The following is a 57671-nucleotide window of genomic DNA, read 5'->3' on the forward strand; positions in this document are numbered from 1 at the left end:
ATGCCGCTGGTCGCCGAGAAGGACGTTGCCGAGGCCGGTTTCTTCGGTCGCGCATGGGCAGGACTGACCGGCTTCTTCGGCTGATGATTTCGGCGCCGACGGCGTTGCAGGCATGATGCCGATCATCGGCAATACCGCCGCGCAGTCTGCCTTCATGGCGGCAATGCGCGGCGGTTCGTTGCATCACGCATGGTTGATCGCCGGGCCGCAGGGCGTCGGTAAGGCGAGCTTCGCGCGCGCCGCAGCCATGCGGATGCTAGCGGACGCGGCTGAGCCCGATGCCGGATCGACCGGGTTGGAGGTTCCCGAGGGGAACCGGACGCGGTCGCTGATGGAGGCGGGGTCGCACCCCGATTTTCGCGTGCTCGCACGGTTGCCGAAGGATCCCGACAAGCCCGACCAGGATCTCGCCCGCAGCATCACGATCGCGCAGGTGCGGACGCTGCAACCGCTGTTTGCGACCACGCCATCGATGAGCCCGCGGCGCGTCGTGGTAATCGACGCGATCGACGATCTGGAGCGGGGCGGGGCGAATGCGTTGCTCAAGAACCTCGAGGAACCGCCGGCGGGGACGATCTTCCTGCTCGTCAGCCATGCACCGGGCCGGTTGCTGCCGACGATCCGCTCACGGTGCCGGTTGCTGCGGTTCGAGGCACTCTCGGACGACGAGGTCGCGACGGCGATCCGGACGTTGCAACCTGATGCCGACGAGGGCGAGGTCGCCGCGCTGGTCCGTGCCAGCGACGGCGCGCCTGGCCGCGCGCTGCGCTATGCCGGGCTCGACATCGCCGCAATCGACGATGCCATCGCCGCGATCGCGCAGGATGGCGACCGGGATAATGGGCGTCGGTTGAAGCTCGCCAAGGCGCTTGGCCTCAAGGCGGCGCAACCGCGGTACGAGGCATTTCTCGACCGTGCGCCCGCGTTTATCGCCGACGCTGCCCGGACCCGATCGGGTCCAGCGCTCCGGTCCGCACTCGACGCGCACGCCGCGGCACGCGACCTCGCGGGCGCGGCGATCGGGCTGTCGCTCGATGCGCAGGCCACGGTGTTCGAGATGGCGGGGATCGTCGCGACATTACGCCGGTGATCGGCCCGCGCAGGCTTCACCTGATCGGGGTGATGCTCTAGGAGCGCGGCATGGCCGACCCTTTCTATATCACCACCGCGATCCACTATCCCAATGGCCGTCCGCATATCGGCCATGCGTACGAGATGATCGCCGCCGACGCGATCGCGCGCTTCCAGCGCCAGGCGGGCCGCGATGTGCTGTTCCAGACCGGGACCGACGAGCATGGCCTTAAGATGGTCCAGGCCGCGCGCGACCGCGACATGCCCGTGCGTGACCTGTCCAACGAAATGTCGTCGTATTTCCACGAGATGGCGGATCGTCTTGGCATCTTGTATGACCGCTTCATCCGGACGGTGGACGAGGATCATTACGCCGCGAGTGCCGCGATCTGGCAGGCGATGGCGGACGCGGGCGATCTGTATCTCGATCGCTACGAGGGCTGGTATTCGGTCCGCGACGAGGCGTTCTACGACGAGTCCGAGCTGACCGGGGAGGGCGATGATCGTCGCTCGCCGCAGGGTACGCCGGTCGAATGGACCGCCGAGGAGACGTGGTTCTTCCGCCTGTCCAAATATCAGCAGCCGCTGCTCGATCTCTTTGCCGCCAACCCCGATTTCATCCGCCCCGAAAGCCGCCGCAACGAGGTGATGCGCTTCGTCGAGGGTGGGCTGAAGGATCTGTCGGTCTCGCGCACCAGCTTCGACTGGGGCGTGCCGGTGCCGGGCAGCCCGGGGCACGTCATGTATGTGTGGGTCGATGCGCTCACCAATTACCTGACCGGGATCGGCTATCCCGACATGACCGGTGACAAGGCGAAATACTGGCCGGCGGATATCCACCTGATCGGCAAGGACATCGTCCGCTTCCACGCGGTCTATTGGCCGGCGTTCCTGCTGTCGGCGGGCATTCCGCTGCCCAAAAGCGTGTTCGGCCACGGCTTCCTCCTCACCCGCGGCGAGAAGATGTCGAAGTCGGTCGGCAATGTCGTCGATCCGATGGCGCTGGCGGATGCGTTCGGCGTCGATGCGCTACGCTATTTCTTCCTCCGCGAGGTCAGCTTCGGGCAGGACGGTAGCTACTCGCCCGAGGCGATCGTGATGCGCGTGAATGCCGAGCTGGCGAACAGCTTCGGCAACCTCGCACAGCGAACCTTGTCGTTCATCGCCAAGAACTTGGGTGGCGAGTTTCCCACCGCGGGTACGGTCCAGGACGCCGACGGGATGCTGATCGAGGAGGTCGTCGTCGCCTGCGCCGGGTTCAAGTCGGGCTTTACCGATCTCGCTTTGTCGCAAGGCATCGAGGCGTGGATGCGCGGCGTGTTCGCGTGCAACCAGTATATCGACGCGCAGGCGCCCTGGGCATTGCGCAAGACCGATCCCGAGCGGATGAACGCGGTGTTGCGAACGCTGGTCCGCGCGATCCGCATGCTGGCGATCGCGATCCTGCCGGTCGTACCCGAGTCCGCGGGGAAGGTTCTCGACCAGATCGGCGCCACCGAGCGCGATCATGCCGCGATCGACGACGATGGCTGGTACGACCGGATCGCCGCCTCCGACTTCCGGATCGCACCGCCTGCGCCGGTCTTCCCGCGTCTCGAACTGCCAGCGGAGGCCTGATGCTCGCCGACAGCCATTGCCATCTGAACTACAAGGGCCTCGCCGAGGACCAGCAGGCGGTCCTCGCGCGGGCACGGGCGAGGGTGACGGCGATGCTCAACATCTCGACGCGCGAGAGCGAATGGGACGATATCGTCGCCACCGCCGAGCGCGAGCCGGACGTCTGGGCGACGATCGGCATTCATCCGAACGAGGCGGATACCTATCCCGACGTCGACGCGGCCAAGCTGATCGAGCGGGCACGGCATCCTCGGGTCGTCGGTCTCGGCGAAAGCGGCCTCGACTATTTCCGCGACACCTCCGACCGCGCGCGCCAGCAGGCGAGTTTCCGCGCACACATCGCCGCGTCGCGCGAGACGGGCCTGCCGATCGTCGTCCACACCCGCGATGCCGAGGACGATACCGCCGCGATCATGGCGGAAGAAATGGGGAAGGGGGCCTATCCCGGCGTCATCCATTGCTTCACGGCGAGCGGAGCTTTCGCCGACAAGGCATTGGATATGGGCCTTTATATTTCGATCTCGGGGATCGTGACGTTCAAGAACGCGCGTGATCTGCAAGAGACGGCTGCGCGCCTGCCGATCGAGCGATTGCTGATCGAAACCGATGCGCCGTTCCTCGCGCCGGTGCCGCACCGGGGCAAAACCGGCGAACCTGGCTTCGTCGCCGACACCGCGCAGTTCCTCGCCGACCTGCGTGGCGAAAGTGTCGAGGAATTGTCGCGTCGCACCGCGGAGAACTTCCACGCGCTGTTCGCCAAGACGCGGGTGTCCGGGGCGGTCGCATGAAGATCACGATCCTCGGCTCCGGCACATCCTCCGGCGTGCCGCGGATCGGCAACGACTGGGGCGACTGCGACCCGACCGAGCCGCGCAACCGGCGCACGCGCGCGTCCGCTCTGGTCGAGCATGACGGCACCCGGATCCTGATCGACACCAGCCCCGACATGCGCGAGCAGTTGCTGGCGGCCGATATCGACCGGGTCGATGCGATACTCTGGACGCACGACCACGCCGATCACTGCCACGGCATCGACGACGTGCGGCAACTCTTCCACGCGATGGGAACGCCGGTCCTTGGCTATGCGAGGCCGTTCACGCTGGCGGCGCTGGACGCGCGGTTTACCTATGCCTTTCACGGTCGCCCCGGCTATCCGCCGACGATCGCGGGCGAGATATTGCCGGACCGGCTGTCGATCGGCGGGATCGACATCCGCGTCACCGATCAGCCCCATGGCAGCATCCACGCCGCTGGGCTGCGGTTTGAAGCCGACGGCGTATCCATCGGATATGCAACCGACTTCAACGTGATGACCGATGACATGGCCAGCCTGTATCAGGATCTGGACATCTGGGTCGTCGACGCGCTCCGCCGACGTCCGCATCCGACACACATGGAATTGCCGGCCGTCCTGAACTGGGTGGAGCGCCTGACGCCGAAGCGGACTGCGTTGATCCACATGGATAACACCATGGACTACGCGACGCTGCGGCATGAACTCCCGGCCGGGGTCGAGCCCGGCTATGACGGATTAGTCCTCACCGCATGACCGGCGACCGCGCAGCCCAGTTCGCGCTGTACGCTGTCATGCTGATCCTGCCGCTGTCCGCGCTGGTAGCGCGCCGGTTGCCGCTGAAACCCGTGCTAAAAATGGCCTTGGCCTGGGTTGCGATCTTTGTCGTGGCTTTGCTGATCGCGAGCCAGCGCGACCGGCTGTCGGGACTGAAGACTCTGTTCGCAGACCAGCAGGTCAGCGGTACCGAAACGCGGATACGCATGGCCGAGGACGGGCATTTCTGGGCCGATGTCGATATCGACGGCGTACGGCGGCGCATGCTGATCGACAGCGGTGCGACGACGACCGCGCTGTCGACGGCCACTGCGAAGGCTGCGCGACTCGATAGCGACGAAAGCCCGTTCCCGGTGATCATCTCGACCGCGAACGGCGACGTGTCGGCCCGAACCGCGACGGCCAAGCGCATCACGATCGGCTCCATCACCGCGACCGATCTTGGCATCGTCACAGCGCCATCTTTCGGGGACACCGACGTCATCGGCATGAACTTTCTGTCGAAGCTGGGATCGTGGCGGGTCGAGAACGCCACGCTTATCCTGACCCCGATCCAGGAATAGGTTTTACATAATGTATATTATCGATCTTGCGATAGGCAGCGGATCGATGCCAATTTACAGGTGCTCCCTATGATCGAACGCCTCACCTCCATCATGGCGCGGCTGCGCGATCCGGTCGACGGATGCGAATGGGATCGGGTGCAGACCTGGTCGACGATCGCGCCGTACACGATCGAGGAAGCGTATGAGGTTGCCGACGCGATCGCCCGCGACGACCCCGCCGATCTCAAGGACGAACTTGGCGACCTGTTGCTCCAGGTCGTGTTCCACAGCCGTATCGCCGAGGAGTCGGGTGCGTTCACGCTGGCCGACGTCGTCGCCGCGATCAGCGACAAGATGGAGCGCCGCCACCCGCATATTTTCGGTGATGCGGTGACGTCGCCCGGATGGGAAACGATCAAGGCCGGCGAACGTGCAGAGAAGTCCGATCCCAGCGCGTTGGCCGGCGTCGCGATCGGCCTGCCCGCGTTGTCGCGTGCCGAGAAACTGCAGAAGCGTGCAGCGCGCGTGGGGTTCGACTGGCCCGATGCCGCGGGGCCGCTTGCGAAGGTTTTCGAGGAAATCGAAGAGGTTCGCGAAGCCGGCTCGGACACCGTGGCAGAAGAGATCGGCGACCTGCTGTTCGCGGTGACGAACTGGGCCCGCCATCTCGGTGTCGATCCCGAAGCCGCGTTACGCGCGGGCAATGCCAAGTTCGATGCGCGCTTTCGGGCGATCGAGGCCGATGGCGGCGACGCCTTCGCCGCCATGACACTCGATCAGAAGGAAGCCCTGTGGCAGGCGGTCAAGCGTCGCGGCGGATGAACCGGTCGTAATCGCTTTCCGAAAGTCGCACATCGTAGGTCGTCTCGAGTTCGTCGTCCAAGCTGCCCAGCACCTCGCCGTGCGCATGCAGCCACGCCGCGCCCGCGCCGTCGGTCGCGTCGAGCGTGATGCTGTACCGACGATGCGCGCCGGTCAGCTTGGCGGCGACCTGGTGGATCAGCTCATCCACCCCTTCCCCGCTCAGCGCCGAGATTGCGACGACGTCGTCGCGGTGCGCAGCCTGCGCTGCGATCTCCTCATGCGTATCGGCATCGAGCAGGTCGAGCTTGTTCCAGACCTCGAACCGGGGCGTGTTCTCGTCGACGCCGATCTCGGCCAGCACGGTCTCGACGTCGGTCCGCTGCGCCTCGGTATCTGGATGCGCGATGTCACGGATATGGACGAGCAGGTCGGCGGAAACGACCTCTTCAAGGGTCGCCTTGAACGCGGCGACCAGCTGGGTCGGCAGGTCCGAGACGAACCCGACCGTGTCGGACAGGATCGCCTTGTCGATGCCGGGCAACTGGATCTGCCGCAACGTCGGGTCGAGCGTCGCGAACAGCAGATCCTCCGCCATCACGTCTGCGCCGGTGAGCCGGTTGAACAGCGTCGACTTGCCAGCATTGGTGTAGCCGACCAGCGCGATCACCGGCCACGGCGCACGCTGGCGCCGCTCGCGGTGAAGCCCTCGCGTACGGCTGACCTGCTCGAGCTCGCGCTTGAGCCGAGCCATCCGGTCGCGGATCAGGCGGCGATCCGCTTCGATCTGGGTCTCACCCGGACCGCCGAGGAAGCCGAAGCCACCGCGCTGACGTTCGAGATGGGTCCAGCTGCGAACCAGTCGGCCCGCCTGATAATCGAGATGCGCCAGTTCGACCTGCAAGCGCCCCTCGGCGGTCGCCGCACGCTCGCCGAAGATCTCGAGGATCAGGCCGGTGCGATCGATGACCTTAGTTTCGAGCGCCTTTTCGAGATTGCGCTGCTGGATCGGGCTGAGGCTCGCGTCGAACACGACGAGCCCCGCCTCTTCCATCCGAACCTGCGCCGCAAGCATCTCCACTTGGCCGCTGCCGATCAGCGTGGCCGGCTTGGGCTGGCGGACGCGGTAGGCGATCCGTTCGACGACCTCGACGCCAATTGCGGCCGCAAGGCCCGCGGTTTCCTCCAAGCGTGCATCGACGTCGCGCGAAGCGTCGCCCTGATCGGGAAGGACGACGATCGCACGCGCACCGCGCGCGAACTCGTCCCGGTCGCGTTCGAAACCGCTACTCAATCGCCGTGGTCCGTATCAGCTGCGTCATCCGCATCATCCGTATCGGTGGGTTCCTCGGCGAGGTTCAGCGGGCGCGCCGGCTGGATGGTCGAGACCGCGTGCTTATAAACGAGCTGCGCCATGCCCTCGCGCTGGAGCAGCATGCAGAACAGGTCGAAGCCGGCGATCTGACCCTGCAGCATGACGCCGTTGATCAGGAACATCGTCACGCTGTCTTCGGATTTCCGCACCGCGTTGAGGAAAATGTCCTGCAACAACGGGTGCTTCTTCTGGTTCTCTCCGACGGCGTCGACGATTGCCGACACGTCCATCGGGCCTGCTGGCATGATCGTCGAAATGGCGTGCTTGTAGATCAACTGCGACTGGCCATCGCGGCGGAGCAGCACCGAAAAATTATCGAACCATGTGACGATGCCCTGGAGCTTCACGCCCTTGACGAGAAACATCGTGACCGGCGTCTTGGAGCGCCGGAGTGCGTTCAGGAAGAGGTCCTGAAGCGAGCCTGGTTTATCGGCCAATGGGATAACCCTTTGTTTTTGGCGGGACTTTGCCCGCAAGGCGCTGTTTCCCAGCGTCGGAGATGCACCCGGTTACCGGGCACCGTATGTGATCTATGATCGACACCCCCATAGTTCCAGAGGGCGGCGAAATTGCGGCGCCTTATTCGTCGCGTGTTTCGGTGATGCCGAGCAGCTTGAGTTTGCGGTGGAGTGCCGACCGCTCCATGCCGATGAAGCTGGCCGTGCGCGAGATGTTGCCCGAAAAGCGACGGATCTGGACGCGCAGATACTCACGTTCGAAAGTCTCGCGCGCCTCCCGCAGCGGCGATCCCATGATCGCGGTGCCCCCGCCGCCCCCATGTCGCCCTGATCGCCGAGCACTTCGGCGGGCAACAGGTCGATGTCGATCCGGCCGATGCGATCGCCAGGCGCGAGGATGATCGTCCGCTCGACGACGTTGCGAAGCTGCCGGACGTTGCCAGGCCAGTCATAGGATTGCAGCGCGACCATCGCATCGGGAGCGATCTCGGGCGTCGGCACGCGGCGTTCGGACGCGTAATGCGCGATGAAATGCTGGACCAGCGCCGGGATATCCTCGCGGCGATCGGAGAGCGGCGGGATCGTCACGGGGACGACGTTGAGGCGGTAGTAGAGATCTTCGCGAAAGCGCCCTCGGCGATCTCGAACACCAGGTCGCGCGCCGTCGCCGAGACGACCCGAACGTCGACCTTGACGACCCGCGTGCCACCAACTCGCGTGAAACTCTGGTCGGTCAGCGCGCGCAGGATCCGGGCCTGCGTCGTGATCGGCATGTCGGCGATCTCGTCGAGGAACAACGTGCCGCCATGTGCCTGTTCGAACAGGCCGGGACGGACGAGATCGCCCGCCTCCTCGACCCCGAACAGTTCCTCGTCGACCCGCTCGGGCGTCATCCGTGCGGCGCTCACGACGATGAACGGGGCGTCGGTGCGCTGGCTCCAGCCATGCAGCAGCCGCGCGGCGACTTCCTTACCGACGCCTGCGCCGCCCATCACGAGCACACGGCTACCGGTTGCCGCAACCCGCTTTAACGTCGCGCGGACGCCGTTGATCGCGCCAGAACTGCCGGTGAGATCGGTCTCGCGGCCGACCGTCGCGCGCAGGGTGGCGACTTCGCGCCGCAGCCGTTCGGTCTCGGTCGCACGCGCCACCATGAGCAGCAGGCGCTCGGCCTCGAACGGCTTTTCGATGAAGTCGGACGCGCCACGCCGGATCGCGGCGACCGCGGTATCCAAATTGCCGTGCCCCGAGATGACGAGCACGGGGATCGACGGGTCGCGACGCTTGATTTCGTCGAGCAGTTCGAGCCCGTCGAGCCGCGAGCCTTGCAGCCAGACGTCGAGCAGCACCAGCGACGGACGCCGTGCGGCGATCGCTTCCAGCGCGGAATCGCTGTCGCCGGCGTCGCGCGTGTCATAGCCTTCGTCTTCGAGGACGCCGGCGACCAGTTCGCGAATGTCACGTTCGTCGTCCACGACGAGAATATCGAGCGCCATCAAATCATGTCCGGTTGCGAGTCATGGTGGCGAGTTGGCCATCCCCTGCCCCCTCGGGTAGCGGCCCCCTGCGTCGAGGCCCACTTGGTTCAGGCCCCCTGGTCCAGTGCTGCCAGAGCTCTGGTGTCGAAGGTCATGGTGACGAGCGTGCCGCCACCCGGCCGATCGGAGAAGGCGATCGTTCCACAATGCTCCTCAATGATCTTCTTGACGATGGCAAGCCCGAGGCCCGTGCCGCGCGCCCGCGTCGTGACATAGGGCTCCATGATCCGGTCGCGGTCGGCGGGCAGGCCGATGCCGGTATCGGCGACCGCGATCGTCACGCTCCGACCCGCCTCCTGGCTGAGCGTCATCGTCACAGATCCACCGGGTTCGCCTCGTGTTTCAATGGCTTCTACCGCGTTCTTCACGATATTGGTGAGCGCCTGGCCTATCTGGCGACGATCGCAGACCAGCGCCAAGCCCGTATCGTCGTTGACGAGGTGGAAGCCGATCGTGGGATGCGCCACCTCGTGCAGGAAAAGCGCCTGGCGGGCGGCATCGACCAGCGACTCCTCACGGAAGACGGGCTTGGGCATACGCGCAAATGACGAGAATTCGTCGACCATCCGGCGCAGGTCGCCGACCTGGCGGATGATCGTGTCGGTGAGCCGCGAGAACGTGCCGTCCTGCATCTCGGCCTTAGCGCCATAGCGTCGTTGCAGGCGTTCGGCGGCGAGCTGGATCGGTGTCAGTGGGTTCTTGATCTCGTGCGCGATCCGTCGGGCAACGTCGGACCAAGCCGCGCGGCGCTGATCGAGCAGTTGCTGCGTGATGTCGTCGAAGGTGAGGATCGGACCAGTCGCCGGGCGGGCTATGCGGACCGCCAGCGTGCGGACGTCACCGCCCTGCCCGACCTCGACGATCGCCTCCCGGTCGCCCCTGTCGAGCATCGCGTCGAGTTCGGGAGCGACATCGACCAGCTTGCGTCCGACGAGACCGCCCGCATCGGTCCCGAGCAGCGTGACCGCGGAATCATTGGCGATCGTTATCGTGCGCTCGCGTCCGGTCGCGACGACGCCTGCCGAGACGCCGGCCATCACTGCCTCGATCAACGCGCGTCGGTTTTCGAGCTGGCCGTTGGCGGTGACGAGCTCTGTATTCTGTTCCTCGAGCTGGCCGGTCATCTGGTTGAAGGCGTTGGCTAGCGTCCCGACTTCGTCGCGGCTGCGCGGGTCCGGCACGCGCGCGGTCAAGTCGCCGCCCGCGACGCGCCGCGCGGCATCGACGAGTTCGCCGACGGGACGGACAAGGCGATCGGCCACCGCGAGCGCGATCCAGACGGCGACCCCAACGATCAGCAGCGAGATGAAAAGCAACGCAGCGTTGAACCGCAACTGGAGGCTCCGCGAGCGCGCCAGCAGCGACCTATAGCTCGTCAGCACCTCATTCGCACGGACGGTCTGCCCGGAGAGCAGCTTGGTATCCTCGACGCGTCCGGCGTAGAGAAAGAGCTCGTCGGAACCGGGCAGCAGCGTGATCGTCTGGATCCGGTCGCCTGTGACCGCGACGACCGCGGACTTGCCAGCGCGGAGCTGGGCGATCGACTGCGGGGTCACCTGGCGCGCGAAATCGATCTTGTAGGGGTCGACGACCGCGAAGGTCTGGATCTCGTTGTCCGGCGTGACCTTGAAGAGCGCCGCCTCGGACAGGCTGCGGTAATAGACTTGCTGGAGGAAATAGCCGGAGAAGTCGGGGCTCTGGAGCGATTTCGCCTCGAGATAGCCCGACATGTCGGCGGCCATCGTCACGGTCGCCTCCTCCCAGCGGCTGAGCTGGCGCGCATAGGAGGATTGCGCGAGCGCGGTGGCGTTCTCAAGCATCCCGCGCGCTTGGTCGGAATACCAGAACTGGACGCCGTACTGGAACAGCAACGAGGCGAAGATCGTCACCAGCAGCATCGGCACCGCGGCGACGATGGAGAACAGCGCGACGAGGCGGACGTGAAGGCGCCCGCCACCGCCTACAGGCGACCGGGCGGCGCGGCGCATCGCCACGCGCCGGCCGAGCAGCATCAGCAACGCGATGCCGGGAACGAGGTTGGCGACGAGCAGCAGCGCGACCAGCGGTGGCGGGATCAGGCGCTGCGGTGCGTCGGTGCCGGTGATGATGAAATAGCTCGCGACGCCGATCGCGACGGCGACCGCCAGGACCAGCGCCTCGACTGCAGGCGTCACCGCGAACCGGTGTGCGGGCCCGTCATCATCCATCGGTAGCGTCGCGGAAGCGATCATCGTTGCCTCGATACAACGTCAACCGTTGCCGGGAAACCACATAATGACAGTTTCAGCGACGTTCCGTCTCTTCGGCTCGCTGCGTCTCGCTCCCGCCATGGCCGATATCGATGCCGAGCGTGTCGAGGCGTTTGCGCAGCGTATTGCGGTTGATCCCCATCGCGCGGGCGGCGCGGAGCTGGTTCTGGCCGTGGCGCGCCAGCATCGCTTCGATCAACGGGCGTTCGACTTCGCCGATCACGCGATCGTACAGCGTACCGTCGTCGAGCGCGGCTGGATCTCGCGCGCGATCCGCTCGATCATCGCGCGGACGGCGTGGCCGATCTCGATGTCGGTGGGTTCGCCGATTACTGGGGTGTGCCGATCATCGTGCGGATCGCGTCGGCGCCGATCACTTCGTCGCGCGCCAGCACGGCCAGCCTGCGCATCAGGTTTTCGAGTTCGCGGACGTTGCCCGGCCAGTCGTGCGCGCCGAGTTCGGTGAGCGCATCGCTGCCGAGCTGGCGACGGGGCAGGCCCTGCATGGCGGCATGGTCGAGGAAATGGCGGGCGAGCAAGGCGATGTCCTGGCGACGCTCGCGGAGTGGCGGCAGCGTGATCGGGACGACGTTGAGGCGGTAGAACAGGTCCTCGCGGAAATGCCCCGCGGCGACCTGCGCGTTGAGATCGCGGTTGGTGGCGGCGACGATCCGGACGTCGACGCGGATCGTCCGCGCGCCGCCGACGCTGGTGAACTCGCCCGACTGGAGCACGCGCAACAGGCGAGTCTGCGCCTCCATCGGCATGTCGCCGATCTCGTCGAGGAACAGCGTGCCGCCCGACGCCTGTTCGAACCGCCCGGCGTTGCGCGTCGCCGCGCCGGTGAACGCGCCGCGCTCATGCCCGAACAGCTCAGCCTCGATCAGCTCGCGCGGGATCGCGGCCATGTTGATCGCCACGAACGGCGCCGCGTTGCGTGGGCCGAGATCATGGATCGCGCGCGCGACGAGTTCCTTGCCGGTGCCCGATCTGCCCGAGATCAGCACCGTCAGGTCGTTCGAGACGACCCGCGCGATGACCCGATAGACGTCCTGCATCGCCGCCGAGCGCCCGATCAGCGGCAGTGCGCGGTCCTCGTCGTGGAGCGCGTCCTCCGACACCATCCCGCCCCGCGCGAGCGCACCGGCGACCGCGCGGGCCAGCACGTCGAGATCGAACGGCTTGGGCAGATACTCGTACGCGCCGACCTCGGCCGCGCGGACCGCGGTGGTCAGCGTGTTCTGGGCCGAGAGGACGATGATCGGCAGAAGGGGAAAGCGCGCGGCAACGCTGCGGACATGATCGATGCCGTCGCCATCGGGAAGAATGACGTCGGTGACGAGGACATCGGGGAGCGATGCGGCGAGCGCACGTTCGAGTTGCGCGAGGCAGTCGGCCACCGACACCTCATGCCCGGCACGGCGGAGTGCCTGCGCAACGACGGTCCGGATCGCGGCGTCGTCGTCGACGACCAGAACGGTGCTCACGATGCTGCTCTCGGCAGTAGCAGGCGGAGGACGGTCATCTCGGGATTTCCTTCGCGGGCATATTGGACGATCCCGCCCATGTCGCGCGTGAGCTTGTCGACCAGCGCGAGGCCGAGCCCCTGCCCTTCGCGACGCCCGGAGACGAAGGGATCGAACAGATGGTCGGCAATATCGGCGGGCGCACCGGGACCATTATCGAACACGCAGATCTCGATCGGGAGCGGCAGGCGTGGCTTGCCCGGGGCCGAACTGACGGTGATGCCGTGGCGGTAGGCGGTCGTCATCACGAGCCGAGGTTCGCGTTCGTTTCGAACGGCTTCGCGTGCATTCTTGAGCAGGTTTATGACGATCTGGAGCAATGCGTCGCGATTGATCTGCGCGGGCGGGAGCGACGGATCGAAGCGTTCCTCGATCGAGATACCGCGCGCGAACCCGGCGAGCGCCAGCCGACGCGCATGGCCGAGCAACGGATAGATGTTCTCGCTGGCGAGCGGCAGCGGACGCGTGTCGCTGAAATCCTGCATCCGGTCGATCAACGCCGCGATCCGGTCGACTTCGGTAACGATCAGCGTCGTCAGTTCGCCGGCGCCGAGCAGCTGCGCTGCCCCGCGGATGCCGGAGAGCGGGTTCTTGATCTCGTGCGCCAGCATCGCCGCCGCACCGACGGCCGCACGCGCGCCGGCCGCGCGGTCGGCGGAATGGCCGAGCCGCCGCGAAGTTGCCGCGGAATGCAGCGTGATTGCGCGCCAGCCGGGGTAGTCGGCAATCTGCGTCTCGGCGAAGTCGACGCGGATCTTGCCACCCCGCGCGGTCGACATCTCGGTATCGTAGACCGCGAGCCCGTGCCCGTCGCGATTGCGCGGATCGTCGGGCGGCGGAATGATCGCGTCGAGCGGCTGGCCGATCATCAGCCGCTCCGACAGGTTCAGCAGTTGCTCGGCGAGCGCGTTGGCATGCGCGACGCGCTGATTCGGATCGACCACGACGACGGCGACCGGGAGCGCCGCGAACAACTCCGCAAAACCCGGCCGTACCCGAGAGTGCGTGTCAGGCCGCTGCAAGGTCGCGCCAGGGAGCGTAGAACTCGGCGAGCATCGCCTTGACCTGCTTGGGATCGGGAACCTGGTTCACCTTGTTGCGGAACTCGGCCGAACCGGGCAGCCCCTTGGTATACCAGCCGATATGTTTCCGGGCCATGTTAACGCCGGTCTCGATCCCGTAATGTTCGAGCATCGCCTCGTAATGCCCTGCGATCGCATCATATTGCTCGGTGATCGACGGATCTTCGATGCGCCGGCCGGTGGCGAACCACTCCATCACCTGGCCGAGCACCCATGGGCGACCATAGCTGCCGCGGCCAATCATCAGGCCATCCGCGCCCGACTGGTCCATCGCTGCTTCGGCGTCCTCGATCGTGCAGATATCGCCGTTGACGATCACCGGCACGCTCACTGCATCCTTGACCTTGCGGACGAAGCCCCAGTCGGCGTTGCCCTTGTACATCTGGTTGCGCGTGCGGCCGTGGACGGTGATCAGCTTGATGCCGAGATCCTCGGCGATCCGCGCGAGGTCGGGCGCGTTGAGGCTGTCATGGCACCAGCCCATCCGCATTTTCAGCGTCACGGGGACGTCGACCGCCTTCACGGTGGCCTCGATGATCGCGCTGGCGAGCTTGGTATCGCGCATCAGCGCGGAGCCCGCATCGCCATTGACGACCTTCCGCACCGGGCAGCCCATGTTGATGTCGATGATCGCCGCACCGCGATCCTGGCTGAGCTTGGCAGCCTCGCCCATCTCGTACGGGGTGCAACCGATCAGCTGCATCGACACCGGCTCTTCCAGTCTGTCCCACGCAGCCTTCTGCAACGACTGGCGCGTTTCGCGGATCGCCGCCTGGCTCGCGACCATCTCGGTCACGTTGAGGCCCGAACCATAGCGTCGCACCAGGGTGCGGAACGGCATGTCGGTGACGCCGGTCATCGGCGCGAGCACAACAGGGCTTTCGATCCGGACGGGACCGATCTGGATGGAAGATAGATTACGCATTGATGTGCCTGAAAAGAGGCATCGCCCTACCCTACTCCGCGCTCAGTCGCAAGACTGGCGAGCCTCCGGACGAACCGCTAGGTCGCGACGATGACACAGGCACACCGTATCGTTGCGATCATCGTCGCCGCCGGAACTGGCGTGCGCGCCGGGGGATCGGTACCCAAGCAGTTCGCGCCGATCGCCGGGCGTCCGATGGTCGCCTATTCCTACGACGCGTTTTCCGCGCATCCGGCGATTACCGAGACGATCGTCATCATCGGTGAAGGACAGCAGGCTCTGGCCGCCGAGACGCTCGGCAGCAGCGTCAGAACGATCATCGGCGGAATCACCCGGCGCGAGTCGGTCGCGAACGGACTCGCGGCGATCGACGACGCGACGCACGTGATGATTCACGACGCGGCCCGCCCGTTCCTCTCCGCCGACGTCATCGATCTCGCTCGTCTCAGCCTTGAAGACCCGGGACGCGGCCATTCCGGTCCTCCCGGTGACCGATACGCTCGCGCGCGGCACCGTGCTGCTTGGGGACATCGTGCCCCGCGCGGACCTCAACCGCGTGCAGACTCCGCAGGCGTTTTCCGTGGAAGCTTTACGCGCCGCGCACGCCGTCTGGCCCGAAGACGAGGAAGCCACCGACGACGCGCAGATGGTGCGGCGGCTTGGCGTCGGCGTCGCGTTGGTGCAGGGCTCGGCAATGCTCGAGAAAGTCACCCACCCCGAAGATTTCGCGGCCGCCGAGGCGCGTGTCGCATACGAGACCCGCACCGCGATGGGCTTCGACGTCCACCGTCTCGAAGTCGGCGAGGAACTCTGGCTGGGCGGCGTCCTGGTCCCGCACGACAAGGGCCTGTCGGGGCACAGCGACGCCGACGTCGCGCTCCACGCGCTGACCGACGCGCTGCTAGGCACGATCGCAGCCGGCGATATCGGCACCCATTTCCCGCCGAGCGACGCGCAATGGAAGGGCGCCGACTCCGCGCAGTTCCTCCAGCATGCGGCCAAGCTGATCGCCGACAAGCGCGGCCGGATCGATTTCGTCGACCTGACGATCATGTGCGAGGCGCCGAAGATCGGCCCGCACCGCGCGGCGATGACCGCGCGGATCGCCGACCTGCTCGGGCTCACGCTCGACCGGGTCAGCGTCAAGGCGACCACGACCGAGCGACTCGGCTTCACCGGCCGTGGCGAAGGGATCGCCGCACAGGCCGTCGCGACCGTTCGCGTGCCCGGAGCGCCGGCATGAAGGCCCGCATGAAGATTGGCGCCGCGCTGGCCGCCGTCGCGCTTCTCGCCAGCCCGGCGGCTGCGCAACCCCGCTGCATAACCGGGCCCGAGGCCGAATCGCTGACGCTCGTCGCGATGCCCGACATCCTCCGCGAAACCGGTCGCGTCTGCGCGGCGCAACTCCCGGCCGCCAGCCTGATCCGGCGGCAGTCGAGTGCGTTGATCGATCGCTATCAGATCGAGTCCGACCGCGCCTGGCCGTCCGCTCGCGCGGCGATCGTCAAGCTGAGCGATCCTGCGGTCGACGCGATGCTCGATTCGGAATTTGCGCGGCCATTGCTGACGACGTTGCTGGTGCCGCAGATCGTCGGTCGGATCGCGACGCGCGATTGCGGGACGATCGATCGGATGCTGACGCTGCTGCAACCCTTGCCGCCCCGCAACACCGCGGCCATCGTCGTGGAAACGTTGCGGTACCTGAAATCCCAGAAGCCGCGCGGCGGTGATATCGCCGCGGTGGCGATGCTGCTGTGCCCGGTGGAGACTCGCTGATGGATACCATCCTTCCCGCCGAACTGGTCGACGCCGCGCGTAAGGTCATCGAGCAGAACCGTGCGATCGGGCGCCGGGTCGCGGTCGCCGAGAGCTGCACCGGTGGCCTAGTCGCGGCCGCGCTGACGGAAATTCCCGGATCGTCCGACGTGTTCGAGGTCGGCTTCGTCACCTATTCGAACGAGGCCAAACTCGGCGTGCTGAAGATCAGCTCGGACGTGCTCGAAACGTTCGGCGCGGTCTCGATCGCGGTCGCGTGGAGCATGGCACAGGCCGCGTTGAAGCCAGTCGGGCGCGGATATCGCCGTGGCGATCACGGGCGTGGCGGGCCCCGGTGGCGGATCGCTCAAGAAGCCGGTCGGGACGGTCGTGTTCGGTCGTGCGGAAAAGGGTCGCGATCCGTCCGACGTTCATGCCGATCGCAAGGATTTCGGCGATCTCGGTCGTGGCGGGATCCGGCTTCAGGCCGCGTTGTGCGCGCTCGAACTCTTGCTGCCGGACGCGCCGGCCGCGGAAGACTCGGCCGCGGAAGATTCGGCGCCGTAAAGCTCGGCGGCGCGTGTCTCGAACGCACCGATCATCTTGCGCAGTGCAGCGCCGAACACCTGGCCGGCGATCATCTCGAACATGCGGTTCTTGAACGCGAAGTCGACGGTGAAATCGACCGCGCAGCCTTGCGGCTCGGGCCGGAAATGCCATTCGTTGCGCAGATACTTCAGCGGCCCGTCGACATAATCGACGTTCAGTTCGCTTGGGCGGACCTTCTGCACGCGCGAGGTGAACGTCTCGCGGAGGCCCTTGAACCCGACGATCATGTCGGCAAGCGTCTCGGTCTCGCTGTTGGAGCGCACCCGCATCGCACTGACCCAGGGCAGGAACTCGGCATAGCGACCGACATCGGCCACCAGGTCGAACATCTGCTCAGGGGTGTAGGGCAAATGACGCGTTTCGGAATGCTTCGGCATCAGATGCGCGCGACGCCCAGCTTCGCGTCGCGATTTGCACGCAACCGCTCGAAATCGTCGCCGGCGTGATAGCTCGACCGGGTCAGCGGCGACGATGCAACCAGCAGGAACCCCTTGCGCGCGCGATCGAGGCATAGGCGTCGAATGCCTTGGGCGGCACGAACTCGGCGACCTTCGCATGGCGCGGGGTGGGCTGGAGATATTGGCCCATCGTCAGGAAATCGATATCCGCGCAGCGCATATCGTCCATCACCTGATGGATCTCCAGACGCTCCTCGCCGAGCCCGAGCATCACGCCGGACTTTGTGAAGATCGACGGATCGTGCTTCTTGACGCTCTCCAGCAGACGCAGCGACGCATAGTAGCGCGCGCCCGGGCGGATCGTCGGATAGAGCCGCGGCACCGTCTCGAGATTGTGGTTGTAAACGTCGGGACGCGCCTCGACGATCGACTCGATCGCGGCCTGCGCCTTGTTGCGGAAGTCAGGAGTCAGGATCTCGATCGTCGTCGTCGGGTTGGATGCGCGTATCGCCTGGATCACCTTCACGAACTGCGACGCGCCGCCATCCGGCAGGTCGTCGCGATCGACCGAGGTGATGACGATGTGGTTGAGACCCATCTGCGCGGCGGCGTCGGCGACGTTCTGCGGCTCCATCCGGTCGACGGCGCGGGGCATGCCGGTCTTCACGTTGCAGAACGCACAGGCGCGCGTGCAGGTGTCGCCGAGGATCATGACCGTCGCATGCTTCTTCGACCAGCATTCGCCGATATTCGGGCACGCGGCCTCTTCGCACACCGTCGTGAGGCTTTTCGAGCGCATGAGCTCGCGGGTTTTCGCGAACCCAGCGGAGGTCGGCGCCTTGACGCGGATCCAATCGGGCTTGCGGGCACGCGGGACGGCGATCGGGGTCATCTCGTTCATGTCGTGCCAGATAGCCCCGCCCTGCCGTCGAGACAATGGCGGCGGATCAGGTCGACCGGTTGGAACGGCTGGAAAAACGGGATAAAATGAGGGAACCAGTTCGAACATGACAGGTTTGTCATGTTGCAGTGCAAATGTCCATGAAAGGCTAACCGTGCCAACTCACTTTCCGGAAATGATCGAAGGCTATCATCGCTTTAAGGACGGCCCCTGGGAGGAGCAGCGCGAGCGCTGGAAGGAACTGCGGGACGGCCAGAGCCCGAAGGTGATGATCATCGCCTGCTCCGACAGCCGCGTCGAGCCGGCCCAGATTTTCGACACGCTGCCGGGCGAAGTGTTCGTCGTTCGCAACGTCGCCAACCTCGTGCCGCCGTTCGAAACCGGTGGTGGCTATCACGGTGTCTCCGCCGCGATCGAGTTCGCCGTCACTCAGCTTAAGGTCGAAGAGATCGTCGTGATGGGCCACGAGAAATGCGGTGGCTGTAAGGCCGCTCTGACCCAGGCATTCGCCGATGCCGACCATGGTGCCGGCGGCTTCGTTTCGGATTGGGTCAGCCTGCTCGACGGCGCGCGTGAGAAGGTCATCGCTAAGTATGGCGAAGGCGCCGAAGCCGGTCGCGAGATGGAGCTCGAGTCCGTCCGCACCTCGATCGCCAACCTACGCACGTTCCCGTTCGTGACCGAAGCCGAAGCGGCTGGGACGCTGGCGCTTCGCGGTGCCTATTTCGGCATCGACCAGGGCCAGATGCTGGTGCTCAACGAGGATGACGAGTTCATCCAGGCCGGCGCAGCAGAAGCGAAGTCAGCGAAGGCCTAACGCCTTTTCCGCCACCTTCTTGACCTTCGGGTCTAGCGGTGGCGGGACCATCGATACGCCGGCTTCGAGGCGGTCCGCGATCAGCGTCAGCGCTGCGATGCGGGCCGCCTTCTTGTCGTTGCCGTCGATCACCGTCCACGGCGCGGTTGCGGTATCGGTGCGCGCGAACATCTCATTCATCGCCTCCAGATAGTCCTTCCGGCGCGAGCGGTTGTGATAATCGTCGAGGCCGGTCTTCCAATGCTTCCAGGGATCGTCGAGCCGTGCTTTCAGGCGACGGTCCTGTTCCTTCTGCGTGGTATGGATGAACAGCTTGACCAGCGTCGTGCCGCTCTCGACCTGCTGCGCTTCGAACGCGTTGATCTCGTCATAGCCGTGGCGCCATTCGGTCTCGCTGGCGAACCCCTCGACGCGCTCGACGAGGACCCGACCATACCAGCTGCGATCGAATATCGCGATGTGGCCGTCTGCGGGCAGTCGGTGCCAGAAGCGCCAGAGGAAATGATGTGCCTTCTCGTCCGCGGTCGGCGCGGCGATCGGCCAGACCTTGTAGTTGCGCGGGTCCCATTCGGCGGAGAGCCTCTGGATGATGCCGCCCTTGCCCGCCGCGTCCCAGCCCTCGAACATGACGATCGCGCGCGTACCGCCGACGATATGCGCGACCTGGATATGCTCTAGCCGCTTCTGGAGCGCAGCGAGGTCATGCTTGTACTTGCCGTCATACGCGTCGCCGGCTTCGTAGTCGGCCAGGTGTATCGTCATGCGCTGCGCTCCATCACCGGTTTCGATCAGCCTGCGTTCGGCGCGACCGCCTTCGTCACGTCCTTCGGACCATCGACGGTCAGGCGGATGTTGAGTTCCTTCAGCTGCTTGGCACTGACCGGGCTCGGCGCGCCCATCATCAGATCCTCGGCCTTCTGGTTCATCGGGAACAGCACGACCTCGCGGATATTCGGCTCGCCCGCGAGCAGCATCACCATGCGGTCGATCCCCGGTGCCGAGCCACCATGCGGCGGTGCGCCGACCTTGAACGCGTTGATCATGCCGGCGAAGTTCGTGTCGACATCGGCCTGCGTGTAGCCGGCGATCTCGAACGCCTTGTACATGATCTCGGGCCGGTGGTTCCGGATCGCGCCCGACGACAGCTCGACTCCGTTGCAGACGATATCGTACTGATACGCCAGGATATCGAGCGGATCCTTGGTCTCCAGCGCCTCCATTTCGCCCTGCGGCATCGAGAACGGGTTGTGGCTGAAATCGACCTTCTTGGCGTCCTCGTCATATTCGAACATCGGGAAGTCGACGATCCAGCAGAACTCGAACCGGTTCTCGTCGATAAGGCCGAGATCGGCACCGATCCGCGCCCGGGCAGCACCGGCGAGCTTCGAGGCGGGAAGTTCCTTGCCGGCGGCGAAGAAGATGCCGTCGTTCGGGCCAAGGCCCATCTCGGCGATCAGCTTCCGCGTCGCTTCCTCGCCGTGGTTCTTGGCGATCGGGCCGCCGAGTTCGCCGTTCTTCTGCGTGATGTAGCCGAGCCCGGCATGACCTTCGGCGCGTGCCCAGTCGTTCATGTCGGTGAAGAACTTGCGGCTCTTGTCGGCGGTGTTCGGCGCCGGGATCGCGCGGACCACGTCACCGCCGGCGACGATCCCGGCGAACAGGCCGAAGCCCAGATCGACGAAGTGATGACCGACGTCGTGGATGAGGATCGGGTTGCGCAGGTCGGGCTTGTCGCTGCCGTATTTCAGCATCGATCTGCGGTAGGGGATGCGCTTGAACGGGAGGGCGGAAACCTGACGCCCCTTGCCCTGCCAGTCGGCGAATTCCTCGAAGACGCCGTGGAGGACCGGCTCGATCGCCGCGAACACGTCGTCCTGCGTAACGAAGCTCATCTCGAAATCGAGCTGGTAGAACTCACCGGGCGAACGATCGGCGCGGGCGTCCTCGTCGCGGAAGCAGGGTGCGATCTGGAAATAACGGTCGAAGCCCGCGACCATCAGCAGTTGCTTGAACATCTGCGGCGCCTGCGGGAGCGCATAGAACTTGCCCGGATGGACGCGGCTCGGCACGAGATAATCGCGTGCGCCCTCGGGCGACGACGCGGTCAGGATCGGCGTCTGGAATTCGGTGAAGCCCTGATCGTTCATGCGGTTGCGCAGCGAGGTGATGACCTTCGAACGCAGCATGATGTTCGCGTGAAGCCGCTCCCGACGCAGATCGAGGTAACGATAGCGCAGGCGGATATCCTCGGGATATTCGGCCTCGCCCGCGACCGGCATCGGCAGCTCGCCGGCCATCGACTGAACGGTCGCGGCGGTCGCGCGGATCTCGATCCCGCCGGTCGGCAGGTTCGGGTTGACCGCTTCGGGTGCCCTTGCGGTGACCTTGCCGGTGATCGTGACGACGCTCTCGCTCTTCAGGCCTTCGATGACCTTGAAGACCGGGCCGCTGACGTCGGTGACGATCTGCGAGATGCCGTAGTGATCGCGCAGATCGATGAAGACGAGGTCGCCGTGATCGCGCTTCTTGTGGACCCAGCCGGAGACACGGACCTCTTCGCCAACCTGTTCGGGGCGGAGGGCGGCGCAATTGTGGGTGCGATAGGCGTGCATGTGTCTCGTCTCTCATGCGTCGTCCCAGCGAAAGCCGGGATCTCGTGCGGCAAGGGTGCGCCCTGCGACGGGAGATCCCAGCTTTCGCTGGGATGACGGGAATTGGATGCCTCGCGCTTCCCTTCCTCACCCGCCTTTGTCAAGGCGGACACGCCTCGCTATGGACGGTCCATGCATATCCACCCGCTTATCTCCGACAGTGCCACGCTCGCCAATCTGTGCGCGCGCATGGCCGACGCCGACTATGTGTGCGTCGACACCGAATTCATGCGCGAGAGCACCTATTACCCGGAGCTCTGCCTGATCCAGATCGCCGACGACAAGGAAGCCGCGGCGATAGATCCGATGGCGCCGAGATCGACCTGAAGCCGTTGCTCGACCTGCTCGTCGAGAATCACGACGTGCTGAAGGTCGTCCATGCCGGCGGGCAGGACATCGAGATCGTCTACAACCTGACCGGCAAGACGCCCTTCCCGCTGTTCGATACGCAGGTCGCGGCCATGGCGCTGGGGCAAGGCGAGCAGATCGGCTATTCGAACTTGGTCGACAGCTGGCTCGGAATTGCGGTCGACAAGGGCGCGCGGTTTACCGACTGGGCGCGACGGCCGCTGGACGAGCGGCAGATCGAATATGCGATCGGCGACGTCACGCATCTGTCTAAGATCTTTCCGAAGATGCTCGAGCGGTTGCGCAAGACCGGACGCGGCGTGTGGCTCGACCAGGAGATGGAGCGACTTGGCGATATCGCCAATTACGCGAACGATCCCGATCTCGCCTGGAAGCGCGTGCGGATTTCGGGGCGCAAGCCCGAGGTGCTGGGGCGGCTGAAGGCGCTGGCGCGGTGGCGGGAACTGGAGGCGCAGGCGAAGGATTTGCCGCGCGGGCGGATCGTCAAGGACGAGACGCTCGGAGACATGGCGGGGCATCCGCCGCGCAAGCAGGCCGACCTCGCGCGGGTGCGTGGGTTGTCCGCGACATGGGCCGGCAACGATATCGGTGGCCGCCTGATGGCCGCGATCGAGGGGCGCAACCGCTTGGCGAGGACGAACTGCCGCCGCGCGACGATCGCAAGCCCGGGCTCGGCAAGGAGGGCTCGCTGGTCGCGGACCTCCTCAAGCTGCTGCTCAAGATCCGCTCGCGAGACATTGATGTCGCGTCGAAATTGTTGGCGCGGACGGATGAACTCGAAGCCCTCGCGGCGGGCGTTCGCACCGGGCTGCCGATGCTGGAGGGCTGGCGGTTCGATCAGTTCGGGCGCGATGCGCTGGATCTCGTCGAGGGACGACTGGCTTTCGCGGTCATTGGCGGCAAGCTGAAGATGACGCGTACGGAGGATGCCGCATGAGAGCCGTTCTGATTGCAGTCTTGCTGGCTTCGGCGGCGTGTACGCCGGTCGAGATGCGCGGCGAGACGCCTGCTGCTCCGCCGGTCACAGCCGCCTGCAATGCCGAATCGCTGGGTGATCTGGTCGGCAAGCGTGCGAGCGATGCCCGGGCTGACGTGATGCAGACGCGGTCGGGCGCTCGGACGCTGCGCTGGATCGCACCGAATACGGCGATGACGATGGATTTCCGGCCTGACCGGCTGAATGTGTACGTCGATGCGAAGGGTCGGATCGAACGCTTTACCTGCGCCTGATCTCTTTGATCCTCCCCTGCAAGGGGAGGTGGCTGGCTCGCCAGACGGAGGGTGACACCCTCTCGATAGCGGGTCACCCCTCCGTTAGCCCTTTGGGCTGCCACCTCCCCTTGCAGGGGAAGATCTACGCGAGAGCCAACAGGGGTTTGCGACCTAATGCGGTAGCCAGAGCGGTGTGGCGACGTTCTACCGCCTCACCATAGAGACCGCGATCATCCGGGCGTAGCGTTAGCGTCAGCGTTATCCCGTCGTCCGATAGCTTCGAACGCTTGAGCGGACCGGCCAAGCCTCCGCTCATACGCTGGCCGAGCCTCATCGCGAGGCCCCAGGCCGTTGCGCTTTTTACCGCTGTCGGCGTTGCGAGTCGCCCGACCGGGTCCGCCGCTGCCAAATCTCCGCCAAGGCTCGTGTAGAGGGCCTGCGCCAGCATCCCGCGACCGGGCGCGTCGATCGCTACCCAGTTGCCGTGCAGGGCGATCTCGACACCGCGTTCAGCGCGGAATTCGGGGTTGGCGCGCCAGCCTACGTCGGCAAGGAGGCAGGCCGTGTGGCGGATGCGCGCCAGCGCAGGCGCCTCGGTGACGAACAGCGGGGCGATCCAGCGATCGAGCAGGTCGCCATGCTCCGGGAAGCGACCGAGCAGGCGCCCCTCTTCACGGGCCGCGACGATCAGCGGATCGAGCGCGCGGGTCTTGGGCTCCAGGTCGCCATAGAGCAGCCCTTCGCGCAGGCCGTATGCCGATACCACTGTCGTCTTGCTGCCGAGCTGGCGCATCAGCACGCCGAGCAGCGCGGCGGCGTCGGCCAGCGTGGACGTACGACCGGACGAAAGACCGGGGATTGCTTTCAGGCGCGGCTTCGAGAGTTGCGGGATCGTGCGGCTGAGACGTGTGATCGTCGCGGCGGTCATCGGGTATTGGTGAATGATCGGTAGCGGATAGTCCGACAGCTCCATGTCGAGCCGGGCGAGCGCACGCCACGATCCACCGACGAGATACAGCGGCAACCCCTGCCCCTTCGCAGTCCAGCCCGCCTCGCGTACCAACCTTGCGACGTAGCGTTCGAGCACCTTGCCACGTTTCGCGCGAAGCGAGCCGATGCGGAGTACGCCGAGCGGGAACGAGACGCGGTCTTCGATCTTGCCGCGGCGGACGCGGACGAGTTCGAGACTGCCGCCTCCAAGATCGCCGACGATGCCGTCCGCGTCGGGAATCGCGGAGAGGACGCCATAGCCGGCTGCGCTGGCCTCCTGCTCGCCGGACAGAGTCTCGACCTTGAGGCCGAGTTGTTCAGCCGCTTCAATGAGTTCGCCGCCGTTCTTCGCATCGCGTACCGCCGCCGTGGCGACCGTGCGCAACGTCGAGCACTCCATTTCCTTGGCCACCGCAGCGAACCGCGCGAGGGCGACGCGTGCCGTCTTCAGCGCGGACTTCTCGATCGCACCGGTTGCGGCAAGTCCGCGCCCTAGCCCGGCCAGGACCTTCTCGTTGAACCGGATCGCGGGCAGGCGCGGCGGGCCCTGATACACGACCAGACGGATCGAGTTCGAGCCGATATCGATGATCCCCGTACGCGGATGATCGTCGGTCTCGGCCTTGGGCGTGGAATTACCGAACAGGATATTCGTGACGCTCATCGTTTTCGCCGAAGCGACAGAGTCGGCACGGCGTTGCTGGTCGCGAGCGAGGCGCCGCGGCCGGAGAGGGACGGGTTGGTCATGAAATACCGATGCAGGTTGAACGGGCGGTCGCCAGGATCGACGCGGGTATATTCGCCGTCGGGGCCTAGCTCCCAACTCTGCTCGTTGTCGATCAGGTTCGCGACCATCACCTGGTCGAGGATCTGGTCGTGGACGGTGGGGTTGAGGATCGGCAGCATATACTCGACGCGGCGGTCGAAATTGCGCGGCATCCAGTCGGCGGACGATATGAAGAGTTTCGCGCCGTCGTTGGGGAGCGCCTTGCCGTTGCCGAACGCCCAGATCCTGCTGTGTTCCAGGAACCGGCCGATCACCGATTTTACGCGGATCGTCTCGGACAGGCCGGGTACACCGGGTCGCAGGCAGCAGATGCCGCGGATGATGAGGTCGATCTCGACCCCTGCCCCGCTCGCCTCGTAGAGCTTCTCGATCACCGCGGGGTCGACCAGCGAGTTCATCTTCGCCCAGACGCCCGCCTGTTTGCCGGCGCGCGCGTTGGCGATCTCGACGTCGATCAGGTTCATCAAATTCTGGCGCAGATCGCGCGGGCTGAGACTGACCTTCGCCATGTCGGTCGGCTCGACATAGCCGGTGATGTAGTTGAACATCTGCGCCGCGTCGCGCCCGACCGCGGCGTCGGCGGTGAAGAAGCTGAGGTCGGTGTAGATCTTGGCGGTGACCGGGTGGTAATTGCCGGTGCCGAAATGGCAGTAGGTGCGGAATGCCTGGCCTTCGCGGCGGACGACCAGCGAGACCTTCGCGTGGGTCTTCCAGTCGATGAAGCCGTAGACGACCTGCACGCCCGCGCGCTCCAGTGCGGAGGCCCAGACCATGTTCTGCTCTTCGTCGAATCGCGCCTTCAGCTCGACCACCGCGGTGACGGACTTGCCCGCTTCGGCCGCGGCGATCAGCGCGTTGATGACTGCGGGCTGCTTGCCGGCGCGGTAGAGCGTTTGCTTGATCGCCACCACATCCGGATCGTTCGCTGCCTGTTTGAGGAAGGCGAGCACGACCTCGAACGTCTCGTACGGATGGTGGACGACGATGTCCTTCGCCTTGATCGCGGCAAAGCAATCGCCGCCGAATTCGCGGATGCGTTCGGGGAAGCGCGGCGTGAACGGCGGGAACTTCAGGTCGGGGCGATCCTCGTCGACCAGCCCGTCGAGGTCGACGATGCCGAGCAGGTTGCCACTCTCGGTGATGATCGCGTCGGCGCCACCGAGTTCGTCCTTGAGGACCGCGGCGAGCACGTCGGGGATACCGGTTTCGAGTTCGAGACGGATCACGCGGCCGCGGCGGCGACGCTTGATCGCGTTGGCGAAGTAGCGGACGAGGTCCTCGGCCTCCTCCTCGATCTCCATGTCGCTGTCGCGCAGGACGCGGAAGCTGGCGGCGGCGAGGACTTCGTAGCCGGGGAACAGGACCGGCGCGAACCGCTTGAGGATCGATTCGATCGAGATGTAGCGCGCGGGCTCGCCAGGCAGGCGGACGAAGCGCGTCATCGTGTGCGGGAGCATGACAAGTTCGCGGACCGGTTCGTTATCCGAACGGCGTACGAGGTCGAAGATCACCGACAGGCCGCGGTTCGGGATGAACGGGAACGGGTGCGCGGGATCGAGTGCCTGCGGGGTCAGGATCGGGAAGATCTGATCGCGGAAATGCGTTTCGAGCCACTCGTCGGCTTCGCCTTCGACCGCATCGCGCCGCAGGACGAACAAGCCAGCCTCGTCGAGCAGCACGCGCAGGTCGCCCCACACCGCCTGCTGGCTCGCCATCAGTTCGTCCGCCTCGCGGACGATCGCCGTCAGCTGCTGGCCCGCGGTGAGCCCGTCCGCCGAGCGCCGATCGACGTCCTGCGTCTGCTGCCCCTTCAGGCCGGCAACGCGGACCATGAAGAACTCGTCGAGATTCGAACCCGAGATCGACAGGAAGCGGAGCCGCTCCAGCAGCGGGTGCGCGGGATTGCACGCCTCCTCCAGAACGCGGCGGTTGAACGCCAGCCAGGAGAGTTCGCGGTTGAAGAACCGGTCGTTCGGCTCTGCGCCGATGGGATCGTCGTCGTCTTCCGCTTGGCGGACGATATGCGCTGGACGGTTCATCGGTCCTCTTGGGGTCTTATGGTGACGTGAAGAGCGGCAGATCCAGGGCAAGCTGTGGACGGAGGATCAGCCCGGCCTCGGTGAGTGTGGTTCGTGCCAGAGGAATGGACAAGCGCTTGCGACGTTCCATCGCCTCCTGATCGAGCGCATCGACGGTTCGCGTTACGGTAATATGACTGCGCTCGATTCTCGTGGCCAGCCAGTCGATCAGATCGGGCCGCGCGTCGAGGCTGCGGCGCTCGAACAGATGCGCCAGGAGCAGCCGCATGAGTTCGTCATCGGGCGCACCGATCGCCGCGATCGGGCTGGCTGCGAGCCGCGAGCGCAGGTCGGGAAGCTTCACCTTCCATTCGGGCGGGGCGGCGTCGGCGACGATGAGCAGCGGCCTGTGCTCCTCCTGCGCGCGGTTCCAGGCGTGGAACAGCTGCGCCTCGGGCACGCGCTCGGCATCGTCGATGATCGTGCCGCCGCTTTTCGCCGCGAAGATCCGCGCGAGCAGGCTGCGGCCCGATTTGCGCGGGCCGGTGAGGATGGCGGTCATGACGGGCCAGGTCGCCCAATGCTCCAGCGTATGGACGGCCCGCGAGTTGGATGGGGTAACCAGGAAGGCGTCGTCGCGAGGGTCCGCCGGCCACCCGAGTGGCAGCGCGATTTGAGTCATCTTGGTCGCGCTCACCCTGTCGTCACGGTATCCGCGGGAAGGTCCGGCGGAAGAAGTTGGGAAACCCGGCGGATCCGGATCGTCTGGCCCGAGCCGAAGACCTGATAGCCGCGCGCTTCGAGGGCGGTCTTCAGCGCGGTGGGGTCGCCGTCATAGGCGACACGCATCAGCGAGACTCCGCCGAGCGCGAGACTGGTGGTCGCGGCCGAGCGGACACCGGGGATCGCGCGGAGTGCAGCTTCGGTCGACGATACGGTCGTGGCTGCGGGCGTGTCGAACTGAACGGTGATCGAGATGCCCTCGCCACCGGTCAGCACCGCGATATTGGCGTCGGCGGTCTCGTCGCTCGGCAGGTCGTCGGTTACCGCGGCTTCGGGCGTTGGCGGCGGCGACAGGCTATAGTCGACACGGAGCGAACCGTTGCGGCGCGCCTGCTGATACAGGTCGTCGATCCGCTTGACGCCGGTATCCAGCAGTTGCGGCAGGCCGTCGGACGTTCCGACACGGAGCGTGAAGCGGCCGATCAGGTCGTTGTCGGGACCGTGGCGCGCTTCGAACACGCCGATCACCGGGCCACCGGGCCATTGGCGATAGATCTTCACGACCGGGGACAGCACGTCGCTCGCGCCATATTGGTCGAGGATCGTCCGCCACCAGCCACGACCGGGGCGCTGCGTCTGGCCAACGTTGAGCAGGAGCGCGTCGGGGCCGGAGCCGGACGGGCGAACATAATCGATGCTGCTGTTGCCGGTACGATAGCGCGCCCAGGCCTGCTGCCACTGCGTGCTCTGTTCAAAGGATTGGCCGACACCGCCCGAATATTGGATCGGGATGGTTAGCATCGGCTGCGAGCGATCGGCGTAGGTGGATATGCCGAGGACGGAGCCCGCGCGAGTGCGGTTGAACAGCACGCCGAGCTTGGCGATATAGCGCTGCGGGCCGATCTGTTCGTTCTCGACGACGATCCCGGAAACCAGCAGAATCGAGCGTACCGTCGGAAACGAGGCCACCACCGCCGCCAAGCCGGTTCGACAATTGCACCCAGGCTTTGCGCTGGGCGAGCCGCCAGCCGCTGTAGCGCGCTGCGTCGGCGGTCTTGCCCGCGACGTCGACGGTGACGCCGCTGACCTCGTACGCGCTGCCGCTGTCGACCGGGGCTGAGCCTCGGCTGCCGCCCTCGATCTGCGCGAGCACGGCTCCGCCGCTGAGCAGCAGGGTCCCTGCGGCAATGGCGCCGGCAAGCGCGGTGGGAAGGGTACGGATACGCATCAAGCGGGCCTTTTGGCGAAGCAGACGTGGAAATCCAAGCGCGATGTGGCTAGCAGCACCGATCATGACCGATACGCCAAACTCCGCCGCTCCCGCCACGGGCTCCTATACCTACGCTCAAGCGGGCGTTTCGATCGCCGCAGGCAACGCACTGGTGCGCGCGATCGCCCCGCTCGCGCGCTCGACGCGACGGCCGGGCGCGGACGCGGATCTTGGCGGGTTCGGCGGGATGTTCGACTTGAAGGCGGCGGGGTTCGTCGATCCCCTGCTGGTCGCGGCGAACGACGGCGTCGGGACGAAGCTGAAGCTCGCGATCGAATGGGATCGGCATGAGGGTGTCGGCGTCGACCTCGTCGCGATGTGCGTCAACGACCTGATCGTACAGGGCGCCGAGCCGCTGTTCTTCCTCGATTATTATGCGAGCGGGAAGCTCGATGCGGCGGTCGCCGAGCGTGTCGTCGCTTCGATCGCGGAAGGGTGCAAGACCGCGGGGTGTGCGCTGATCGGCGGCGAGACCGCCGAGATGCCGGGCATGTATGCAGATGGCGACTACGACCTGGCCGGCTTCTGCGTCGGTGCGGTCGAGCGGACCAACGTGCTGACCGGACGCGAGATCGCGGCGGGCGACGTGATGCTCGGCCTGGCGTCGTCGGGTGTGCATTCGAACGGGTTCTCGCTGGTTCGTCGGCTGGCGACGGATCGCGGGTGGAAGCTCGATCGGCCTGCGCTGTTCGACCAGGACAAGTTGCTGATCGATCATCTGATGGCGCCGACTCGCATTTATGTGGCGAGCCTGCTGCCGCTGCTGCGCGAGCGGCGGATCAAGGGGCTGGCACATATCACCGGCGGCGGGCTGCTCGAGAACATTCCGCGCGTCCTGCCGGACGGTGTGCATGCGGTAGTCGACGCGGACGCGTGGGAGCAGTCGCGGTTGATGGCGTTCCTGCAGGCGCAGGGCGCGATCGAGCCGGAGGAAATGGCGCGGACGTTCAACTGCGGGATCGGCATGGTCGTGATCGTGAGTGCCGACGAGGCCGAGGCGGTCACTGCGGCGCTTCAGGCGGCGGACGAGACGGTGTTCACGATCGGGCGGATCGAGACCGGGACGCATGGCTGCACTGTGCGCGGGTCGGCGGGCACTTGGAGCGCGCGCGAGGACTGGACCGCGACGCATGGCTGAGAAGACGCGGGTCGGCGTGCTGATCTCGGGGCGCGGATCGAACATGATAGCGCTGGTGGGCGCGTCGCGCGCGGCCGAGTGTCCGTATGAGATCGCGTTGGTGGCGTCGGACAAGCCGGATGCGGCTGGGCTCGCATGGGCGCGGTCGCAGGGTGTGGCGACCTTCGCGCTCTCGCCCAAGGGTCTGGGGAAGCCGGCGTACGAGGCGGCGATCGACGCGGCGTTGCGCGAGGCGGGTGTCGAGATCGTTGCGCTGGCCGGGTATATGCGGTTGCTGTCGGACGGGTTCGTGGCGGCGTGGCGGGATCGGATCGTCAATATCCATCCGTCGCTGCTCCCCAAATACAAGGGCTCGACACGCATGCGCGGGCGATTGCGGCGGGCGATGCGGTCGGTGGGTGCTCGGTGCATGTCGTGACCGAAGAGCTTGATGGCGGCGTGGTGCTGGGGCAGGCCGAGGTGCCGATCCTTGCGGTTGACGATGCGGATGCGCTTGCGGAGCGCGTGCTTGCGGCCGAACATGCGCTGTATCCCAAGACCTTGGCGGAGTTCGTGACGCGATGACCGATCTGTCCCCTCTCGACCGCATTCGCGCGGCGGCGTTGGCGCTCCCGGAGACCGAAGAGACGGTGTCGCATGGCCAGCCGACGTTCTTCGTCGCGGGCAAGCAGTTTGCGCAGTTTCGGGCGGACCATCATGAAGATGGGCTGACCGTGGTGTGCGTAAAGACGGGCGGAGCCGACGAGCAGGCGATGCTGATCGAGGCGAACCCGGGCGTGTATTCGCGGCCGGCGTATCTTGGTGCGACCGGGTGGGTCGGCGTGAACCTTGCGGGCGATCCGGACTGGGCGCTGGTCGAGGACCGGATCGCGCGGAGTTGGGAACTGGCGGCCCCTGCCCGCCTGCTGGAAGCTGGCGGTCGATGAGCGGCGAGACTCCGACCGAACGGCGCGAGGCTGCGGCGACGCGGCGGCGCTGGGTCACGCTGGCGGAAGTCGTGGCAGTTGCAGGCGTGCTGATCGCCGCGCTGACGTTGTGGACCAACTGGTCGGATCACCGGGCGAACGAGGCGGACAAGCTCGCCGCGCAGTCGAGTGCCGCGCGTGAGCGGACCAAGATCGACCTGTCGGCGATCGTGCAGGATGGCGGCGATACGCTGTTGCTGAAGGATGCGCGGCATGATCTTCAGGACGTGACGATCACGTTTCCCAAGGCGCTCGGCGTATCGCCGCAGCGGCCGCCGGCCGAACCGATCATCGATGCGTCGTGGTTCTCGGAGCCGTTGTTGAAGCTGACCGATGGCGGGTCGGACGATCGTGCGGGTCGGCTGCCGGTGCTGGTGAGCGTGCAGTATTTCGATGGCGACCGGACGCGCTCGGCAGTTGGGATCTACGATGTAATCTGGAAGACCGAGGGGCGGATGCTGCGGGGTCGAGCGCTGAAGCTCGAGGGCTTGCGGGTTCGGCAGCGTGGCGGGGACCAGACGCGGCTCGATGCGATCTGGGCGAAAGAGAAGCCTGCGGCTTAACCACCACCCCGGCGGAGGCCGGGCCCAGTTGGGGACGTTGCCAACGGAGTGCAGCGCGTAATTACCATGGCCTTGCCACTTGGGCCCCGGCCTTCGCCGGGGTGGTAGCTCTGCGGTGCAATGGGGCGCCCCGACCCCGGAACCTCACACCGTCCGGACGTAGACCGGGTCTTCGTGGAGAGTGGTGCCGACCGTGAACTGGCGGGCGCCGATGACCTCGAAGCCGTGGCGTTCGTAGAAAGCCCGGGCGCGAATGTTCTGGTCCCATACGCCTAGCAGGACGCGAGTGTGGGCCGCCGCGGCGGCATCTTCGAGGGCGCGGGTCATCAGGGCGGCGCCGAGGCCGGTGCCTTGCGCGTGCTTCATCAGGTAGATGCGGCGGAGTTCGATGTCCGCGGGGCCGGGTTCGATCGGAAATCGGGTGCCGTGAGCACCGTGTAGCCGATCGGTGCGTGGCCGGGTTCGTGCTCGGCGAGCGTCACGATCGTCGCGGGGTCGGCCAGCCACGTCTCGAACGTGGCGATGCTGTTCTTGATCGTGCAGTGGGCGACGATATCCGCCCTCGTCAGCACGGTCGCATAGGTATCGAGGAACGTGGCGGATGCGACGAACGACAGCGTGGGCGCGTCGCCCGGCCCTGCCCGTCGCAACCGCCAGATCATCAGCCGACGATTTCTTCGGGCTTGAAGAAGTACGCGATCTCGATTGCGGCGTTCTCGTCCGAATCCGAACCGTGCACGGTGTTGGCTTCGATCGACTCGGCGAGTTCCTTGCGGATCGTGCCGGGCTCTGCGTTCGCCGGGTTGGTGGCGCCCATGATGTCGCGGTTGCGCTGCATCGCGTTCTCGCCTTCGAGAACCTGGACGACGACCGGGCCCGAGATCATGAACGAGACGAGCTCGCCGAAGAACGGACGCTCCTTGTGGACCGCGTAGAAGCCCTCGGCCTGCTCGCGGGTCATCTGGATGCGCTTCGAAGCGACGACGCGCAGGCCGGCTTCCTCGAGCATCTTGGTGACCGCACCGGTCAGGTTGCGGCGGGTTGCGTCGGGCTTGATGATCGAAAAGGTACGGTTCGCGGCCATGATGGTCACGGGCTCCTGTAATAAAGCTTTGGAAGAGTGGCGCCGCCCTAGAGCCGGGGCGGTCCGAATGCAACTAGGCGGCCTGTTCCCAGCGTCCGGCGTCGTTCTGTTTCCAGTAGCGGCGTTCGACGCCGTCGCGGTCGGCGAGCGCCTTCCAAGCGAGGCGGGCTTCGCGGATCGCTTCGTCGTCGAAGATGTGGAAGGCGCGGTCGAAGGTCAGGGTCAGGTCCCGCCAGCGACCATCGACGACCGCGACGTTGCGCGCCGCATTGCCTGGGGCGGTTTCGAGTATGTCGTCCGCGATCAGAATGGGTTGCGCTGCATCGTCGTTGCCGCCGGCCTGGGCGTGGGGAGAAAGCTCTCGGGGGCGTAGGACCAGAGCAGGCGGTCGAGGGCGGTGCGTTGTTCCTGGGGTTCGGCGACGATCAGGAGGCGGCCGCCGGTTGCGACGACGCGCTCGGCGATGCGCGGGAGGACGCGGTCGAGGGGCTGGTTAGGTGGTAGAAATCGACCTGCATGCTTACTCCCTTCCGCTTGCGGGAGGGGTCGAGAGGGGTTCGCCTCGCTCGACACCGCTCGCGGTTGGCCCCTTCCTAACCCCTCCCGCAAGCGGAAGGAGAATTCTTGCGTTCAGCCCTCGAAATTGTCCGCGACGAATTGGTCGAGCAACCGCACGCCGTAGCCGGTTGCGCCCTTGTCGTGGTTGGTGCCGGGCTTGTCGGACCAGACCATGCCGGCGATGTCGAGATGCGCCCACTTCACGCCCTCGTCGACGAAGCGCTTGATGAACTGCGCCGCGGTGATCGAGCCCGCGCCGCGGGGCCGACGTTCTTCATGTCGGCGATCGGCGAGTCGATCAGCTTGTCGTAGGCGGGCGACAGCGGGAAGCGCCACAGCGTGTCGCCGGTGGTCTTGCCGGCCGCAATCAACTGGTCGGCGAGCGCGTCGTCATTGGCGAAGATGCCGCCATTCTCGGTGCCGAGCGCGACGATCATCGCCCCCGTCAGCGTGGCGAGATCGACGATCGTGGTCGGCTTGTGCGCCTGCTGCACCCACGTGACGCAATCGCAGAGCACGAGGCGTCCCTCGGCGTCGGTGTTGAGCACTTCGATCGTCTGGCCGGACATCGAGGTGATGACGTCGCTCGGGCGTAGTGCGGCGCCATCGGGCATGTTCTCGACCAGGCCCATCACGCCGACGACGTTCGCCTTCGCCTTGCGGCTGGCCAGTGCCTTCATCGCGCCGGCGACGGCGCCTGCCCCGCCCATGTCCCACTTCATGTCTTCCATGCCCGCGCCGGGCTTGATCGAGATGCCGCCCAGATCGAACGTCACGCCCTTGCCGACGAGCGCGAGGGTAGGTGCATCGGCCCCTGCCCCGTTCCATTTCAGCGCGAGGATGCGCGCTTCACGACGCGAGCCCTGGCTGACGCCGAGCAGCGAGCCCATGCCGAGTTCGGTCATCTGCGCTTCGTCGAGCACGGTGATCTCCAGGCCGAGGCCCTCGACGTCCTTGGTCACCTTCTCGACGAAGCTCTCGGGATAGACGACGTTCGGCGGCGACGTGACCAGCCAGCGCGTCAGGTCGAGACCGCCGGTGACCGCCAACTGCTCGGCCCACGCCGCATCGGTGCCCTCGGGCGCGCCGGCAATGGTGATCTCGGTCAGCGTCGGCTTCGACTTCTCGGCCAGCTTGGTGCGGTACGTGTCGTAGCGCCATGCGCGCTGCGCGGCGGCGGCGGCGAAGTGCGCGGCGGCCTTGGGAGTCGGCGTGGCGCCGGCGGAGAGATCGGCGGCGACCGAGGTCGCGCCGGAGGTCAGCAGGCGTGCGGTGATCGCGCCGCCGGCCTTCTCCCAATCGGCGTTTTCGCCCGTGCCGACGCCGACGAGCAGGACCTGGCGGACTGCGCCGTCGACGGGCACGAACAGCTCGACGACCGAACCCGCCTCGCCTGCGAACCGTGCCGCGCTCGCCGCGCTGGTCGCCACCGCCTCGACATCGCCGCCGATCGCGCTCCACTTGGTCTGCGCCACGCTGTCCTTTGCGACGGGGACGGCCAGGATCGGGGCGTTGGCGGGAACGGTCGGGGCGAAGACGATCTGCATGAAGAAACCTCGGGAAGCTTTTGAACGGATGTGCGTACCCCATAAGTTGATGCCGCTGGTCCGGCAAAGCAAGGTGGAGCCCCTCAACGCCCGATGATTGCAGCGACGCGCCTGCAAGCGAGTGCGGGATGCGATTGCAGCGAAGGGCCGGTGGTGCGATAGGCGGGCGATATGGCGGCAAACGGCTGCCCAGTGCCAAAGGGGTTGGTTCGGATCGTGTTGCGTATCGACCTTTTGACGGGTTGTGCCGTTTCGCTCGCGCTGGCGTGCGGACTGGCTAGTTCGCCCGTGCAGGCCCAGGATTTCCAGAACCGCCCGGTCGCGCCACCGGTGCAGGACCCGCCGGTCGCCAATGCGTCGACGGCGACACCGGCCGAGGACCAGGTGCAGTTCAGCTCCACGGCGCTGGAATACAACACCAACACCGATATCGTCACCGCGACCGGTGAAGTCCGGATGTTCCGCCAGGGCAGCCGCCTGCGTGCCGACAAGGTCGTTTGGAACCGCAAGACCGGCAAGGTCGTCGCGACCGGCAATATCGCGGTCACCAATCCCGAAGGCGACATCGCGTACGGCGACGAGATCAACCTGACCGATCTGCTGAAGGACGGCGTGGTCGACAACATGCTCGTCGTGCTCGAACAGGGCGGGCGCCTCGCCGCCGAGCAGGGCACGCGCGACGCCGACGGCACGGTCAATTTGAAAACCGCGGCCTACACGCCGTGCGGCGTCACCAATTCCGCCGGTTGCCCGAAGGAACCGACGTGGAAGATCACCGCAGTCCGCGTCACTTATCGACCCGAGCGTAAACGCATCTTCTATAAGGGCGCGCGGCTGCACCTGTTCGGCCTGCCGAGTCTGCCGCTCCCCGAATTCTCCAATCCGGTCGGTGGCGGGAGCGATAGCGGGCTGCTCTCGCCGAACGGCGGATACAGCCGCGTCAACGGCGTCGAAGTCAGCGTTCCCTATTACTGGAAGCTTGCCCCCAACCAGGGGCTGGTCATCACCCCGCACATCTACAGCAGCGTGCTGCCGATGGCGCAGGTCGATTATTCCGCGCTCAATTCGAAGGGTGCGTTCAAAGTGCGCGCCTATGCGACCGAAAGCCGGCGTAGCGACGATCTGGCGACCGCGGACCCGACCGACACGAGCATGGCGTTCCGGGGCTATATCGACGGCGTGGGGCGCTATCAGCTGTCGCCGAACTGGACCGCGAGCGGTTCGCTGCGCCTGACGACGGATCGGACGTTCCTGCGCCGCTACGACATCTCGCGCGATGATCGGCTGCGCACCACCGCCAGCCTGGAGCGGATCGACGACAGCAGCTATTTCTCGCTGAGCGGCTGGTATGCGCAGACGTTGCGCGTCGCCGACAGGCAGGGGGATCAGCCGATCGCGCTGCCCGAGATCGACTATCGCAAGCGGTTCGACGACGGGCTGGTCGGCGGCCGGTTCCAGCTCCAGCTGAACACGCTCGCGCTGACCCGCACCGATGGCCAGGACACGCAGCGCGCGTTCGCTAGCCTGCAATGGGACCTGCGCCGCTTCACCAACTGGGGCCAGGAGGTCACGTTCACGGCGTTTGCACGCGGCGACCTGTATAACACCGACAATACCGACGCGACGACCAACCTCAGCTACCGTGGGCTGGAGGGCTTCCACCAGCGCGCGATCGGTGCGGTCGCGGTCGACGTGAAGTGGCCGTTCATCGGGACGTTCCTTGGCGGCACGCAGCAGGTTCACCCCGCGGGTTCAGTTCGTCGCGGCCCCCAAGGTCGCGAACATCACCCTGCCGAACGAGGATTCTCGCGCGGTCGATCTCGACGACACCAACCTGTTCTCGCTGAACCGGTTCGCTGGCTATGACCGGTTCGAGGATTCGTCGCGCGTCACCTATGGTGGCGAATGGGCGCTCGACCTGCCCGGCATCAGCTTCACCACCAATGTCGGCCAGAGCTATCGCCTGGACCTGCGCCCCACCATCCTGCCGGACGGCACCGGCCTCAGCGATCGGTTCTCCGACATCGTCGGGCGCAGCGAACTGCGGTTCCGCGACTTCGTCTCGATCGTCCACCGCTATCGACTCGACAAGGACGGCTTTGCGATCCGCCGCAACGAGCTCGACGCTACGATCGGTTCGCGGGCGACCTATGTGCTGGTCGGCTATCTGAAGCTGAACCGCAACATCGACGCGTCGATCGAGGATCTGCGCGACCGCGAGGAGGTCCGCGTCGCCGGCCGCGTTCAGTTCGCGCGATTCTGGTCGGCGTTCGGCTCGGGCGTGGTCGATCTCACCAACGCGTCGGAGGACCCGCTGTCCCGCAGCGACGGCTTCACCCCGATCCGGCACCGGATCGGCATCCAATATGAGGACGACTGCCTGCGTCTCGGCGGGACGTGGCGGCGAACCTACAACGACACCGGCGACGCGCGTAAGGGCAACAGCTTCCTGTTGACGCTGGCCTTCACCAACCTCGGCCGCTAAGCCCGCGTTCAGCTACTTTGGGGCAACGCCGGATATGTGCCGTCATGGCAATGACGGTGCGATGTACGGCGCGCGATGATGGGATACCGACACTTGAAGCATGATGTTCGACTGGCGGCGCGTAGCAGCCGTGTGATCGGGGCGGTGGTTCTGGCCGCGCTGGCGGCAAGTGCGATCGCACAGAGCGCTCCTCCGCAGGGTGCCGCGAGCCAGGAAGGTGCCGGTCGGACGGTCCAGGACCAGAGCGTGCCGGACAACACCGGTCTCGATATCCCGACCAACCTGCAGATCTTCGGCAAGCTCGACCCCAACGTCCGCAAGCCGACCGCGATCGTCAACGACACGGTCATCACCGGTACCGACGTCGACCAGCGCGTGGCGCTGGTGGCGATGGCGAACGAGGCGAAGCTGTCGCCCGAAGATCGCGAGCGGCTGAAGCTCCAGGTGCTGCGCCAGCTGATCGACGAGACGCTGCAAATCCAGGAGGCGAAGACCGCCGACATCGCGATCACGCCGGCCGAGTTGACGCAGAGCTACAATGCGGTGTCCAAGCGGTTCAACAGGACTCCGGAGGCGATGCGCGCATTCCTGCGCGAGTCCGGGTCGTCCGAGCGGTCGCTCAAGCGGCAGATCGAGGGCGAGCTCGCCTGGCAGCGCTATCTGCGCCGCCGCGTCGAGCCGTTCGTCAACGTCGGCGACGAGGAAGTGAAGTCGATCATCGACCGTCTCCAGGCGGCCAAGGGCACCGACGAGTTCAACCTCAAGGAAATCTATCTCGCGGCGACGCCGGCGAACAGCCAGCAGGTCTATACGAACGCCAAGCAGATCCTTCAGGAAATCCAGAAGGGCGCGCAGCCGTTCGAATATTATGCGCGCCAATTCTCCGAAGCGTCGACCCGGGCGGTCGGCGGTGATCTCGGCTGGATCCGTGCGGCGACGCTGCCGGCGCCACTGGCCGAAGCCGCGACGACGATGCAGGTTGGCCAAGTCGCGGGGCCGATCGAGGTCTCGGGCGGCTATTCGATCCTGTACCTGACCGACAAGCGTCAGGTGCTGACGGCCGATCCCCGCGATGCGAAGCTCAGCCTCAAGCAGCTGACGCTCAAGTTCCCGCCGAACACCAACCAGGCGCAGGCCGCGGCGCGTGCCCAGGCATTCGCCAAGGCGACGCAGGATCTGCGCGGGTGCGGCACCGTGGAGAAGGTCGCCGCCGGAATCGGTGCGGACGTGGTCGACAACGACACGGTTCGCATCCGCGACCTGCCGCCACAGCTTCAGGAGATCATGCTGAAGCTTCAGGTCGGTCAGTCGACGCCGCCGTTCGGCTCCGCGGAACAGGGCGTGCGCGCGCTGGTGCTGTGCGGACGCGACGATGCGCAGGCCGGATCGGTGCCGAATTCGGAGCAGATCCAGGGCCAGCTCGAACAGCAGCGCGTCAACCTGCGCGCCCAGCAGAAGCTGCGCGATCTGCGGCGCGATGCCGTGGTCGATTATCGGTGACCGCGACCGGTGACCGCGATGGGATGATCGGCGCGTGACGCGCGTACACCCGCTCGCGGTATCGATGGGCGATCCTGCGGGGATCGGTCCGGAGATCATCGCCAAGGCCTGGGACGCGCGTGAGACGCACCGCTTGCCGCCGTTCGTCGCGGTCGGCGACGCCCGCGCGATCGAGCGGGTCTGGACCGGGCAGATCGCGCGGGTCGCGGATATGAACGAAGCCGGGGCGGTGTTCGCGGACGCGCTGCCGGTACTGACGGTGGGCGACGCCGGGACGATCGTTCCCGGGCACCCGGACGCCGATGGCGCGCGATGTGCGCTGCATTCGCTGGAGCTGGCCGTGGGGCTTGTCCGTACCGGGGCGGCGCGCGCGCTGGTGACGGGGCCGGTGTCGAAGTCGCAGCTGTATGCGATCGGCTTCAGTCATCCGGGGCAGACCGAGTTCGTCACGGAACGCTATGGCGTGGCTGGTGACAATGCGGTGATGATGCTGGCCGGGCCATCGCTGAAGGTAGTGCCGATCACGACCCACGTGCCGTTGAAGGACGTGTCGGCGCTGCTGACGATCGACCTGATCGTCGCCAAGGGCCGCGCGACTGCACGCGGGTTGCTGCGGAATTTCGGGATCGAGAACCCGCGGCTCGCCTTTGCGGGCTTCAATCCGCATGCCGGCGAACAGGGTGCGCTCGGGCGCGAGGAGATCGAGATCATCGCGCCGGCGATCGCGATCCTCCGCGAGGAAGGTATCGATGCGACCGGGCCATTCGCCGCGGACACGATGTTCCACCCGCGGGCGCGTGCCACGTATGACGTCGTGATGTGCTGCTATCACGACCAGGCGCTGGTGCCGCTCAAGACGATCCATTTCGACGAGGGCGTCAACATGACGCTGGGGTTGCCGATCGTGCGGACCTCGCCCGATCACGGCACCGCGTTTGCGATCGCGGGTAAGGACCTCGCCGAGCCGGGTGCGATGATCGCGGCGATCGCGATGGCGGGCGAAGCGGCTGACCGGCGCGCGCAGACCGCAGCCTGCAAGTCGTGAGCGATGCGGTAACGGCGCTGCCCCGCTGCGCGAGGTGATCGCGCGGTACGGATTGAACGCGAGCAAGGCGCTGGGGCAGAATTTCCTGTTCGATATGCAGTTGCTCAAGCGGATCGCCGCGGTTCCGGGCGATCTGCGCGATGCCGAGGTGCTCGAAGTGGGGCCTGGGCCGGGTGGCCTGACGCGCGCGTTGCTTGCGGCGGGCGCGCGGGTGACGGCGATCGAGCGTGACCGGCGGTGTATCCCGGCGCTGGCCGAACTCGGCGAGGCATATCCGGGGATGCTGCGCGTGATCGAGGGCGATGCGATGGAGATCGACGCGCCGACGCTGTTCGAGGGCAAGCCGCATATCGTGTCGAACCTGCCGTACAATATCGGCACGGCGTTGCTCGTCGGCTGGCTGTCGGCGTCATGGTTGCCGTGGTGGCGGTCGTGCACGCTGATGTTCCAGAAGGAAGTCGCCGAGCGGATCGTGGCGAAGACCAACGACGATCATTATGGGCGGCTTGCGGTGCTGGCGCAGTGGCGCTCGACCGCGCGGATCGCGATGCCGGTGCACCGGTCGGCGTTCACGCCGCCGCCTAAGGTCATGTCGGCAGTGGTGCATCTGGTGCCGGTGGAGGCGCCCGAGGGGTGAACTTCGCGGTGCTGGAGCGACTGACGGGCGCGGCGTTCGGGCAGCGGCGGAAGATGTTGCGGCAGAGTTTGAAGGGCGTGCCGGGCGCGCTGGATGCGCTCGAGCGGATCGGGGTCGAGGCTACGCGGCGGGCGGAAACGCTGTCGGTGGCGGATTTCACGGCGCTGGCGCGCGAGACCCGCTGATCTTCCCCTCCCTGGAAGGGAGGGGTTGAGAGTGGGTTGGCTGCTTGGCGGGCGTTGCGCTGGTCCGGAGGGCGACCCACCCCTGCCCCTCCCTTCCAGGGAGGGGAGTGCGTCAGTCCTTGGCGGCTACCGGCGTCTTGTCGACCTGCGCCGTCGCGATCGGCGGGCCTTTCGCGATCACCGCGGACAGCTGCGTCGCTTCCGGGCACGCGCCCTTGCAGAGCGTGCGGATCTTCACGAGATTGTCCTTCGCGCGGACCACGGCGCCCTTGGCGACAAGCGCCTCGCCCTGCCCCTTCAACGCCGCGACGTCGTTCGGTTCTAGCAACAAGGCCTCGCGGTATAGGCGGATCGCCTTGCCCGGCAGATCGCGCGTTTCGGCGACCTTGGCGAGCAGCAGGAACGCGGCACGGTTGCGTGGGTCGACCGCGACGGAGGTCTCCAGCACGTCGGTCGCGCCGTCGAGATTGCCTGCGGCGACCAGCGAGCGCCCCTGGGCGAGAAGTTGCATCGAGCGCGCGTCGATCTGCGCGTCGGGGCGCTGCCCGCTGAGCGACGTCGATACGCACACGAGTGTCAGCGTGGCGGCAAAGGCAACGGACGAAAACGCATGATCGTCTCCAGGCGGGTCATTAACCGGCTGGCTAGCACGCAGCCCGGAGGCGCGCGACAAAAAAGCCGTCGGTGCCGTCGCGGCCGGGTTCGAGGCGGACGCCGTGGCCGTGTTTTGCGCCGGCCGGGAGTGTCAGGGGCTCGGTGGTCCAGCCGGGATGCGCGTTCAGGAACCAGGTGACCTGGTCGGTGCCCTCGGCGTCGAGCAGCGAGCAGACGATGTAGACGAGTGCTCCGCCGGGCTTGACCAGCGTGGCGGCGACCGAGAGCACCTGCTGCTGCGTCGATTGCAGCCGCGAGACGCGGTCGGGGGTAAGCCGCCAGCGCGCCTCGGGATTGCGCCGCCATGTGCCGGTGCCCGAGCAGGGTGCATCGACCAGCACGCCATCGGCGCGACCGGCCCATTCGCTGAGCGCCTCGATCTCACGCGTCGGGTTGAGCAGGCGGCTCTCGACGATCGTCGCGCCGGCCCGGGTCGCGCGCGGGTCAGCCGTGCAAGCCGGTTGCGGTCGGTGTCGCACGCGAGGATCACCCCTCGTTCGCCATCGTCGCGGCGAGCGCGAGCGTCTTGCCGCCCGCACCCGCGCACAGATCGACGATCCGCTCGCCCGGTTTCGCCTGCATCGCAAGGCCGACGATCTGGCTGCCCTCGTCCTGCACCTCGAGCGCGCCTTCGTTGAACAGCGGGAGCGATTCGACATTGGTGCCGGTCGGCAAGCGGATACCGTCCAGCGCATGCGGGGTGGCTTCGGCCTCGGGCAGCGCGGCCAGCACGGTCGCGCGATCGGCAACCAGCGTGTTGACGCGCAGGTCGAGCGTCGCGCGGCCGGCAAGATCGGTCAGCGCGGCGCCGTCGAGCCCGGAAGCCCGCAAAGCCTTGGTCAGCCACTGCGGCGCGACACCGGCACGCGCGCGCGGCTCGTCCTTGGCGATCGGCGCCGGCGCGTGGGTCGAGCCATCGAACGTCGCGGCGACTTCGGAGTCCGCGTCGGCAACGAGCAGCATCGCGGCACGCCCGGTCTCGGGCCGATCGCCAGCCTTGCGGATTGCGGCGTAGACGAGCTCGCGGACGGCGCGGCGGTCCTTGGAGCCGGCGTAGCGGCGGGTCGCGAAATAGCGGGCGATCAACGTGTCGGCGGCGGCGCCGGACTCGCGGGCGGCGGCGATGATCTGGTCGAGCAGTTCGATCGCGGCCTGGGTGCGTGCTGGGAGTCACGTGTTGGCTCCCGACGTCGCGAGGGTTCGGGGGAGGTTTGGTACGGGGTGTTCGTCATCATCCCCTCCTAGCCCCTCCCGCGAGCGGGAGGAATAACTTCGGGGCTCGGTGAGGATCACGGTGCCTCTCTTCCCAATCCCGTCATCCCGGCGGACGCCGGGACCCATGGTTGCGGACCGGGAAGTGGTTGCGCGCTATCGCTGGGTCCGCCGTGTCCGTGGGTCCCGGCGTTCGCCGGGATGACGGAGAAGGGTGGTAGCGATCCTTTGCAATCTCCAGGAAAAGCGTGTTTCCCCGCGAAGGCGGGGATCCAGACTGGGCTCCCGCCTTCGCGGGAGAGCAGCGAGGCGCCTAGCCGAGCCCTCGCCAACCACCCGCGTCTTACCGCGTCGGGTAGTTCGGCGCTTCGCGCGTGATTGTCACGTCGTGGACATGGCTCTCCATCAGCCCGGCTCCGGTGATCTGGACGAACTCCGCGCGCGCCTGGAGATCGGGAATCGTCGCGGAACCCGTATACCCCATCGCCGCCTTGATGCCGCCGACGAGCTGGTGAACGACGTCGCGTGCCGGGCCCTTGTACGCGACCTGCCCCTCGATGCCCTCGGGCACGAGCTTCAACTGGTCCTTGATGTCGCCCTGGAAGTAACGGTCCGCCGAGCCGCGGCCCATCGCGCCGACCGAGCCCATGCCGCGGTACGACTTGTACGCACGGCCCTGGTACAGGAACGTCTCGCCAGGCGCCTCGTCGGTGCCCGCGAGCAGCGAGCCGATCATCACCGTCGATGCGCCCGCCGCCAGCGCTTTCGCCATGTCGCCCGAGGTACGGATCCCGCCGTCGGCGATAACCGGCACGCCAGCCTTGCGGCCAGCCTCCGCGCAATCCATCACCGCGGTCAGCTGCGGCACGCCGACGCCAGCTACCACCCGCGTCGTGCAGATCGAGCCGGGGCCGATGCCGACCTTGATCCCGTCCGCGCCCGCATCGATCAGCGCGCGCGTGGCTTCGCCGGTGGCGACGTTGCCCGCGACGACCTGGACCGAGTTGAGAGCTTCTTCACGCGCTCGACCGCGCGGCCGACGTCGCGGTTGTGGCCGTGAGCGGTGTCGATCACGATCAGGTCGCAGCCGGCGTCGACCAGCTGTTCGGTCCGGTCGAAGCCCTTGTCGCCGACAGTCGTCGCCGCCGCGACGCGCAGCCGGCCTGCCTCGTCCTTGGTCGCATCCGGGAACATCACCGCCTTCTCGATGTCCTTGACGGTGATCAGCCCGACGCAGCGATACTGCGCGTCGACCACCAGCAGCTTCTCGATCCGGCGGGCATGGAGCAGGCGGCGCGCCTCTTCCTTGCCGACTTCGGTCGAGACGGTGGCGAGGTTCTCATGCGTCATCAGCTCGCTGACCGGCTGTTTCGGATCGCCCGCAAAACGCACGTCGCGGTTGGTGAGGATACCGACGAGCTTGCCGTCCGCCTCGACCACCGGGATGCCGCTGATCCGGTGGCCCGACATCAGCGCCTGCGCCTCGCCGAGAGTCGCGGTCGGCCTGATCGTGATCGGGTTGACCACCATGCCCGATTCGAAGCGCTTGACCTGGCGCACGGCCACCACCTGCTCCTCGATCGTCAGATTGCGGTGGAGCACACCGATGCCGCCGAGCTGCGCCATGACGATCGCCATGTCGGCTTCGGTGACGGTGTCCATCGCGGAGGACAGGATCGGGATGTTGAGCGCGATGCCGCGCGTCACCTGCGTCCGGGTATCGGCCTGGCTTGGCAGCACGTCCGATTCCCCGGATACAGGAGGACGTCGTCGAATGTGAGGCCGAGGCGGATATCCATGAGAGCTGCCGTTCCTGGGTGTGAGGTGGCGCGCCATGTAACCAAAGCGCGCGCGCACGGCTAGGCCCTGTAGCGCGCGACGTGCTATAGCGGTGCGATACACGGATGGGGGATTGTTCGATGGGCCTGATCGTTGCCGCGCTCCTGCTGGCGCTGGTGCTGCTGTACCTCTTCACCAGCATCAAGATCGTCCGCCAGGGCTATCAATACACGATCGAGCATTTCGGCCGCTTCACCACGGTCGCGCGGCCCGGCTTCAATTTCTACCCCGCGTTCTTCTACCGCGTCGGGCGGAAGGTGAACATGATGGAGCAGGTGATCGATATCCCGGCCAGGAGATCATCACCAAGGACAATGCGATGATCTCGACCGACGGGGTCGTGTTCTTCCAGGTGCTCGACTCGGCCAAGGCGGCGTACGAGGTGTCGGACCTGTACCAGGCGCTGTTGCAGCTCACGACGACGAACCTGCGGACGGTGATGGGATCGATGGACCTCGACGAGACGCTGTCGAAGCGCGACGAGATCAACGCGCGTCTGCTCAACGTCGTCGATCATGCGACGACGCCTTGGGGGTGAAGATCACGCGGGTCGAGATCAAGGACATCCGTCCGCCGGCCGACATCGTGAATGCGATGGGGCGGCAGATGAAGGCCGAGCGTGAGAAGCGGGCGAACATTCTCGATGCAGAAGGTTCGCGTGCTTCGGAGATCCTTCGCGCCGAGGGGCAAAAGCAGGCGCGGATCCTCGAGTCCGAGGGGCGGAAGGAGTCGGCGTTCCGTGACGCGGAGGCGCGTGAGCGGGCGGCGGTTGCCGAGGCTTCGGCGACGCGGGCGGTGTCTCAGGCGATCGAGGAGGGTGGCGCGCAGGCGATCAACTATTTCATCGCGCAGAAATATGTCGAGGCGATCGGCAAATTCGCGACCTCGCCCAATGCGAAGACGATCCTGTTTCCGGTCGAGGCTACGCAGCTGATGGGGACGCTTGGGGGAATCGGCGAACTGGCGAAGGATGCGCTGCGCGATGCGGTCGCGTCACCGCCGGCCAAGCCTGCCGCTCGTGGGCCGTTCGAGTTGTCGAAGTCGACCGAGGTTCCGAAAAGCTGATGGACGTGGTCGGTGGTGCCGCGGGCGCGTGGCTGATCGCGGCGCTGGTGCTCGGGATCGCGGAACTGGCGGTGCCGGGGGTGTTCCTGGTGTTTCTCGCCATCGCCGCGGCGGTGACCGGGGTGGCGGTGTTCGTGTTGCCGGATTTGCCGGTGGCCGTTCAGTTGGGCGCGTTTGCGGTTTGGAGCGCGGTGACGGTGCTGATCGGGAAGCGCTGGTACCGCGATTACCCGGTCGAGGGTGGCGATCCGATGTTGAACGATCGGTCCGCGAGACTGGTGGGGCAAGTCGTCGTTGTCGAAACGGCGATCGTCGGCGGCCGCGGGCGCGTGCTGGTGGGCGATGGAAGCTGGCCAGCTCGTGGTAAGGATGCGGGCGTTGGTGCGCGGGTTCGGGTTGCGGCGGTTGTTGACGGTGAGGTGGTGGTGGAGCTGCTTTAGTCCTACCCCGCTCTCGGAGGGCTGAGCTCGCTGCTCCCCTCCCTGGAAGGGAGGGGTTGGGGGTGGGTCGGGTTCCGCATGCCCGAACCGTTGTGGCTCAAGCGGGCCTACCCACCCCGGCCCCTCCCTTTCAGGGAGGGGAAGCAGCTCGGGGTGGGGGAGACGCGTGGCGTCGAGGGTGAGGGCACCCCGTATCACGTGCCCTCACCTTCCCACCCGACTTCGTCGTGCGGGCCCCTTCCTCTCCCCTGAAGGGAGAGGAGTTTTAGGCCGTTTCTCTCACTTTCGGCGCGGCTCGGCGGACGCCTTCGTCGACATGTTCGGCGAACTGGGCGAAGTTTTCCACGAATAGGTCTACCAGCTTGGCCGCAGTCGCGTCGTAGGCGTCCTTGTCCGCCCAGGTCGTGCGCGGGTCGAGGATGGCGCTGTCGACGCCGGGGACGCTTACCGGGACCTGGAAGCCGAAGTTCGGGTCCGTCCGGAATTCGGCATCGTTGAGGCTCCCGTCGAGCGCCGCGTTCAGCAACGCCCGGGTGGCCTTGATCGGCATGCGGTTGCCGACGCCGTATTTGCCGCCGGTCCAGCCGGTGTTGACCAGCCAGCAATCGACGCCGCCCTTGGCGATACGCTCCTTGAGCAGATTGCCGTACACCGACGGATGCCGCGGCATGAACGGTGCGCCGAAACAGGTCGAGAAGGTCGCGTCCGGCTCGGTGACGCCGATCTCGGTCCCGGCGACGCGCGCGGTGTAGCCCGAGAGGAAGTGGTACATCGCCTGGTCGGGCGTCAGCTTCGCGATCGGCGGGAGTACACCGTACGCATCCGCGGTCAGCATCACGATGTTGCGCGGCACCGGCCCCATGTTCTCGGCGGACGCATTCGGGATGAAGTCGATCGGGTACGCGCCGCGGCTGTTCTCGGCCAGCGTGTGATCGTCGAGATCGAGCAACCGCGTCGCCGGATCCATCACGACGTTCTCCAGCACCGTCCCGAACCGCTTGGTGGTCGCGAAGATCTCCGGCTCGGCGTCGGCGGACAAGCGGATCATCTTGGCGTAGCACCCGCCTTCGAAATTGAAGACGGCCGTATCCGACCAGCCATGCTCGTCGTCGCCGATCAGCGTCCGGCTCGCGTCCGCCGAGAGCGTTGTCTTGCCGGTACCCGACAGCCCGAAGAACACCGCGGTGTCGCCGTTCGCGCCCATGTTGGCCGAGCAATGCATCGGCATCACGCCGGTTGGCGGGAGGAGATAGTTGAGCAGACCGAACACCGACTTCTTCATCTCGCCGGCATATTTGGTGCCGCCGATCAGGATCAGCTTGTCGGTGAAGTTCACCGCGATCACCGTCTCGCTGCGACAGCCGTGGCGCGCGGGATCGGCGCGGAAGCTCGGCAGGTCGACGATCGTGTAGTCCGCGACGAAATCCTTCAGCGCCGCCTGCTCGGGCCGCACCAGCATCGTCCGGATGAACAGATTGTGCCAGGCGAGTTCCGTCACGACGCGGACGTTGACGCGGTGGTCGACCTGCGAGCCGCCGTACAGATCCTGAACGAACAGTTCGTCCTTGGCGGCCAGCGCAGCGAAGAAATCCTCCTTCAGCGCGGCAAAATGCGCGGGCTCCATCGCCTTGTTGCTCTTGCCCCACCAGACGGTCGCGTCGGTCTCGGCATCGCGGACGATGAATTTGTCCTGCGCCGAGCGGCCGGTATGCGGCGCGGTTTCGACGACCAGCGGACCGTCGGCGGACAGCGTACCCTCGCCGCGTTCGAGCGCGGCTTCGACAAGCTGCGCGGTGACGAGGTTCCAATGCAGGGTAGCGCGGGTTTCTATCCCCTGCGCGGCTAGGCCGCCGGCCGGAATACGTTTGTTGGGCAAGGCATCTCTCCAGATAGTGTTCGCATACGTATGTATGTCGTTGCGCGCGGCTGTACGGGGCGCCTTTCCACGGGTCAAATGCGCCAATCGATGACGCGGTCCCGATACGGTCTTAGTTGAGTGCCGGCACGGTTTGGCCTACGCCGATACGCCAACGACCGAGGCGAGCAAGCCAGAGATGACGGCCCAAAAATGACCGCAACGATCGCGCTGGTCGACGACGACCGCAACATCCTGACCTCCGTGTCGATCGCGCTGCAGACCGAGGGCTTCGTCACGCGCGTCTATTCGGACGGTGAGACCGCGCTCAAGGCGCTGACCGACAATCCGCCCGACTTGGCGATCTTCGATATCAAGATGCCGCGGATGGACGGGCTCGAACTGCTCCGCCGGCTGCGCGAGAAGAGCCAGATTCCGGTGATTTTCCTGACCAGCAAGGACGACGAGCTCGACGAGGCGCTGGGGCTCGCGATGGGGGCCGACGACTATATCGCCAAGCCGTTCTCGCAGCGGCTGTTGATCGCCCGCATCCGCGCGATCCTGCGCCGGACCGAACTCGCGCAATCGCCGGGTACCGAGACCGAAGCGGAAGCCGCCGGACCACTCGCGCGCGGCCGGCTCAGCATGGATCCGGCGCGGCATCGGACTTTGTGGGGCGGCGAGCCCGTCACGCTGACGGTCACCGAGTTCATGATCCTCGAAACGCTTGCGCAACGACCCGGCATCGTCAAGACGCGCAACCAGTTGATGGATGCGGCCTATCAGGACGACATCTATGTCGACGACCGGACGATCGACAGCCACATAAAGCGACTTCGCCGCAAGTTCAGGCAGGTCGATCCCGCGTTCGACGCAATCGAGACATTATATGGTGCCGGGTATCGATTTTCTGAGGAATGAGCTCGGCGACGACGGCCGCGATCTCACGCTGCGCTGGTCGGGACAGATCTCGCTCACGCGGCGCATCCTGGCGGTCAACATCTTCGCGTTGCTGTTGCTCGCAGGCGGATTCTTCTACCTCGATTCCTACCGCAGCCGGATCGTCGACAGCCGCGTCGCACAGACCGCGCGCGAAGCGAGGCTGATCGGCGAGGCGATCTCGTCGGTCGACCCTGCGCAGCGCAACCCGCTGGTGTTGAGGTTGGCCTCGGACACCGGATCGCGGATCCGCCTGTTCGATGGCGGTGGCACGACGATCGTCGACAGCCGGACGCTCGGACTGCGCAATTTCGTCCTGCAGGACCCCGACAAGGAGGATCGCGATCAGGTCATCGCGCGGTTCCTGGACGCGGCGATCGATATCGTCGTGATGGCGCCGCGACCGCCGCTCTACCGCGAGCGCAACGAGGGCCAGCGCTGGCCCGACGTCGCCACAGCCCAGGCGCGACGCCGGGTTGCGACGACGGTCTGGCGCGCGCCTGATCGCACGCCGGTCATCACCGCCGCAGCGCCACTCCGTGCCGGCGGGGTCGTGATGACGACGGTCAACGCACGCGACATTACCCGGACGGTGCGGATCGAGCGGTTCCGGCTCAGCATGGTGCTGCTCGGCGTGTCGATCGTGTCGATCCTGCTGTCGCTGTTCTTGGCGCGGACGATCGTCCGGCCGCTCCGCCGCCTTGCGCGCGCGGCGGTTCGGGTCAGGCTCGGACGCGCACGCGAAGTGGTGGTGCCCCGCCTCCTCCCGCCGCGACGAACTCGGCATGCTCGCGCGGGCGCTGTCGGACATGAGCCTTGCGCTGAGGGCGCGGATCGACGCGACCGAGGCGTTCGCTGCGGACGTGACGCACGAGATGAAGAACCCGCTCGCCTCGCTCCGGTCCGCAGTCGAGGGCCTGTCGCGCGTGAAGGACCCGGCGCTCCAGGCGCAGTTGCTCGCGATCGTCCGCGACGATGTCCAGCGGCTGGACCGGTTGTTGTCCGATATCTCCGAGGCTTCGCGACTCGACGCCCAGCTAAGCCGCGCCAAGTTCGAGCCGGTCGATATCGCGGCGATGATCGACGGGCTGGTCGCGCAACGCGACACGCGCGGGGTCGAGCGCGGTATCCGGCTTCGATTCGACCGGAATGCCGACGACCGCACGATCGTGCTGGGCGAAGGCGCGCGGCTTGAACGCGTGTTCGAGAATTTGATCGACAACGCGCTGTCCTTCTCGCCCGATGGCGGCCTGATCGCGATCTCGGCGATCCCCGACCGCGACGAACTCGTCATCCGTGTCGAGGACGAAGGGCCCGGCGTTCCCGAGGATGCGCGCGAGGACGTGTTCAAGCGGTTCCACTCGGTCCGCCCGGACAGCGAGACGTTCGGCCAGCATTCGGGCCTGGGCCTCGCGATCGCACGGACCATCGTCGACGGGCACCAGGGCGCGATCTTCGTCGAATCGCGAGAGGACCGGATAGGTGGCGCGCGCTTCGTCGTGCGACTACCGCTCGCCGACACGCCGTTGTAAGGACCGCACGTGGGTGTCCCCTCCTCAGATCGGCTCCACGCCACCACGGTCGCGATCGACGGGCTTGCCGTGCTGATCGAGGGCGCGTCCGGGTCGGGCAAGTCCGACCTCGCGCTGCGCCTGATCGACCGTGGCGCGATCCTCGTCAGCGACGACCAGACGCTCGTGGTACGCTCGGGCAAAACCCTGCTCGCACGCGCACCGACGATGATCGCCGGTCGGATCGAAGTCCGCGGGATCGGCATCCTCGCCATGCCCCATGTCGACGACGTTCCGGTGGGCCTGCTCGTCCGGGTCGACGGCGCGGTCGAGCGGATGCCCGAACGCCGTTTGCGGAAGATCGCCGGAATCGAGGTCCGCCAGTTCGCGGTCGATCCGTTTCACGCCTCCGCCCCGATCAAGGTCGAACTCGCATTGCGCAATCCGGAGACTGTAGAATGACACGGCCGAAGGATATCCTGCTCGTGACCGGCATGTCCGGGGCGGGCAAGTCGACCGTTCTCAAGACGCTGGAGGATCTTGGCTGGGAGGTCGTCGACAACCTGCCTCTGCTGTTGCTCGACCGATTGCTCGATGCGCCCCTCCCCGAGGGTTCGCCCGACGATTCGCAGCCGCTCGCGATCGGCATCGGCGCGCGTACCCGCGATTTCGACCCCGAGCGGATCGTTCGCCGGATTCGCGAATTCCGCGATCGCCACGGTCTCGAGATTGGCACGCTGTTCCTCGATTGCTCGGCCGCCGAACTCGAGCGGCGCTATTCCGAGACGCGGCGGCGCCATCCGCTCGCGCTGGACCGGCCCGCGATAGACGGCATCGGCCGCGAGCGCGATCTGCTCGCGCCGCTGCGCGACTGGGCGAACCGGCTGATCGACACGACCGAGATGTCGGCTAACGAACTCGCGCAACAGATCCGCGCCAATTTCTCTGGCGAACGTCTCGGCGAGCCGACGCTGTCGATCCGGTCGTTCGGATCTCGCCCGCGGCCTGCCGCGCAATGCCGATCTTGTGTTCGACATGCGGTTCCTGCGCAACCCGCACTGGGACGCCACGCTGCGTCCCGGTACCGGGCTCGACGGCGACGTGTCCGCCTACATCATGGCCGATCCCGCGTACGAGGCGGCGGTGAGTCGGATCGAGGAACTGCTCATGCTGTTGCTCCCGCGCTACAGGGCGGAAGGCAAGTCGTACGTGACGGTCGCGATTGGGTGTACCGGAGGGAGACACCGGTCGGTTCATGTTGCCGAACGGATCGGCCGACGGTTGCGCGAAGCGGGTTTTCCCCCAGTGTTGACCACCGCGACCTAGGGGCCGCACCGCAGGATGCGCTCGAGGGATCACCGGTCGTCTTATGAGTATGAAACGCTGACATGATCGGCCTTGTTCTGGTAACGCACGGTCGATTGGCCGAAGAATTCGTTCGCGCGATGATCCACGTCGTCGGCCCGCAGGAGCGCGTCGCGCCGATCGCGATCGGTCCCGACGACGACATGGAGGAGCGGCGCGCGGATATCGCCGCCGCGATCCAGGCGGTCGATGTCGGGCGCGGCGTGATCGTGCTGACCGACCTGTTCGGCGGCACCCCTCCAACCTCGCAATCTCGCTGATGGAGCGCGGCCGGATCGAGGTGATCGCGGGGATGAACCTGCCGATGCTGATCCGGCTCGGGTCGGCGCGCAAGTCGATGACCGTCGTCGCTGCTGTCGCGGCTGCCCGTGAGGCGGGTCGCAAATATATTTCGGTAGCCTCCGAGGTTCTCGGCGAGGCTGCGGCGTGAGCGAGGTTTCGCGCACCGTCCAGATCACCAACCGCCGCGGGCTCCACGCGCGGGCCAGCGCCAAATTCGTGACGCTCGCTTCGACGCATAGTGTCGAGGTGCGCGTGACAAAGACGGGTCGGATCACGTCACCGGCACCTCGATCATGGGGCTGATGATGCTCGGCGCGGCGATGGGCGACGCGATCACGATCAGCGCGAGAGGCGATGGCGCCGAGCATACGGTGGCCGCACTTGCCGAGCTGGTCGAGGCGAAGTTCGGCGAGGATTGACGTTCTCCCCCTTCCGCTTGCGGGAGGGGTCGAGGGAGGCATGAGCAGCGGCGTGTTTACAAACCCCTCCCCCAACCCCTCCCACAAGCGGAAGGGGCGCTAGATGCCCCGCGAGATAACCGCCTTTTCCAACCCGCTGATCAAGTATGTCCGCGACCTGCGCGACAAGCGCCATCGGCGTGCGGCCAGAACAGTTCCTCGCCGAGGGCCTGCGCATCCTCACCGAAGCGCGCGAGACAGGCCGCCTGCCCCGCACCTTGTTCTATGCGGCGGCCAGCGCCAACCATCCGCTGGTCCACGCTTTGTCGATGGACGTTGAGGAAGCTGGCGGCGAGTCGATCCAGACCACGCCGGACATTCTTTCGAAGCTGTCGGGCAAGGACAACCCGCAAGCCGTGGTCGGCGTGTTCGACGAGTTCGACGCCAGGCTCGAAGACCTCGACCGCAACAGCGCCGGCATCTGGCTGGTCGCGGAGCGGCTGCGCGATCCCGGCAATCTGGGCACGATCCTGCGCACCGGCGACGCGGTCGGCGCTGGCGGGCTGATCCTGATCGGCGAGTCGGTCGACCCCTTCTCCGTGGAGGCGGTGCGCGCGAGCATGGGTGCGCTGTTCACCATCCCCGTCGTCAAGACCGAGTGGGAGCCGTTTCACGCGTGGCTGCGGACGGGGCCCGGCCAACTGGTCGGGCTCAGCCTCGATACGGATACCGACTACCGCTCCGCCACCTATACCGGCCCGACCTTCCTGCTCACGGGCAACGAAGCGCAGGGCATGCCGCCCGAGATGGCCCAAGCCTGCGACGCGCTCGTGAAAATCCCGATGCTCGGCAAGGCGGACAGCCTCAACGCGGCAGTCGCGACCGCGGTGATGGCGTATGAGGTGCTCGCCCGGCAGGAAAAATCCGCGGCGTAGGCCCCAACCGACGAAATCGGCCCGATTGGCGATGCTTAGCGACTCCGGTTCAGCTAAGGGAGAGCTACGTCGTGCGAAAGCGTCGACGAGATACGGTTAGACAGGATGAGTATGGCGCGCGGTTTGGATGATGGACGAGTGAAGGCCGGTATGATCCGGTCGGCGATCGCGGTTGCCGCGACAGCGACCGCGATGCCGCTGCTCATGGCAACGCCGCTGGCCGCACAACAGGTTACGCCCCCGGTGACGCCGACGGTCGCCCCGGCCAGCCCGATGGCTGCGCCGATGCTGGCCCCGCCAGTCATCACCGTGCCGCCACTGAGCGATGCGCAGGCGACGTTGCTCGACAAGCTGCTCAACAGCGACATCGTCGCGCAGGGCCTCAAGTCCGCCGCGACCGCGTCGACCACTGCGCCGACCAAGGACGAACTCGTCCGCGCCGCGCTCGACCATGCGCGCGCGGTCCATGCCGGTCGTCTCAGCGAGGCTGATTTCCAGCGGGACTGGGGCCTGCGCCCGCCCGCGTACGATCCGACGCCTGCGTTCGCCGATGCCGTGCGGCAAGACCGGATCGCGGCGTGGTTCGCGTCGTTGCCCCCGCCCTATGCGGGCTATGACGGCCTTCGCAAGGGGCTCCAGAACTACCGTTCGATCGCTGCTGCCGGGGGCTGGTCGCCGCTCGCTTCGGGGCCGGACTTCACGCTCGGCGCGACCGGCCCGCGGGTGATCGCGCTCCGCAAGCGGCTTGCGGCCGAGGACAAGGACGTCTCGACCAGCGGCGACACATTCGACGCCGGCCTGCTCGATGCAGTCCGTCGTGCACAGCGCCGCTACGGGCTCAACCCCAGTGGCATCGTCTCCACGCAGACGCTCGCCGCGCTGAACGTGTCGGCGACCGATCGCGTGCGCCAGATCATGGCGAACATGGAGCGCTGGCGCTGGCTGCCGCAGGACCTGCCGCGCGATCGTATCCAGGTTAACATTGCGGCAGCCGTGCTCACCGTGTTCGACGGTGATACGCCGGTGCAGTCGATGCGCGCGGTGACGGGTCGGCCGGGCGACGAGACGCCGATGCTCTCCTCGACGATCCACAGCATCGTCATCAACCCGCCCTGGAACGTGCCGACCTCGATCGCGACGAAGGAGTTGTGGCCGAAGGAGAAGGCCAACCCGGGGTATTTCAAGCGTAACGGCTTCAAGGTGATCGGCGGGACCCGGTTGCAGCAACAGGCCGGCGACCAGAGCGCGCTCGGCCGGTTCAAGTTCGATTTTCCCAATGACTATTCGGTGTATCTCCACGACACACCGAGCCGAGCCAAGTTCGCCAGCTTCAGTCGGCTTTCGAGCCATGGCTGCGTACGCCTTGAAAAACCTGCCGAACTTGCCAACCTGTTGTTGAAGGGCGACCCGAGCTGGACGCCCGAAATGGTTGCCGCTGCGGTCGCCAAGGGCGACACGGTCCGTGCATCCCTGGTCAAGCCGGTATCGGTTTATCTGCTCTACTGGACCGCGTTTGCCAGCGGCAACGGCCAGATGAACTTCCGCGCCGATCCCTATGACTGGGACGGCATCCTCGCTTCCAAGGTCGAGGCGCGCACCGCACGCCAGACGATCGCCGCTCGCTGAGAGAAACGCCATGACGATGTCCACCCGCACCCGTACCGCCATCGCCGGAGGCCTGCTCGCCGCGATGGCGATGGCCGGCTGTTCGAGTTCCGAGCCCGAGCAGCCGGCGACGGATACCAACATGGTCGAGGATACCGGCGTGACCGAGTCCGAGGCGGCGCCTGCCCCGGTCGAGGCTGCGCCGGTCGAAGCGGCCCCGCCTGCGCCGGCGGTAGTCGAACCGCCCCGCGAAAAGCCGATCGCGCCGGACGAGCAGATGCTCGACGATGCGGATGCCACGGGGATGACGGCCCGCGTGACGCGTGATGAGGCGCCGGTGGAGAACGACGCCGAACCGCAGCAGTAAGGGGCGGGCTTACGATCCTCCCCGCAAGGGGAGGTGGCAGGCGCAGCCTGACGGAGGGGGAGGACACGCAACAGCGGTTTCCTTCACCGCCCCCTCCGTCGCTTCGCGCCACCTCCCCTGGCTGGGGAGGATCGCACGGAAGATTACGCTGCCCTCGCCGCCATCACCCGATCGCGCAGCGCGACGGGGCAGATCAGCAGGTCGGGCATGTAGACATCCCGACAATTATACACGAGCGGCGAGCCGTCGATCCGGCTGCAGTGAAGCCCGAACGCCGCCGCCACTGCGACCGGTGCGGCGGAATCCCATTCATACTGACCGCCCGAATGAAGGTAGATGTCCGCCTCGCCGCGGACTACCGCCATCGCCTTTGCGCCCGCCGACCCCATCGGGATCAGCGTCGCGCCTAGCACCTCCGCAACCTTCACCGCCTCGGGCGCGGGTCGCGTGCGGCTGACGACCATGCGCAAGGGGTCGCCTGGTAGCGGCACCGGGGCGGGCCGGTCCGAGCGCAGCACGAGGCCCAGTCCCGGCAGCGCCACCGCGCCAACCGTCGCGACGCCATCGATCGCGAGTGCCACGTGCACCGCCCAATCGTCGCGAGCCTCGCCATATTCGCGCGTGCCGTCGACCGGGTCTACGATCCACACGCGCGACATTGCCGTTCGTGTGCCGTCGCATTTGCGCTCCTCGGACAACAGCCCGTCGTCGGGCCGCGCATCCTGCAACGCATGGACGAGGAACGCGTTCGCGGTTTCGTCGCCTGCCTTGCCGAGCGCGCCAGGCGAGAACACGCCCGACCGCCGCACCTCGAGCAGCAACCGCCCCGCCGTCTCCGCCAGATGCGCAGCGAGTTCGCCATCGGTCATCGCGCTGCTCATGGGATCAGCATCGCGACGATCGCATCGGCCGCCTCGCCGGGAATCATGCCTGTGGTATCGATCCGGATTTCCGGGTTGGCCGGCGGTTCGTATGGCGAATCGATCCCGGTGAAGTTGGCAAGCTTGCCCGCCCGCGCCTTTGCATACAGCCCCTTCACGTCGCGCCGTTCGGCTTCCGCGAGCGGCGTATCGATGTGCACCTCGATGAACTCGCCTGGCGCCATCATCTGCCGCACCATCTCGCGCTCGGCACGGAACGGCGAGATGAACGCGGTGATCACGATCAGCCCGGCATCGGTCATCAGCTTGGCCACCTCGCCGACGCGACGGATATTCTCGACCCGGTCCGCATCAGTGAAGCCGAGATCGCGGTTCAGCCCGTGGCGGACATTGTCGCCGTCGAGCAGGAAGGTGTGCCGGTTCATCCGCGCGAGCTTCATCTCGACGAGATTGGCGATCGTCGACTTGCCCGCGCCCGACAGACCGGTGAACCACAGCACCGCCGCCTTCTGGTTCTTTAAGCTGGCATGCGCCTCGCGGCCGATATCGGTCGCCTGCCAATGCACGTTCTGCGCACGACGGAGCGAGAAGTGCAGCATCCCCGCCGCGACCGTCGCATTGGTGATCTTGTCGACCAGGATGAACCCGCCGAACTGTCGATTGTCCGCATAGGGCTCGAACACCAGTGGCCGATCGGTCGACAGGTTGGCGATACCGATCGCATTCAGTTCCAGCGTCTTGGCAGCAAGCCGCTCCATCGTGTTGACATTGATCTGGTATTTCGGCTGTTGAATGGTCGCCGTCACCGTCTGCGTCGCGAGCTTCAGCCAGTAAGGACGTCCCGGCAGCATCTCCTCGTCGGCCATCCAGACCACCGTCGCCTCGAACTGATCGGCGGCCTCGGGGGCGAATCCGCGGCAACGATCACGTCGCCGCGCGAGCAATCGATCTCATCCGCGAGCGTCAGCGTCACCGATTGCCCGGCAACGGCTTTCTCCAGGTCGCCGCCGAACGCCACCACGCGCGCGATCGTCGAGGTTCGCCCGCCCGGCAAGATGCGCACAGGGTCGCCCGGCGCGATCGAGCCGCTCGCGACCAGCCCGGAAAAGCCGCGGAAATCGAGGTTCGGACGGTTGACCCACTGAACCGGCATGCGGAACGCGCCCGCCTGATCCTCGCTAACGTCGAGCGTCACCGTGTCGAGATGGTCGATCAGCGTCGGCCCCTCGTACCAGGGCGTGTTCGCGCTCGAGGTCGTGATGTTGTCGCCCTTGAAGCCGGAGATCGGCATCGGCGTGAAGGCAGCGATCCCGATCGACTCCGCAAACGTCGCATAGTCCGCGACGATCCGGTCGTAGG

General features: G+C 66.4%; 37 protein-coding genes and 21 pseudogenes (2 of these 58 cut by a window edge). 32 read left to right on the forward strand and 26 right to left on the reverse strand.

All coding sequences use genetic code 11. From position 1 onward, the window contains the following. The 7 genes from AC0IX7_RS05620 to mazG form a co-directional block, all read left to right on the forward strand. Positions 1 to 84, forward strand: the end of a protein-coding gene (locus tag AC0IX7_RS05620) for a D-alanyl-D-alanine carboxypeptidase family protein (RefSeq protein WP_471810807.1). The gene continues 1080 nt to the left of window position 1, outside the view; 84 of the gene's 1164 nt are visible here — the last part of the coding sequence; its start codon lies off the left edge, out of view; its stop codon occupies positions 82 to 84. A gap of 28 nt (positions 85 to 112) precedes the next feature. After that, on the forward strand, positions 113 to 1090 hold the full coding sequence (locus AC0IX7_RS05625; protein WP_471810808.1) for an AAA family ATPase: 978 nt from the start codon (positions 113 to 115) through the stop codon (positions 1088 to 1090). A gap of 50 nt (positions 1091 to 1140) precedes the next feature. Then, positions 1141 to 2688 carry a methionine--tRNA ligase gene (gene metG / locus AC0IX7_RS05630; protein WP_471810809.1) on the forward strand — a complete coding sequence of 516 codons (1548 nt, stop codon included), beginning with the start codon at positions 1141 to 1143 and terminating at the stop codon, positions 2686 to 2688. Beyond that, positions 2688 to 3476, forward strand: coding sequence for a TatD family hydrolase (locus tag AC0IX7_RS05635; protein ID WP_471810810.1), 789 nt, complete (start codon positions 2688 to 2690; stop codon positions 3474 to 3476). The genes metG and AC0IX7_RS05635 overlap by 1 nt, the downstream gene beginning before the upstream one ends. Next, positions 3473 to 4237 carry an MBL fold metallo-hydrolase gene (locus AC0IX7_RS05640; protein WP_471810811.1) on the forward strand — a complete coding sequence of 255 codons (765 nt, stop codon included), beginning with the start codon at positions 3473 to 3475 and terminating at the stop codon, positions 4235 to 4237. Before AC0IX7_RS05635 ends, AC0IX7_RS05640 begins: the two co-directional genes overlap by 4 nt. Continuing rightward, positions 4234 to 4821: a retropepsin-like aspartic protease family protein gene (locus tag AC0IX7_RS05645; protein WP_471810812.1), complete on the forward strand. Its 588-nt coding sequence runs from the start codon at positions 4234 to 4236 to the stop codon at positions 4819 to 4821. The genes AC0IX7_RS05640 and AC0IX7_RS05645 overlap by 4 nt, the downstream gene beginning before the upstream one ends. Positions 4822 to 4890: 69 nt before the next feature. After that, complete coding sequence (gene mazG, locus AC0IX7_RS05650; RefSeq protein WP_471810813.1) at positions 4891 to 5625, forward strand: nucleoside triphosphate pyrophosphohydrolase; 735 nt, start codon at positions 4891 to 4893, stop codon at positions 5623 to 5625. Here mazG and hflX read toward each other — a convergent pair. From hflX to dusB, 7 genes and pseudogenes are all read right to left on the reverse strand, one after another. After that, positions 5606 to 6898, reverse strand: coding sequence for a GTPase HflX (gene hflX / locus AC0IX7_RS05655; RefSeq protein WP_471810814.1), 1293 nt, complete (start codon positions 6896 to 6898; stop codon positions 5606 to 5608). The genes mazG and hflX overlap by 20 nt on opposite strands. After that, positions 6895 to 7470, reverse strand: a complete 576-nt coding sequence (hfq, locus tag AC0IX7_RS05660; protein WP_471813755.1) for an RNA chaperone Hfq — start codon at positions 7468 to 7470, stop codon at positions 6895 to 6897. The genes hflX and hfq overlap by 4 nt, the downstream gene beginning before the upstream one ends. Positions 7471 to 7558: 88 nt before the next feature. Next, a pseudogene (gene ntrX / locus AC0IX7_RS05665) lies at positions 7559 to 8933 on the reverse strand (nitrogen assimilation response regulator NtrX). A gap of 89 nt (positions 8934 to 9022) precedes the next feature. Then, positions 9023 to 11206, reverse strand: coding sequence for a sensor histidine kinase (locus tag AC0IX7_RS05670; protein WP_471810815.1), 2184 nt, complete (start codon positions 11204 to 11206; stop codon positions 9023 to 9025). Between the two features lie 52 nt (positions 11207 to 11258). After that, positions 11259 to 12711: pseudogene (ntrC, locus tag AC0IX7_RS05675) on the reverse strand (nitrogen regulation protein NR(I)). Beyond that, positions 12708 to 13724 carry a two-component system sensor histidine kinase NtrB gene (locus tag AC0IX7_RS05680; RefSeq protein ID WP_471810816.1) on the reverse strand — a complete coding sequence of 339 codons (1017 nt, stop codon included), beginning with the start codon at positions 13722 to 13724 and terminating at the stop codon, positions 12708 to 12710. Before AC0IX7_RS05680 ends, ntrC begins: the two are co-directional and overlap by 4 nt. A 34-nt stretch (positions 13725 to 13758) precedes the next feature. Further along, entirely contained in the window at positions 13759 to 14757 is a 999-nt protein-coding gene (dusB, locus tag AC0IX7_RS05685; protein WP_471810817.1) for a tRNA dihydrouridine synthase DusB, read from the reverse strand. Between the two features lie 90 nt (positions 14758 to 14847). Between dusB and AC0IX7_RS05690 the strand changes: the two are divergent. The 3 genes and pseudogenes from AC0IX7_RS05690 (at position 14848) to AC0IX7_RS05700 (ending at position 17079) form a co-directional block, all read left to right on the forward strand. Next, positions 14848 to 16000 (forward strand): annotated as a pseudogene (locus AC0IX7_RS05690) (bifunctional 2-C-methyl-D-erythritol 4-phosphate cytidylyltransferase/2-C-methyl-D-erythritol 2,4-cyclodiphosphate synthase). Between the two features lie 8 nt (positions 16001 to 16008). Next, a complete protein-coding gene (locus tag AC0IX7_RS05695) occupies positions 16009 to 16533 on the forward strand; it encodes a hypothetical protein (RefSeq protein WP_471810818.1) in 525 nt (174 codons plus the stop codon). Further along, positions 16533 to 17079 (forward strand): annotated as a pseudogene (locus AC0IX7_RS05700) (CinA family protein). The gene AC0IX7_RS05695 and the pseudogene AC0IX7_RS05700 overlap by 1 nt, the downstream one beginning before the upstream one ends. Here the strand turns inward: AC0IX7_RS05700 and AC0IX7_RS05705 are convergent. Both AC0IX7_RS05705 and lipA read right to left on the reverse strand, forming a co-directional pair. Then, positions 16995 to 17498, reverse strand: a complete 504-nt coding sequence (locus AC0IX7_RS05705) for a type II toxin-antitoxin system RatA family toxin (RefSeq protein WP_187504062.1) — start codon at positions 17496 to 17498, stop codon at positions 16995 to 16997. The pseudogene AC0IX7_RS05700 and the gene AC0IX7_RS05705 sit on opposite strands and share 85 nt — an antisense overlap. Continuing rightward, positions 17498 to 18420: pseudogene (gene lipA, locus AC0IX7_RS05710) on the reverse strand (lipoyl synthase). The gene AC0IX7_RS05705 and the pseudogene lipA overlap by 1 nt, the downstream one beginning before the upstream one ends. 175 nt (positions 18421 to 18595) lie before the next feature. Here lipA and AC0IX7_RS05715 point away from each other — a divergent pair. Beyond that, positions 18596 to 19237 (forward strand): carbonic anhydrase, encoded by a 642-nt coding sequence (locus AC0IX7_RS05715; protein WP_398456826.1) that lies wholly within the window; start codon positions 18596 to 18598, stop codon positions 19235 to 19237. On the opposite strand, the gene AC0IX7_RS05720 is transcribed toward AC0IX7_RS05715, so the two are convergent. Then, positions 19223 to 19999 (reverse strand): polyphosphate kinase 2 family protein, encoded by a 777-nt coding sequence (locus AC0IX7_RS05720; RefSeq protein ID WP_471810819.1) that lies wholly within the window; start codon positions 19997 to 19999, stop codon positions 19223 to 19225. The genes AC0IX7_RS05715 and AC0IX7_RS05720 overlap by 15 nt on opposite strands. Positions 20000 to 20025: 26 nt before the next feature. Continuing rightward, on the reverse strand, positions 20026 to 21849 hold the full coding sequence (gene aspS / locus AC0IX7_RS05725) for an aspartate--tRNA ligase (RefSeq protein ID WP_471810820.1): 1824 nt from the start codon (positions 21847 to 21849) through the stop codon (positions 20026 to 20028). Positions 21850 to 22020: 171 nt separating this feature from the next. On the opposite strand from aspS, the pseudogene rnd reads away from it, so the two are divergent. Then, positions 22021 to 23194 (forward strand): annotated as a pseudogene (rnd, locus tag AC0IX7_RS05730) (ribonuclease D). Then, positions 23191 to 23487 (forward strand): I78 family peptidase inhibitor, encoded by a 297-nt coding sequence (locus AC0IX7_RS05735; protein ID WP_471810821.1) that lies wholly within the window; start codon positions 23191 to 23193, stop codon positions 23485 to 23487. Before rnd ends, AC0IX7_RS05735 begins: the two are co-directional and overlap by 4 nt. 124 nt (positions 23488 to 23611) lie before the next feature. On the opposite strand, the gene AC0IX7_RS05740 is transcribed toward AC0IX7_RS05735, so the two are convergent. The 4 genes and pseudogenes from AC0IX7_RS05740 to AC0IX7_RS05755 form a co-directional block, all read right to left on the reverse strand. Then, positions 23612 to 25123, reverse strand: coding sequence for a Ppx/GppA phosphatase family protein (locus tag AC0IX7_RS05740; protein WP_471810822.1), 1512 nt, complete (start codon positions 25121 to 25123; stop codon positions 23612 to 23614). Next, complete coding sequence (locus AC0IX7_RS05745; protein ID WP_471810823.1) at positions 25120 to 27285, reverse strand: RNA degradosome polyphosphate kinase; 2166 nt, start codon at positions 27283 to 27285, stop codon at positions 25120 to 25122. The genes AC0IX7_RS05740 and AC0IX7_RS05745 overlap by 4 nt, the downstream gene beginning before the upstream one ends. A 16-nt stretch (positions 27286 to 27301) precedes the next feature. Continuing rightward, positions 27302 to 27946 (reverse strand): HdaA/DnaA family protein, encoded by a 645-nt coding sequence (locus AC0IX7_RS05750; RefSeq protein ID WP_187504053.1) that lies wholly within the window; start codon positions 27944 to 27946, stop codon positions 27302 to 27304. Positions 27947 to 27957: 11 nt separating this feature from the next. Next, a pseudogene (locus AC0IX7_RS05755) lies at positions 27958 to 29215 on the reverse strand (heavy-metal-associated domain-containing protein). Positions 29216 to 29279: 64 nt separating this feature from the next. Here AC0IX7_RS05755 and purM point away from each other — a divergent pair. From purM to AC0IX7_RS05775, 4 genes and pseudogenes are all read left to right on the forward strand, one after another. After that, a complete protein-coding gene (gene purM, locus AC0IX7_RS05760; RefSeq protein WP_471810824.1) occupies positions 29280 to 30395 on the forward strand; it encodes a phosphoribosylformylglycinamidine cyclo-ligase in 1116 nt (371 codons plus the stop codon). Then, positions 30388 to 30959, forward strand: a pseudogene (purN, locus tag AC0IX7_RS05765) (phosphoribosylglycinamide formyltransferase). Before purM ends, purN begins: the two are co-directional and overlap by 8 nt. Then, a complete protein-coding gene (locus tag AC0IX7_RS05770; protein WP_471810825.1) occupies positions 30956 to 31321 on the forward strand; it encodes an MmcQ/YjbR family DNA-binding protein in 366 nt (121 codons plus the stop codon). Before purN ends, AC0IX7_RS05770 begins: the two are co-directional and overlap by 4 nt. Next, a complete protein-coding gene (locus tag AC0IX7_RS05775) occupies positions 31318 to 31923 on the forward strand; it encodes a hypothetical protein (RefSeq protein ID WP_471810826.1) in 606 nt (201 codons plus the stop codon). The genes AC0IX7_RS05770 and AC0IX7_RS05775 overlap by 4 nt, the downstream gene beginning before the upstream one ends. 144 nt (positions 31924 to 32067) lie before the next feature. On the opposite strand, the gene AC0IX7_RS05780 is transcribed toward AC0IX7_RS05775, so the two are convergent. From AC0IX7_RS05780 to AC0IX7_RS05800, 5 genes and pseudogenes are all read right to left on the reverse strand, one after another. Further along, on the reverse strand, positions 32068 to 32289 hold the full coding sequence (locus tag AC0IX7_RS05780) for a GNAT family N-acetyltransferase (protein ID WP_471810827.1): 222 nt from the start codon (positions 32287 to 32289) through the stop codon (positions 32068 to 32070). Then, positions 32289 to 32585: a hypothetical protein gene (locus tag AC0IX7_RS05785; protein ID WP_471810828.1), complete on the reverse strand. Its 297-nt coding sequence runs from the start codon at positions 32583 to 32585 to the stop codon at positions 32289 to 32291. Before AC0IX7_RS05785 ends, AC0IX7_RS05780 begins: the two co-directional genes overlap by 1 nt. Further along, positions 32585 to 33007, reverse strand: a complete 423-nt coding sequence (ndk, locus tag AC0IX7_RS05790; protein WP_307089276.1) for a nucleoside-diphosphate kinase — start codon at positions 33005 to 33007, stop codon at positions 32585 to 32587. Before ndk ends, AC0IX7_RS05785 begins: the two co-directional genes overlap by 1 nt. Before the next feature lie 73 nt (positions 33008 to 33080). Continuing rightward, positions 33081 to 33525 (reverse strand): annotated as a pseudogene (locus AC0IX7_RS05795) (DNA polymerase III subunit chi). Between the two features lie 112 nt (positions 33526 to 33637). Beyond that, positions 33638 to 35112, reverse strand: a pseudogene (locus AC0IX7_RS05800) (leucyl aminopeptidase). A 171-nt stretch (positions 35113 to 35283) separates the two neighbouring features. Here AC0IX7_RS05800 and AC0IX7_RS05805 point away from each other — a divergent pair. The 4 genes and pseudogenes from AC0IX7_RS05805 to rsmA all read left to right on the forward strand — a co-directional run bounded on the left by AC0IX7_RS05805 (position 35284) and on the right by rsmA (position 40964). Continuing rightward, a pseudogene (locus tag AC0IX7_RS05805) lies at positions 35284 to 37597 on the forward strand (LPS-assembly protein LptD). Positions 37598 to 37675: 78 nt separating this feature from the next. After that, positions 37676 to 39097 carry a peptidylprolyl isomerase gene (locus AC0IX7_RS05810; RefSeq protein WP_471810829.1) on the forward strand — a complete coding sequence of 474 codons (1422 nt, stop codon included), beginning with the start codon at positions 37676 to 37678 and terminating at the stop codon, positions 39095 to 39097. A gap of 34 nt (positions 39098 to 39131) precedes the next feature. Further along, positions 39132 to 40142 (forward strand): 4-hydroxythreonine-4-phosphate dehydrogenase PdxA, encoded by a 1011-nt coding sequence (pdxA, locus tag AC0IX7_RS05815; protein WP_471810830.1) that lies wholly within the window; start codon positions 39132 to 39134, stop codon positions 40140 to 40142. A gap of 52 nt (positions 40143 to 40194) precedes the next feature. Next, positions 40195 to 40964: pseudogene (rsmA, locus tag AC0IX7_RS05820) on the forward strand (16S rRNA (adenine(1518)-N(6)/adenine(1519)-N(6))-dimethyltransferase RsmA). Between the two features lie 112 nt (positions 40965 to 41076). Here the strand turns inward: rsmA and AC0IX7_RS05825 are convergent. The 3 genes and pseudogenes from AC0IX7_RS05825 to guaB all read right to left on the reverse strand — a co-directional run bounded on the left by AC0IX7_RS05825 (position 41077) and on the right by guaB (position 44629). After that, the gene (locus tag AC0IX7_RS05825; RefSeq protein WP_471810831.1) at positions 41077 to 41535 is read right to left on the reverse strand and encodes a tetratricopeptide repeat protein; all 459 of its coding nucleotides are present in this window, start codon (positions 41533 to 41535) and stop codon (positions 41077 to 41079) included. Positions 41536 to 41608: 73 nt separating this feature from the next. Further along, positions 41609 to 42764, reverse strand: a pseudogene (locus AC0IX7_RS05830) (RsmB/NOP family class I SAM-dependent RNA methyltransferase). A gap of 409 nt (positions 42765 to 43173) precedes the next feature. Then, positions 43174 to 44629: pseudogene (guaB, locus tag AC0IX7_RS05835) on the reverse strand (IMP dehydrogenase). Between the two features lie 120 nt (positions 44630 to 44749). Between guaB and AC0IX7_RS05840 the strand changes: the two are divergent. Continuing rightward, positions 44750 to 45734, forward strand: a pseudogene (locus AC0IX7_RS05840) (SPFH domain-containing protein). Further along, complete coding sequence (locus AC0IX7_RS05845) at positions 45734 to 46174, forward strand: NfeD family protein (RefSeq protein ID WP_471810832.1); 441 nt, start codon at positions 45734 to 45736, stop codon at positions 46172 to 46174. Before AC0IX7_RS05840 ends, AC0IX7_RS05845 begins: the two are co-directional and overlap by 1 nt. Positions 46175 to 46439: 265 nt before the next feature. Here AC0IX7_RS05845 and AC0IX7_RS05850 read toward each other — a convergent pair whose 3' ends face one another. Continuing rightward, positions 46440 to 48050 carry a phosphoenolpyruvate carboxykinase gene (locus tag AC0IX7_RS05850; RefSeq protein WP_471810833.1) on the reverse strand — a complete coding sequence of 537 codons (1611 nt, stop codon included), beginning with the start codon at positions 48048 to 48050 and terminating at the stop codon, positions 46440 to 46442. A gap of 192 nt (positions 48051 to 48242) precedes the next feature. Between AC0IX7_RS05850 and AC0IX7_RS05855 the strand changes: the two genes are divergently transcribed. The 9 genes and pseudogenes from AC0IX7_RS05855 to AC0IX7_RS05895 all read left to right on the forward strand — a co-directional run bounded on the left by AC0IX7_RS05855 (position 48243) and on the right by AC0IX7_RS05895 (position 55431). Continuing rightward, on the forward strand, positions 48243 to 48950 hold the full coding sequence (locus AC0IX7_RS05855) for a response regulator transcription factor (RefSeq protein WP_187504848.1): 708 nt from the start codon (positions 48243 to 48245) through the stop codon (positions 48948 to 48950). After that, positions 48919 to 50500 (forward strand): annotated as a pseudogene (locus AC0IX7_RS05860) (sensor histidine kinase). Before AC0IX7_RS05855 ends, AC0IX7_RS05860 begins: the two are co-directional and overlap by 32 nt. 9 nt (positions 50501 to 50509) lie before the next feature. After that, positions 50510 to 50941: an HPr kinase/phosphorylase gene (locus tag AC0IX7_RS05865; RefSeq protein WP_471810834.1), complete on the forward strand. Its 432-nt coding sequence runs from the start codon at positions 50510 to 50512 to the stop codon at positions 50939 to 50941. After that, positions 50938 to 51852: pseudogene (rapZ, locus tag AC0IX7_RS05870) on the forward strand (RNase adapter RapZ). Before AC0IX7_RS05865 ends, rapZ begins: the two are co-directional and overlap by 4 nt. A gap of 15 nt (positions 51853 to 51867) precedes the next feature. Next, positions 51868 to 52274 (forward strand): annotated as a pseudogene (locus AC0IX7_RS05875) (PTS sugar transporter subunit IIA). Beyond that, positions 52271 to 52545, forward strand: a pseudogene (locus AC0IX7_RS05880) (HPr family phosphocarrier protein). The pseudogenes AC0IX7_RS05875 and AC0IX7_RS05880 overlap by 4 nt, the downstream one beginning before the upstream one ends. 103 nt (positions 52546 to 52648) lie before the next feature. After that, positions 52649 to 53459 (forward strand): annotated as a pseudogene (locus tag AC0IX7_RS05885) (TrmH family RNA methyltransferase). Between the two features lie 150 nt (positions 53460 to 53609). Further along, a complete protein-coding gene (locus tag AC0IX7_RS05890; RefSeq protein WP_471813757.1) occupies positions 53610 to 55085 on the forward strand; it encodes a L,D-transpeptidase family protein in 1476 nt (491 codons plus the stop codon). Positions 55086 to 55095: 10 nt separating this feature from the next. Continuing rightward, the gene (locus AC0IX7_RS05895) at positions 55096 to 55431 is read left to right on the forward strand and encodes a hypothetical protein (protein WP_471810835.1); all 336 of its coding nucleotides are present in this window, start codon (positions 55096 to 55098) and stop codon (positions 55429 to 55431) included. A 143-nt stretch (positions 55432 to 55574) separates the two neighbouring features. Here the strand turns inward: AC0IX7_RS05895 and AC0IX7_RS05900 are convergent, their stop codons facing one another. Continuing rightward, positions 55575 to 56312 (reverse strand): 3'(2'),5'-bisphosphate nucleotidase CysQ, encoded by a 738-nt coding sequence (locus AC0IX7_RS05900; protein ID WP_471810836.1) that lies wholly within the window; start codon positions 56310 to 56312, stop codon positions 55575 to 55577. After that, a pseudogene (cysN, locus tag AC0IX7_RS05905) lies at positions 56309 to 57671 on the reverse strand (sulfate adenylyltransferase subunit CysN); it runs 550 nt beyond the window's last position. Before cysN ends, AC0IX7_RS05900 begins: the two are co-directional and overlap by 4 nt.

The organism is Sphingomonas sp. AC411 (assembly GCF_979253035.1).

Excerpts from the sequence above, each read along its gene's own strand:
- AC0IX7_RS05625 (WP_471810808.1), top strand. The coding sequence starts at position 113 with ATGATGCCGATCATCGGCAATACCGCCGCGCAGTCTGCCTTCATGGCG.
- metG (WP_471810809.1), top strand. The coding sequence starts at position 1,141 with ATGGCCGACCCTTTCTATATCACCACCGCGATCCACTATCCCAATGGC.
- AC0IX7_RS05635 (WP_471810810.1), top strand. The coding sequence starts at position 2,688 with ATGCTCGCCGACAGCCATTGCCATCTGAACTACAAGGGCCTCGCCGAG.
- AC0IX7_RS05640 (WP_471810811.1), top strand. The coding sequence starts at position 3,473 with ATGAAGATCACGATCCTCGGCTCCGGCACATCCTCCGGCGTGCCGCGG.
- AC0IX7_RS05645 (WP_471810812.1), top strand. The coding sequence starts at position 4,234 with ATGACCGGCGACCGCGCAGCCCAGTTCGCGCTGTACGCTGTCATGCTG.
- mazG (WP_471810813.1), top strand. The coding sequence starts at position 4,891 with ATGATCGAACGCCTCACCTCCATCATGGCGCGGCTGCGCGATCCGGTC.
- AC0IX7_RS05670 (WP_471810815.1), bottom strand. The coding sequence starts at position 11,206 with ATGATCGCTTCCGCGACGCTACCGATGGATGATGACGGGCCCGCACAC.
- dusB (WP_471810817.1), bottom strand. The coding sequence starts at position 14,757 with ATGCGTAATCTATCTTCCATCCAGATCGGTCCCGTCCGGATCGAAAGC.
- AC0IX7_RS05695 (WP_471810818.1), top strand. The coding sequence starts at position 16,009 with ATGAAGATTGGCGCCGCGCTGGCCGCCGTCGCGCTTCTCGCCAGCCCG.
- AC0IX7_RS05705 (WP_187504062.1), bottom strand. The coding sequence starts at position 17,498 with ATGCCGAAGCATTCCGAAACGCGTCATTTGCCCTACACCCCTGAGCAG.
- AC0IX7_RS05715 (WP_398456826.1), top strand. The coding sequence starts at position 18,596 with ATGATCGAAGGCTATCATCGCTTTAAGGACGGCCCCTGGGAGGAGCAG.
- AC0IX7_RS05720 (WP_471810819.1), bottom strand. The coding sequence starts at position 19,999 with ATGACGATACACCTGGCCGACTACGAAGCCGGCGACGCGTATGACGGC.
- aspS (WP_471810820.1), bottom strand. The coding sequence starts at position 21,849 with ATGCACGCCTATCGCACCCACAATTGCGCCGCCCTCCGCCCCGAACAG.
- AC0IX7_RS05735 (WP_471810821.1), top strand. The coding sequence starts at position 23,191 with ATGAGAGCCGTTCTGATTGCAGTCTTGCTGGCTTCGGCGGCGTGTACG.
- AC0IX7_RS05740 (WP_471810822.1), bottom strand. The coding sequence starts at position 25,123 with ATGAGCGTCACGAATATCCTGTTCGGTAATTCCACGCCCAAGGCCGAG.
- AC0IX7_RS05745 (WP_471810823.1), bottom strand. The coding sequence starts at position 27,285 with ATGAACCGTCCAGCGCATATCGTCCGCCAAGCGGAAGACGACGACGAT.
- AC0IX7_RS05750 (WP_187504053.1), bottom strand. The coding sequence starts at position 27,946 with ATGACTCAAATCGCGCTGCCACTCGGGTGGCCGGCGGACCCTCGCGAC.
- purM (WP_471810824.1), top strand. The coding sequence starts at position 29,280 with ATGACCGATACGCCAAACTCCGCCGCTCCCGCCACGGGCTCCTATACC.
- AC0IX7_RS05770 (WP_471810825.1), top strand. The coding sequence starts at position 30,956 with ATGACCGATCTGTCCCCTCTCGACCGCATTCGCGCGGCGGCGTTGGCG.
- AC0IX7_RS05775 (WP_471810826.1), top strand. The coding sequence starts at position 31,318 with ATGAGCGGCGAGACTCCGACCGAACGGCGCGAGGCTGCGGCGACGCGG.
- AC0IX7_RS05780 (WP_471810827.1), bottom strand. The coding sequence starts at position 32,289 with ATGAAGCACGCGCAAGGCACCGGCCTCGGCGCCGCCCTGATGACCCGC.
- AC0IX7_RS05785 (WP_471810828.1), bottom strand. The coding sequence starts at position 32,585 with ATGATCTGGCGGTTGCGACGGGCAGGGCCGGGCGACGCGCCCACGCTG.
- ndk (WP_307089276.1), bottom strand. The coding sequence starts at position 33,007 with ATGGCCGCGAACCGTACCTTTTCGATCATCAAGCCCGACGCAACCCGC.
- AC0IX7_RS05810 (WP_471810829.1), top strand. The coding sequence starts at position 37,676 with ATGGGATACCGACACTTGAAGCATGATGTTCGACTGGCGGCGCGTAGC.
- AC0IX7_RS05845 (WP_471810832.1), top strand. The coding sequence starts at position 45,734 with ATGGACGTGGTCGGTGGTGCCGCGGGCGCGTGGCTGATCGCGGCGCTG.
- AC0IX7_RS05855 (WP_187504848.1), top strand. The coding sequence starts at position 48,243 with ATGACCGCAACGATCGCGCTGGTCGACGACGACCGCAACATCCTGACC.
- AC0IX7_RS05890 (WP_471813757.1), top strand. The coding sequence starts at position 53,610 with ATGATCCGGTCGGCGATCGCGGTTGCCGCGACAGCGACCGCGATGCCG.
- AC0IX7_RS05895 (WP_471810835.1), top strand. The coding sequence starts at position 55,096 with ATGACGATGTCCACCCGCACCCGTACCGCCATCGCCGGAGGCCTGCTC.
- AC0IX7_RS05900 (WP_471810836.1), bottom strand. The coding sequence starts at position 56,312 with ATGAGCAGCGCGATGACCGATGGCGAACTCGCTGCGCATCTGGCGGAG.